Source organism: Actinokineospora bangkokensis (assembly GCF_001940455.1).
Classification (GTDB): domain Bacteria; phylum Actinomycetota; class Actinomycetes; order Mycobacteriales; family Pseudonocardiaceae; genus Actinokineospora; species Actinokineospora bangkokensis.
In genome coordinates this window covers 317,577-373,086 of sequence record NZ_MKQR01000026.1, presented here as the reverse complement: position 1 = coordinate 373,086, position 55,510 = coordinate 317,577, and the positions used below count along the sequence as shown (strand labels likewise).

Genomic DNA, 55,510 nt, shown 5'->3' with positions numbered 1-55,510 from the left:
GGGTGTCCGCTACAAGATCATCCGGGGTTCGCTGGACACGCAGGGCGTGAAGAACCGCAAGCAGGCGCGCAGCCACTACGGCGCGAAGAAGGAGAAGAGCTGACATGCCCCGCAAGGGACCGGCCCCGAAGCGGCCGCTGATCTCCGACCCGGTGTACAGCTCGCCGCTGGTCACCCAGCTCATCAACAAGGTCCTCAAGGACGGCAAGCGCTCGGTCGCCGAGCGCATCGTCTACGGGGCCCTGGAGGGTGCCCGGGAGAAGACCGGCACCGACCCCGTGGTGACGCTCAAGCGCGCGCTGGACAACGTCAAGCCCGCGATCGAGGTGAAGTCCCGCCGCGTCGGTGGCGCCACCTACCAGGTGCCGATCGAGGTCAAGCCCGGCCGCTCGGTGACCCTCGCGCTGCGCTGGCTCGTGTCGTTCTCCCGGGCCCGCCGCGAGAAGACCATGGTCGAGCGCCTCATGAACGAGCTGCTCGACGCCTCCAACGGCCTTGGCGCCAGCGTCAAGCGCCGCGAGGACACGCACAAGATGGCCGAGTCCAACAAGGCCTTCGCCCACTACCGCTGGTGAGCACGTCCCCGGCCGACCCGGCCGGGGGCCCAGCGGCGCCGTAGCACTGCATCTAGGACAGGGGAAACACCCGTGGCACTCGACGTGCTGACCGACCTGGCCAAGGTCCGCAACATCGGGATCATGGCCCACATCGACGCGGGCAAGACCACGACGACCGAGCGGATCCTCTTCTACACGGGGATCAGCTACAAGATCGGCGAGGTGCACGACGGCGCCGCGACCATGGACTGGATGGAGCAGGAGCAGGAGCGCGGCATCACCATCACCTCCGCCGCGACCACCTGCTTCTGGAAAGACCACCAGATCAACATCATCGACACCCCCGGGCACGTCGACTTCACCGTCGAGGTGGAGCGCTCGCTGCGCGTGCTCGACGGCGCCGTCGCGGTGTTCGACGGCAAGGAGGGCGTCGAGCCCCAGTCCGAGCAGGTCTGGCGGCAGGCCACGAAGTACGACGTCCCGCGCATCTGCTTCGTGAACAAGATGGACAAGCTCGGTGCGGACTTCTACTTCACCGTGCGGACCATCTCCGAGCGCCTGGGCGCCACCCCGCTGCCGGTGCAGCTGCCCATCGGCGCCGAGGGCGACTTCGTCGGCGTCATCGACCTCGTGCAGATGCGCGCGCTCACCTGGCGCGGCGAGGTCAAGAAGGGCGAGGACTACACCGTCGAGGAGATCCCCGCGGACCTGGCCGACAAGGCCGCCGAGTACCGCGAGAAGCTCGTCGAGGCGGTCGCGGAGACCAGCGACGAGCTGATGGAGAAGTACCTCGGCGGCGAAGAGCTGACCGTGGAGGAGATCAAGCACGGCATCCGCAAGATCGTCAACGACCGCACCGCCTACCCGGTGCTGTGCGGCTCGGCGTTCAAGAACAAGGGCGTGCAGCCCATGCTCGACGCCGTGATCGACTACCTGCCCGCGCCGATGGACCTCCCGCCGGTGCAGGGCACGCTGCTGGACGGGGAGACCCCGGCCCAGCGCGAGCCGAACACCGACGAGCCGTTCTCGGCGCTGGCGTTCAAGATCGCCGTGCACCCGTTCTTCGGCAAGCTCACCTACGTCCGCGTCTACTCGGGCAAGCTGAGCTCCGGGTCCCAGGTCATCAACTCGACCAAGGACAAGAAGGAGCGCATCGGCAAGCTCTTCCAGATGCACGCGAACAAGGAGAACCCGGTCGACGTGGCCTCCGCGGGCCACATCTACGCGGTCATCGGCCTCAAGGACACCACCACCGGTGACACCCTGTGCGACCCGGCGAACCCGATCGTGCTGGAGTCGATGACCTTCCCGGACCCGGTCATCCAGGTCGCCATCGAGCCCAAGACCAAGGCCGACCAGGAGAAGCTGGGCACCGCGATCCAGAAGCTGGCCGAGGAGGACCCCACCTTCAAGGTCAACCTGGACCACGAGACCGGGCAGACCATCATCGCGGGCATGGGCGAGCTGCACCTCGACATCCTGGTCGACCGCATGAAGCGGGAGTTCAAGGTCGAGGCGAACATCGGCAAGCCGCAGGTGGCCTACCGCGAGACCATCCGCAAGACGGTCGACAAGCTCGAGTACACCCACAAGAAGCAGACCGGTGGGTCGGGCCAGTTCGCGAAGGTCATCATCAAGCTGGAGCCGCTGGAGAGCACCGACGGCGCGCTCTACGAGTTCGACAACGCGGTCACCGGTGGCCGCGTGCCGCGGGAGTACATCCCGTCGGTCGACGCCGGTGCCCAGGACGCCATGCAGTACGGCGTGCTGGCGGGCTACCCGCTGGTGGGCCTGAAGCTGACCCTGCTCGACGGCGCCTACCACGAGGTCGACTCCTCCGAGATGGCGTTCAAGGTGGCCGGGTCGATGGCGCTCAAGGAGGCGGCGCGCAAGGCGGGCCCGACCATCCTGGAGCCGCTGATGGCCGTCGAGGTGACCACGCCCGAGGACTACATGGGCGACGTCATCGGCGACCTCAACTCCCGCCGCGGTCAGATCCAGGCCATGGAGGAGCGCTCCGGCGCCCGCGTGGTCAAGGCCCTGGTCCCGCTGTCGGAGATGTTCGGCTACGTCGGCGACCTGCGGTCGAAGACCCAGGGCCGGGCCAACTACTCGATGGTGTTCGACTCCTACGCCGAGGTCCCGGCCAACGTGGCGAAGGAGATCATCGCGAAGGCCACCGGCGAGTGACCTCGCGGTACCCCCGAGTTCGTGGGGCTGCTCCCCGGAGCACCGCACAGTAAGTGCGGCGCTCCGGGGCGCAGGCCCCGGCGAACCGCACAGACCCCCGATGAGCCGCAGCACCCCCGGACGGGCTAACGTCCGGCGGCAAAGCGGAAGAAAGCACATCCAGTCCAGGAGGACAGTCCAGTGGCGAAGGCCAAGTTCGAGCGGACCAAGCCGCACGTCAACATCGGCACCATTGGTCACATCGACCATGGCAAGACCACGCTGACCGCGGCCATCTCCAAGGTCCTGCACGACAAGTACCCGGACCTCAACCCCTTCACGCCGTTCGACGAGATCGACAAGGCGCCGGAGGAGAAGCAGCGCGGCATCACCATCTCGATCGCGCACATCGAGTACCAGACCGAGAAGCGCCACTACGCGCACGTCGACTGCCCGGGTCACGCCGACTACGTCAAGAACATGATCACCGGTGCGGCGCAGATGGACGGCGCCATCCTGGTGGTCGCCGCGACCGACGGCCCGATGCCGCAGACCCGCGAGCACGTGCTGCTGGCGCGCCAGGTCGGCGTCCCCTACATCGTGGTGGCGCTGAACAAGGCCGACATGGTCGACGACGAGGAGATCCTGGAGCTCGTCGAGCTCGAGGTGCGCGAGCTGCTGTCCTCGCAGGACTTCCCCGGTGACGACCTGCCGGTCGTGCGCGTCTCGGCGCTCAAGGCGCTCGAGGGCGACGCCGAGTGGGGCGAGAAGCTGCTGGGCCTGATGGACGCGGTCGACGAGTCCATCCCGGAGCCGCAGCGCGAGACCGACAAGCCGTTCCTCATGCCGGTCGAGGACGTCTTCACCATCACCGGCCGCGGCACCGTCGCGACCGGCCGCATCGAGCGCGGTGTCATCAACGTCAACGAGGAAGTCGAGATCGTCGGCATCCGCGAGAAGGCGCAGAAGACCACCGTCACCGGTGTCGAGATGTTCCGCAAGCTGCTCGACCAGGGCCAGGCTGGCGACAACGTCGGCCTGCTGCTGCGCGGCATCAAGCGCGAGGACATCGAGCGCGGCCAGGTCATCGTGAAGCCGGGCACCACGACCCCGCACACCGAGTTCGAGGCCCAGGTCGTCATCCTGAGCAAGGACGAGGGCGGTCGCCACACCCCGTTCTTCAACAACTACCGCCCGCAGTTCTACTTCCGCACCACCGACGTGACCGGCGTCGTGACCCTCCCCGAGGGCACCGAGATGGTCATGCCGGGCGACTCGACCTCGATGAGCGTCAACCTCATCCAGCCGATCGCGATGGACGAGGGCCTGCGGTTCGCCATCCGCGAGGGCGGTCGCACCGTCGGCGCGGGTCGCGTCACCAAGATCAACAAGTAGTTGCCGCGGGGTGGCCGGATGATTCCGGCCACCCCGGTTTGGGTGCCCGCGAGCTCGTGTGGCATCCTTGACGGGTTGCTCGTCGCGGGCGCGGTCGATCGGGATTCCGACACCGGCCGCCCCGCGTCGGACAGCCGGGGCCACCACGGCCCCTCGGAGCAGGACCCCACCCGCGCGGCTCCGCCTCCACCCTTCGGGGACGGGGGCAAGGTCCCAGGGACGGTTATGCGGAGCGAGCGCGACACGCCCGACCGCGTGGACCGGGGCCACCTGCACCGGCGCATTGACTTGTGAACAGGGAAGCGGCGCGGTTGTGGCCTGAGACGGCCTGCCGGCATCGCAACGAGAAGAGGAACGGCAAGCCACCATGGCGGGACAGAAGATCCGCATCCGGCTCAAGGCCTACGACCACGAGGCGATCGACGCGTCCGCGCGCAAGATCGTGGAGACGGTGACGCGCACCGGCGCCCGCGTGGTCGGCCCGGTGCCGCTGCCGACCGAGAAGAACGTCTACTGCGTCATCCGCTCGCCGCACAAGTACAAGGACTCGCGCGAGCACTTCGAGATGCGGACGCACAAGCGTCTGATCGACATCCTCGACCCGACGCCGAAGACGGTCGACGCGCTCATGCGCATCGACCTGCCGGCCAGCGTCGACGTGAACATCCAGTAAGCGCGCGGCGGAGAGCAAACAATCATGTCTGACAGGCAGATGAAGGGGATCCTGGGCACCAAGCTCGGGATGACCCAGGTCTTCGACGAGAACAACCGGGTCGTCCCGGTGACCGTCGTGAAGGCCGGTCCGAACGTGGTCACCCAGATCCGCAGCCAGGAGACCGACGGCTACGCCGCCGTGCAGCTGGCCTTCGGCCAGGTCGACCCGCGCAAGGTGAACAAGCCGGAGGCCGGGCACTTCGCCAAGGCCGGGGTCACCCCGCGCAAGGTCCTCGTCGAGCTGCGCACCGCCGACGCCGCCGAGTACGCCCTGGGCCAGGAGATCACCGCCGAGGTGTTCGAGGCCGGGCAGGTCGTGGACGCGACCGGCACCACCAAGGGCAAGGGCACCGCCGGTGTGATGAAGCGGCACGGCTTCAAGGGCCTCAGCGCCTCGCACGGCACCCAGCGCAAGCACCGCTCGCCGGGTTCCATCGGCGGCTGCGCCACCCCCGGCCGGGTCTTCAAGGGCCTGCGCATGGCGGGTCGCATGGGCCACGTCAAGGTGACCACCCAGAACCTCAAGGTCCACCAGGTCGACGGCGAGTCCGGCCTGATCCTGCTCAAGGGCGCCGTCCCCGGCCCCAAGGGCGGCCTGGTGTTCCTCAAGACCGCTGCGAAGGGCGGTGCCTGAGCATGACCAGCGTTGACATCAAGACGCCCGCGGGCACGACCGACGGCACGGCCGAGCTGCCCGCCGAGGTCTTCGACGTCCAGGCGAACGTGCCGCTGATGCACCAGGTCGTCGTGGCCCAGCTGGCCGCGGCCCGCCAGGGCACGCACTCGACCAAGACCCGCGGCGAGGTCTCCGGTGGTGGCAAGAAGCCCTACCGGCAGAAGGGCACCGGCCGCGCCCGCCAGGGTTCGACCCGCGCGCCGCAGTTCGTCGGCGGTGGCACCGTCCACGGCCCGCAGCCGCGCGACTACACCCAGCGGACCCCGAAGAAGATGAAGGCCGCCGCGCTGCGCGGCGCGCTGTCCGACCGCGCCCGCGCGGGCCAGGTGCACGTGGTGAGCGACCTCGTCGAGGGCGACACCCCGTCCACCAAGACCGCGCGCAAGCTGCTGGCGGCGGTGACCTCCGCCCGCCGGGTGCTGGTCGTGCTGACCCGCGAGCAGGACGTCGCGTGGATCTCCCTGCGCAACCTGCCCGACGTGCACGTCATCGCGCCGGACCAGCTGAACACCTACGACGTCCTCGTCAACGACGACGTCGTGTTCACCAAGGCCGCTCTCGACGCGTTCCTCGCCCGGCCGGTCAAGGTCGCCAAGGCGCGCGCCACCGAGGCCGAGGTCGTGACCTCCGAGGAGGACAAGTGATCCCCGACCACCGCGACATCCTCCTCGCGCCGGTGATCTCCGAGAAGTCCTACGGGCTGCTCGAGGAGAACAAGTACACCTTCGTGGTGTCCCCGGACGCGAACAAGACCGAGATCAAGATCGCGGTCGAGAAGGTGTTCGGCGTCAAGGTGACGAGCGTGAACACGCTCAACCGCAACGGCAAGCGCAAGCGCACCCGCACCGGGTACGGCAAGCGCAAGGACACCAAGCGAGCGATCGTGACGCTGTCCGCCGAGAGCAAGCCGATCGAGATCTTCGGCGGCCCGGCCGCGTAAGGGACTGAGCTGACATGGGTATCCGCAAGTACAAGCCGACGACCCCCGGTCGCCGCGGTTCGAGCGTCTCGGACTTCGCCGAGATCACCCGCTCGACCCCGGAGAAGTCGCTGATCCGTCCCCTGCACGGCACGGGCGGGCGCAACGCGCACGGCAAGATCACCACCCGGCACAAGGGTGGCGGCCACAAGCGCGCCTACCGCCTGATCGACTTCCGCCGCAACGACAAGGACGGCGTGCCGGCCAAGGTCGCTCACATCGAGTACGACCCCAACCGCACCGCCCGCATCGCGCTGCTGCACTACGCAGACGGCGAGAAGCGCTACATCATCGCGCCGAAGCTGCTCAAGCAGGGCGACCCGATCGAGAACGGCCCCCGGGCCGACATCAAGCCGGGCAACAACCTGCCGCTGCGCAACATCCCGGTCGGCACCACGGTGCACGCGATCGAGCTCCGCCCCGGTGGCGGCGCCAAGATCGCCCGCTCCGCCGGTGCCTCGGTGCAGCTGGTGGCCAAGGACGGCCCCTACGCGCAGCTGCGCATGCCGTCCGGCGAGATCCGCAACGTCGACGTGCGCTGCCGCGCCACCGTCGGCGAGGTGGGCAACTCCGAGCACGCCAACATCAACTGGGGCAAGGCCGGGCGCATGCGCTGGAAGGGCAAGCGCCCGACCGTCCGCGGTGTCGCGATGAACCCGGTCGACCACCCGCACGGTGGTGGTGAGGGCAAGACCTCCGGTGGTCGCCACCCGGTGAACCCCGCGGGCAAGCCCGAGGGCCGCACCCGCCGCCGCAAGGCATCCGACAAGCTGATCGTCCGCCGCCGCCGCACCGGCAAGAAGCGCTGAGCAGGGAGGTAGAAGCACATGCCACGCAGCCTGAAGAAGGGCCCGTTCGTGGACGACCACCTGCTCAAGAAGGTGGACGCTCTCAACGAATCGGGCAAGAAGACCGTCATCAAGACCTGGTCCCGCCGGTCCACGATCATCCCGGACATGCTGGGCCACACCATCGCGGTGCACGACGGCCGCAAGCACGTCCCGGTCTTCGTCAACGAGTCCATGGTCGGGCACAAGCTCGGCGAGTTCGCCCCGACGCGCACCTTCAAGGGGCACGTCAAGGACGACCGCAAGGCCCGCCGCCGCTAGTCGGCGCGAACACCAGAGCAGAGAAGAAAGCTAAGGGGAAGCAGCGATGAACGCCCGCAACGAGGCTGTGGCGCAGGAGGAGTACCCCAGCGCCATCGCTCGGGCTCGCTACGTCCGCGACACGCCCATGAAGGTCCGTCGCGTCGTCGAGCTCATCAGGGGTCGTAGCGCCAGCGAAGCCCTGGCCGTGCTCCAGTTCGCGCCGCAGGCGGCCAGCACGCCCGTCGCGAAGGTGCTCGCCAGCGCTATCGCCAACGCAGAGAACAACCTCAACCTCGACCCGGACACCCTCTGGATCAAGACGGTGTTCGTCGACGAGGGCCCGACGCTGAAGCGCTTCCGGCCGCGCGCCCAGGGCCGCGCCTACCGGATCCGCAAGCGCACGAGCCACATCACGGTCGAGGTCGAGTCCCGGCCGAAGCAGGCCGCCAAGGCCAAGAAGGGTGGTGCCCGCTAAATGGGGCAGAAGATCAACCCCCACGGCTTCCGGCTCGGGATCACCACCGACTGGCGGTCCCGCTGGTACGCCGACAAGCAGTACGCCGAGTACGTGGCGGAGGACGTCAAGATCCGCCGCCTGCTCAGCAAGGGCATGGAGCGCGCGGGCATCTCCCGCGTGGAGATCGAGCGCACCCGCGACCGGGTCCGCGTCGACATCCACACCGCCCGGCCGGGCATCGTCATCGGCCGCCGCGGCGCCGAGGCCGACCGCATCCGCGGTGAGCTGGAGAAGCTCACCAAGAAGCAGGTGCAGCTCAACATCCTCGAGGTCAAGAACCCCGAGTCGGACGCCCAGCTGGTCGCCCAGGTGACCGCCGAGCAGCTGTCCAACCGCGTGTCCTTCCGCCGCGCGATGCGCAAGGCCATCCAGTCGGCCATGCGCAGCCCGCAGGTCAAGGGCATCCGCGTGCAGTGCGGTGGCCGCCTCGGCGGCGCCGAGATGTCCCGCTCCGAGCACTACCGCGAGGGCCGGGTCCCGCTGCACACGCTGCGCGCCGACATCGACTACGGGTTCTTCGAGGCCCGCACGACCTTCGGCCGCATCGGCGTGAAGGTCTGGATCTACAAGGGCGAGGTCGTCGGCGGCCGTCGCGAGGCGGACAGCAACTCCCGGCCGTCCTCCCCGGACAACCGCCGCGAGCCGCGCCGCGAGCGCCCCAACCGCGCTCGCCGCTCCGGTGCCCAGGGCACCACCGCAACCAGCACCGAGGCGGGCCGCGCGGCCGCCGAGGCTCCGAAGTCCGAGGCCCCGGCCGAGGGCGCGTCCAACGGGGAGGGCTGACCAGTGCTCATCCCGCGCAGGGTCAAGCACCGCAAGCAGCACCACCCCAGCCGGAGTGGCGCTGCCAAGGGCGGCACCAAGGTCACCTTCGGCGAGTTCGGCATCCAGGCGCTCGAACCCGCCTACGTGACCAACCGCCAGATCGAGTCCGCCCGTATCGCCATCAACCGGCACATCCGCCGCGGTGGCAAGGTCTGGATCAACATCTTCCCGGACCGCCCGCTCACCAAGAAGCCCGCCGAGACCCGCATGGGTTCCGGCAAGGGCTCGCCCGAGTACTGGGTGGCCAACGTCAAGCCGGGTCGCGTCGTCTTCGAGATGAGCTTCCCGAACGAGCAGATCGCGCGCGAGGCACTGCGCCGAGCCATCCACAAGCTCCCGATGAAGTGCCGCATCGTCACGCGTGAGGGTGGTGACTTCTGATGGCGGCGGGTACCACCGCGGCGGACCTGCGCGAGCTCACCGACGAGGAGCTCGTGCAGCGGTTGCGCGAGGCGAAGGAAGAGCTGTTCAACCTGCGCTTCCAGATGGCGACCGGTCAGCTCGACAACAACCGCAGGCTGCGCACCGTCAAGCACGACATCGCGCGCGTCTACACCGTGATGCGCGAGCGCGAGCTCGGGCTCTCGGTGTCCCCCGATGAGGCGTCGAGTGAGGGTGCCGCATGAGCGAGAACAACGAGACCACCGAGGCGACCCCCCGCAACACCCGCAAGGTGCGCGAGGGCCTGGTCGTGTCGGACAAGATGGACAAGACCGTCGTCGTGGCGCTGGAGGACCGCAAGAAGCACCCGCGGTACTCCAAGGTCATCCGCTTCACCACGAAGGTGAAGGCGCACGACGAGGAGAACACGGCGGGCGTGGGCGACCGCGTCCTGCTCATGGAGACCCGACCGCTGTCGGCCACCAAGCGGTGGCGGCTGGTCGAGGTCCTGGAGAAGGCCAAGTAGCCCTCCGCACCACCGCACCACCCCTCCAAGCAGCTAGGCCGAGCCCGTCAGGTCGGAAATCTGGCGGGCCACGAATGGTCAGGAGTACCACGTGATCCAGCAGGAGTCGCGGCTCCGCGTCGCCGACAACACCGGTGCGAAGGAGATCCTTTGCATCCGCGTGCTCGGTGGCTCCGGGCGCCGCTACGCCGGCATCGGCGACATCATCGTCGCCACCGTCAAGGACGCGATCCCCGGCGCGGGCGTGAAGAAGGGCGACGTCGTCAAGGCCGTCGTCGTCCGCACCGTCAAGGAGCGCCGCCGTCCGGACGGGTCCTACATCCGGTTCGACGAGAACGCCGCGGTCCTCATCAAGAACGAGGGTGAGCCCCGGGGCACGCGCATCTTCGGCCCGGTGGGCCGCGAGCTGCGCGACAAGAAGTTCATGAAGATCATCTCGCTGGCGCCGGAGGTGCTCTGACATGGCGAAGCTGAAGATCAAGAAGGGCGACACCGTCCTGGTGATCGCGGGCAAGGACAAGGGCGCCCGGGGCAAGGTCATCCAGGCCTACCCGGACACCAACCGCGTCCTGGTCGAGGGCGTCAACCGGATCAAGAAGCACACCAGGGTCTCGCAGACCCAGCGCGGTGCGCAGTCCGGCGGGATCGTGACCCAGGAGGCCCCGATCCACGTCAGCAACGTCCAGCTCGTGCACGACGGCAAGGCCGTCCGCGTCGGCTACAAGTTCGACGACGAGGGCAACAAGGTGCGCATCGCGCGCGGCGCGCACGGTGGCGGGAAGGAGATCTGATCATGACCACCATCGAGAAGATCACCCCCCGGCTCAAGGTGCGCTACCGCGAGGAGATCGCCCCCGCGCTGCGCGACGAGTACTCCTACGCCAACGTGATGCAGATCCCCGGCGTGGTGAAGGTCGTCGTCAACATGGGCGTCGGCGACGCCGCGCGCGAGGGCAAGCTCATCGAGGGCGCGGTCCGCGACCTGGCCACGATCACCGGCCAGAAGCCCGAGATCCGCAAGGCGCGCAAGTCGATCGCGCAGTTCAAGCTCCGCGAGGGCATGCCGATCGGCGCGCGGGTCACCCTGCGCGGCGACCGGATGTGGGAGTTCCTGGACCGGTTGCTGACCATCGCCCTGCCCCGCATCCGCGACTTCCGCGGCCTGTCGGGCAAGCAGTTCGACGGCAACGGCAACTACACCTTCGGTCTCAACGAGCAGTCGATGTTCCACGAGATCGACCCGGACTCGATCGACCGCCCCCGCGGCATGGACATCACCGTCGTGACCACCGCGACCACCGACGAGGAGGGCCGGGCGCTGCTCAAGCACCTGGGCTTCCCGTTCAAGGAGAACTGAGATGGCCAAGAAGGCACTGGTTTCCAAGGCCGCTCGCAAGCCCAAGTTCGCGGTGCGCGCGTACACCCGCTGCAACCGCTGCGGCCGCCCGCACTCGGTGTTCCGCAAGTTCGGCCTGTGCCGGATCTGCCTGCGCCAGATGGCGCACCGGGGCGAGCTGCCCGGCGTGAGCAAGTCCAGCTGGTAGTGGTCCTCGGGGCCCGCTGTACCCTGGTGGGTCGGCGGGCCCCGCGGGGCTGCCCGCCCAGCTACACCCCCCCAGTTCGCCGCAGGCCCGAGAGGGAACCACGGCGAGGAAGGTTGACAGGTCACCCATGACGATGACCGACCCGATCGCAGACTTCCTGACGCGTCTGCGCAACGCCAACTCGGCGTACCACGACGAGGTCGTGCTGCCGCACTCCAAGCTCAAGGCGCACATCGCCGAGATCCTCAAGCGCGAGGGCTACATCGCGGACTTCCGCGACGAGCAGGGTGAGAAGAGCAAGAACCTCATCATCACCCTCAAGTACGGCCCGAACCGCGAGCGCAGCATCGCCGGTCTGCGCCGGGTGTCCAAGCCCGGTCTGCGGGTGTACGCGAAGTCGACCAACCTGCCGAAGGTCCTCGGCGGCCTGGGCGTGGCGATCATCTCCACGTCCGGTGGCCTGCTGACCGACCGCCAGGCGGGCAAGCAGGGCGTGGGCGGCGAAGTCCTCGCCTACGTCTGGTAGGGGAGGGGTAGCAGCCATGTCTCGCATCGGAAAGCTCCCGATCCCGGTCCCGTCCGGGGTCGACATCACCATCGACGGCCAGGACCTCAGCGTCAAGGGCCCGAAGGGCACGCTGTCGCTGCGCGTGTCCGAGCCGATCACCGTCGAGCGCGCCGAGGACGGCACCCTCGAGGTCAAGCGGCCCGACGACGAGCGCCAGAACCGTGCCCTGCACGGCCTGACCCGCTCGCTGGTCAACAACGTCGTGCTGGGCGTGACCCAGGGCTTCGAGAAGAAGCTGGAGATCCACGGCGTCGGCTACCGCGTCCAGGCCAAGGGCTCCGACCTGGAGTTCTCCCTGGGCTACAGCCACCCGGTGAAGGTCGTCGCCCCGGAGGGCATCACCTTCGCGGTGGAGACCCCGACGCGGTTCTCCGTCTCGGGCATCGACAAGCAGCAGGTCGGCGAGGTCGCGGCCAACATCCGCAAGCTGCGCAAGCCCGACCCGTACAAGGGCAAGGGCGTGCGGTACGCGGACGAGAAGATCCGCCGCAAGGTCGGGAAGACGGGTAAGTGACCATGAGCGAAGCAACCGCCGTCAAGCGCAAGCCGGTGGGCAAGGACATCTCCACCACCCGGCGCGTCGCCAAGACCCGCAGGCACTTCCGGCTCCGCAAGAAGATCAGCGGCACCGACGTCCGCCCGCGCCTGGTCGTGAACCGGTCCTCGCGGCACATCTCGGTCCAGCTCGTCGACGACCTGGCCGGGCGCACCCTGGCCGCGGCGTCGTCGCTGGAGGCCGACGTGCGCGCCGTCGAGGGCGACAAGAAGGCCCGCGCGGCCAAGGTCGGCGAGCTGATCGCCGCCCGCGCCAAGGACAAGGGCATCGCCAAGGTCGTCTTCGACCGCGGCGGCAACAAGTACACCGGCCGCATCGCGTCGCTGGCCGACTCGGCGCGCGAGGCGGGGCTGGAGTTCTGATGACGTACAACGATGGAAGGAACGCCTGATGCCGGGACGTACGCGGCAGTTCGGCGGCCAGGGCGGCCCGGGCGGCGGTCAGCAGGGCGGCAACGAGCGCGGCGAGCGCCGTGGCGGCCGCGACCGGCGTGACGGCGGCCGCGGCCAGGCCCAGGACAAGACCCCGCACCTCGAGCGCGTCGTCGCGATCAACCGCGTCGCCAAGGTCGTCAAGGGTGGTCGGCGCTTCAGCTTCACCGCGCTGGTGGTCGTCGGCGACGGCGACGGCATGGTGGGCGTCGGCTACGGCAAGGCCAAGGAGGTGCCCGCCGCGATCGCCAAGGGCGTCGAGGAGGCGAAGAAGAACTTCTTCCGCGTCCCCCGCATCGGCGGCACCATCCCGCACCCGATCCAGGGCGAGAAGGCGGCCGGTGTCGTGCTGCTGCGCCCGGCGTCGGCCGGTACCGGTGTGATCGCCGGTGGTCCGGTGCGCGCCGTGCTGGAGTGCGCGGGCATCCAGGACGTGCTGTCCAAGTCCCTGGGCTCGGACAACGCGATCAACATCGTGCACGCCACGATGGCGGCCCTCAAGGGCCTGCAGCGCCCCGAGGAGGTGGCCGCCCGCCGCGGCCTGCCGCTCGAGGACGTGGCCCCGGCTGGCATGCTGCGCGCCCGGGCGGCCGCCGCGGCCGGAACGGGGGCCTGACCCATGGCTCAGCTGAAGGTCACGCAGGTCAAGAGCGCGATCGGCACCAAGCGCAACCACCGTGAGTCGCTGCGCACCCTGGGCCTGCGGAAGATCCGCCAGTCCACGGTCCGCGACGACACCCCCGAGGTGCGCGGCCTGATCCACACCGTCCGCCACCTCGTGCAGGTCGAGGAGGTCTGACACATGGCTATCAAGATCCACCACCTGCGTCCGGCCCCGGGCGCCAACACCGCCAAGACCCGCGTGGGTCGCGGTGAGGGCTCCAAGGGCAAGACCGCCGGTCGCGGTACCAAGGGCACCAAGGCGCGCAAGAACGTCCCCGCGCGCTTCGAGGGTGGCCAGATGCCGATCCAGATGCGGCTGCCGAAGCTCAAGGGCTTCAAGAACCGCTTCCGGGTCGAGTACCAGGTCGTCAACGTCGGCGACATCGCGGAGGCCTTCCCCGAGGGCGGCTCCGTGGGCATCGCCGACCTGGTCGCCAAGGGCCTGGTCCGCAAGGGCAACCTGGTCAAGGTCCTGGGCAACGGCGACGTCGGCAGCGTGAAGCTGGACGTCACCGCCGACAAGTTCTCCGGCTCCGCCTCGGAGAAGCTGTCGGCCGCCGGTGGCACCGCCACCGCGACGACCGCCTGAGGGCGCACGGCAGCAGCACGACGAGGGCCGGGAGCGGATCGCTCCCGGCCCTCGTCGCGTCCCCGGGACCGGCTCAGAACACCGGCACGCCCTCGCGGGTCAGGCGCCAGTTCTCGCGGTAGAAGTCCGCGGGGTTGATGGTGCCCTTTGCGGTGGCGTAATCGATCAGGGCTTGGCGGATCTCCACCTGCGCGTTGTAGACGACCGGGGCCGTCGACACGTGCGGGAAGCCCCCGCCGCCGCTCTGGCGGTAGTTGTTGATGGCCACCGCGAACTGCTGGTCGGGGGTCACCGGCGCGCCGCCGTAGGACAGGCCGGTGATGCGGGAGCCCTCGGGCTTGGAGATGTCGATGTCGTAGGTGACCCCGGACAGCACGTCGTAGTTGTAGTCCGGGAGGCCGTGGGCGTTGGTCAGGGTCGCCGGGTCGACCGGCGCACCCGCGGGCAGCTGGTTGAAGTACCGGGCCGAGTGCTCCAGGTAGTCCTTGACCTGGCTGCCGGTCAGGGTGACCGCTTGCAGGGTGTTGTCGTAGATGTAGAGCCCCGCGATGTCGCGGATGCTGACGGGGCCCGCGGGGAAGACCGCGGTGCGGCTGAACGGGGCGGCGATGGACAGCACGGGCAGGCCCGCTTGCGGGGTGCCCGCCAGGGCCGCCGTCACCGTCTCGGTCTGCACCTGCTGGATGTAGTCGAGGATGGCGGTGTCGCGGTAGGGGGACTGGGCCGCGGACAGCTCTTCGGTGGACTGGGCGACCGTCTGGTTGACGTAGGCCACGGTCTTGTCGTGCGCCCCCTGGACCAGGGCCTTGATCTTCGGGTCCTCGGGGACGGTGTTGGTGTTCAGCGTCGTCGAGCGCTTGTCGACCACCGCCCAGCCGCCGCGGGACTCCTGCAGGGTGAAGTCCACGACCGACAGCCGCTGCCCCCACTTGCTCGGCTCGGTGAGCAGCACCTGCTTGCCGGTCTTCTTGTTGGTGACGAACCGCTGCGGGACGTCGTTGTGGGCGTGGCCGAACAGCACCGCGTCGATGCCGGGGACCTCCTCGGCGACCATGGCCGAGGCGTTCTCGACGGGGATGTCGCCGGTGTAGGAGGACATGCCGTTGTCACCGGCGTGCGCGGTGACCACGACGACGTCGGCGCCCAGCAGCTTCATGACCGGCACCCAGAAGCGCGCGGTCTGCACCAGGTCGTGGAACTTGAGCTTGCCGTCGACGTTGGCCTTGTCCCACAGCGCGATGCCGGGGTTGGTCAGGCCGAGGACGCCGACGGTGACCGGCCGCTTGCCGCCCGCGTCCATCCGCTTCATCACGAACGGCTGGTACTTCGGCAGCCCGGTGCGCGCGTCGACGGCGTTGGCGCCGAGCACCGGGGCCTTCATCTGCTTCACCCACTCGGCGAGCAGCGGGAGGCCGTAGTTGAACTCGTGGTTGCCCAGCGTGACGGCGTCGTAGCCGATCGCGTTCATGGCGGCGGCCATCGGGTGCACCGCGCCGGTGCTGGTGATGGGCTCGACCTTGGCGTAGTAGTAGTCCAGCGAGGTGCCCTGCAGGGTGTCGCCGGAGTCGAGCAGCAGGGTCCGACCGCGGCCCCGGTCGGCCCTGACCCGGTCGACCAGGGTGGCGACCTTGGCCAGGCCCACGTCGTTGTGCGCGCTGTCGTCGTACTCGGTGTTGCGGAAGTAGTCCCAGTTCAGCGCGTTGCCGTGCAGGTCCGAGCTCTCCATCAGGGTGATGGTCGCCCGGGCGGGCGCACCGGCGGCGGCCTGCGGCGCGGCGGCGGCCGAGGCCACCACGACGCCTGCGGCCAGGCCCGCCAGCACCGCGAGTCTCGATGGGCGCATGGGCGCGTGTTCCCTTCCCGATCGGGGGATGTGCACCCCCATCCCACCCCGTGCCCCCGGCGCGGCACCACCTGCTGACGTCGGGACCCGCACGGGGGTCGTGGGCGAGCCGGAGCAAGGCCGCGGACGTCCTGCTCACCCGGCGCGCACGTTCCGCTGAGGGCGGACGGCGGCGGGGCCGGGGGGTGCTGTACCGACCAGTCGTGCTGTTACAGTCGGGAGCACGCTGCGGGAGCCCTGTCCCCCGGAGCGCCCCCGGCTTGCCACCAGGCGGTGCGCGGGGAGCATGTGCAAGCGCCGGCCGCCCGGTCGGTGGAAGCCCGTTCACCGGTGATGAGCGCCGGTGACGCCGATGGAGGTTCCTGCGTGCTCAGCGCCTTCCGCTCGGCTCTCGCGACGCCGGACCTGCGCCGCAAGATCCTGTTCACGCTGATGATCATCGTGGTCTACCGCATCGGCGCGACCATCCCGTCCCCTGGCGTGTCCTACGCGAACGTCCAGAAGTGCCTGAACACGGTCGAGGACCAGGGCGTCGTCCAGCTGCTGAACCTGTTCAGCGGCGGTGCGCTGCTCCAGCTGTCGCTGTTCGCGCTCGGGATCATGCCCTACATCACCGCGAGCATCATCATCCAGCTGCTCACGGTGGTCATCCCGCGCTTCGAGCAGCTGAAGAAGGAAGGCCAGTCCGGCCAGGCCAAGCTGACCCAGTACACCCGGTACCTGACGATCGCCCTGGCGGTCCTGCAGGCCACCGGCATCGTGGCGCTGGCCGACCGCGGGCAGCTGTTCGCCAACTGCCCCGACCCGATCATCCCGGGCAGCAACATCTTCACCCTCTCGGTCATCGTCATCACGATGACCGCGGGCACCGCGGTGATCATGTGGTTCGGCGAGCTCATCACCGAGCGCGGCATCGGCAACGGCATGTCCCTGCTGATGTTCGTCAACATCGCCGCGCGGATCCCGGCCGAGGGCGCCAACATCCTGGAGAACCAGGGCGGCGTGGTCTTCGCGCTGGTCTGCTTCTTCGGCCTGGTCATCATCGCCAGCGTCATCTTCGTCGAGCAGGGCCAGCGCCGGATCCCGGTGCAGTACGCCAAGCGCATGATCGGCCGCCGCATGTACGGCGGGACCTCGACCTACCTGCCGCTGAAGGTCAACCAGGCGGGCGTCATCCCGGTCATCTTCGCCTCGTCGCTGCTCTACCTGCCCGACCTGATCTCGCGGCTGGTGGGCGCTGGCAACTCCGGCTGGCAGAACTTCATCGCCAACTACGTGGTCAAGCAGAGCAGCTGGGTGCACATCGGGCTGTACTTCGCGCTGATCATCTTCTTCACGTACTTCTACATCACCATCACGTTCAACGTGAACGAGCGCGCCGACGAGATGAAGAAGTTCGGCGGCTTCATCCCCGGCATCCGCCCGGGTCGCCCCACCTCGGAATACCTGAGCTTCGTGCTGAGCCGGATCACCCTGCCCGGCTCGATCTACCTCGGCATCATCGCCGTGCTGCCCAACTTCTTCCTCGACGTGACCGGCGGGCAGGGCAACAACCAGAACTTCCCGTTCGGCGGCACCGCGGTGCTGATCATGGTCGGCGTCGGCCTGGACACGGTGAAGCAGATCGAGAGCCAGCTCATGCAGCGAAACTACGAAGGGTTCCTCAAGTGACTCGTGTTGTTCTCGTTGGCCCGCCCGGTGCTGGCAAGGGCACCCAGGCCGCTGCGCTCAGCTCCCAGCTCGGCGTGCCGCACATCTCCACGGGTGACCTGTTCCGGGCGCACATCGCGAACAACACCGAGCTCGGCAGGCAGGTCAAGGCGATCATGGACGCCGGTGGCCTGGTGCCCGACGAGGTGACCAACGAGATGGTCCGGGACCGGCTGGGCGCCGAGGACGCCCGGGGCGGCTTCCTGCTCGACGGCTTCCCCCGCAACACCGGCCAGGCCGACTTCCTGGCCCGCGAGCTCGGCGTCGAGCTCGACGCCGTGGTCGAGTTCCGGATCGACGAGGACGTGGTGGTCGAGCGGCTGCTCGGCCGCGGCCGGGCGGACGACACCGAGGACGTCATCCGCCACCGGCTCGAGGTCTACCGCAAGGAGACCGCCCCGCTGCTGGACCACTACGCCGACCAGCTCATCACCGTGGACGCGGTGGGCGCCGTCGACGAGGTGACCGGGCGCGTGCTGTCCGCGCTGCGCTCGCGGGGATGACCGGTGCAGGCTTCTGGCGCATGGCCGTCGCGTCCTGGCGCGCCCGCATGATCGAGATCAAGTCCGCAGGTGAGCTGGAGGCGATGCGGGCGGCCGGGATCGTGGTCGCCCGCGCCCTGGCCGAGGTCACCGCCGCCGCCAAGGCCGGGGTGTCCACCGGCGAGCTGGACGAGGTGGCCGAGCAGGTCATCCGCGACGCGGGCGCGGTGCCCTCGTTCCTGGGCTACCACGGCTTCCCGGCCAGCATCTGCGCCTCGGTGAACGAGCAGATCGTGCACGGCATCCCGTCCCGCGACCAGGTGCTCGCCGACGGCGACCTGGTCTCGGTCGACTGCGGGGCGATCCTCGACGGCTGGCACGGCGACTCCGCGGTCACCCTGCACGTCGGCGAGGCGGGCGAGGCCGACCGGCAGCTGTCCGCGGCGACGAAGCTGTCGATGGAGGCGGGCATCGCCGCGGCCGTCGCCGGGGCCAAGCTCTCCGACGTCTCGCACGCCATCGAGCGGGCCACCCACGCCGCCGAGCGCGAGCACGGCCGCCGCTACGGCATCGTCCGCGAGTACGGCGGCCACGGCATCGGCACCTCGATGCACATGGACCCGTTCCTGCCCAACCACGGCAAGCCCGGGCGCGGCCCCAAGCTGCGGGTCGGCATGGCCATCGCCATCGAGCCGATGCTCACCCTCGGCACCGAGGAGACCCTGGAGCTCGACGACGGCTGGACGGTCGTGACGACCGACGGCAGCCGCGCCGCGCACTGGGAGCACACGGTGGCCATCACCGAGTCCGGGCCCTGGGTGCTCACCGCCCCCGAGGGCGCCTGAACCACCCCTGACCTGCGCGGACGACACCGGGTCCACACCTGCGGGTGGACGACGCGCCCGGGTTCTTGACGCGGGGGTAACCCCGATTTCGCACGCCCCTGCCGCCGTGCGTACACTTGACCGGTGGCGCGGTACCTCAGCGCCGTCCCCGTCGTGCGTCGAGCCCGGTGCGAGAGCACCTGCCGTCTCGCGCGCCCGCCGGGCACCGCACGCAACGCACGTGAAGCACCGCACGCAACGCACGAAGACCGAAGCCACATCACCACGTCACGAAACGCGGAGGACATGGGCAAGAAGGACGGGGCCATCGAGGTCGAAGGCCGCGTGGTCGAGCCACTCCCCAACGCGATGTTCCGCGTCGAGTTGGAGAACGGCCACAAGGTCCTGGCACACATCAGCGGCAAGATGCGGCAGCACTACATCCGCATCCTGCCCGAGGACCGGGTGGTCGTGGAGCTGTCGCCCTACGACCTGTCCCGCGGCCGCATCGTCTACCGCTACAAGTGACGAGGCCCCGGTCGCTGACCGGGACGCCACGGGCCGGAAAAAACGAGGAAGCAGACGTGAAGGTCAACCCGAGCGTCAAGAAGATCTGCGACAAGTGCAAGGTGATCCGCCGCCACGGCCGGGTCATGGTGATCTGCGAGAACCTGCGCCACAAGCAGCGCCAGGGCTGATCACCCGCACTCCAGCGGTCTGACGCACTGCGAAGGCCTCCCCCGACCTGCCGGGTCACACGGACCCGGTGCGCGCCCGGCCCCCAGGCCGGGTCCCTGGACCTTGAGTCGGTCCCGGGGCGGTGGGGGAGAAAACCTGGGGACGAGACAGAGGAGAACACGCCGAGATGGCACGACTCGCCGGCGTCGACCTCCCCCGCGAGAAGCGGATGGAGATCGCGCTGACCTACATCTTCGGGATCGGCCGCACCCGCAGCCAGGAGCTGCTGGCGGCCACCGGAGTCGACCCGGACCTGCGCGCCAAGGACCTCTCCGACGAGGACCTGGTCAAGCTCCGGGAGTACATGGAAGAGCACTGGAAGGTCGAGGGTGACCTCCGGCGCGAGGTGCAGGCGGACATCCGCCGCAAGATCGAGATCGGCTGCTACGAGGGCCTGCGGTGGCGCCGCGGTCTGCCGGTGCGCGGTCAGCGCACCAAGACCAACGCCCGCACCCGCAAGGGTCCGAAGAAGACGGTCGCCGGCAAGAAGAAGGCCGGCAAGAAGTGAGCATCTCCCGTCAGTCCGTGGCGACCATGGCGCCCCAGCGGCGCGGTCGCCGGTCGTTCATGGCCTACACCGTCGCGCCCAAGTGCGCCCGCCCCGCGGCGCTGCGCGAGCTGTACAAGGACGCCGGATCCATCATCCGGGACGCTGCTCCTGAGATCACCACCTCGCGGCCCGAGTAGGAGAAACCCGAAGACATGCCCCCCAAGTCTCGCCAGGGCGCCGGAGTCAAGAAGGTCCGGCGCAAGGAAAAGAAGAACGTCTCGTACGGGCACGCCCACATCAAGAGCACGTTCAACAACACCATCGTCTCCATCACCGACCCGACCGGCGCCGTGATCTCCTGGGCGTCCTCCGGGCACGTCGGCTTCAAGGGCTCGCGCAAGTCGACCCCGTTCGCCGCGCAGATGGCCGCCGAGAACGCCGCCCGCAAGGCGGCCGAGCACGGCATGAAGAAGGTCGACGTCTTCGTCAAGGGCCCCGGCTCCGGCCGGGAGACCGCGATCCGCTCGCTGTCGGCGGCGGGCCTTGAGGTCGGCACCATCCAGGACGTGACCCCGCAGCCCCACAACGGCTGCCGCCCGCCCAAGCGGCGCCGGGTCTGAGGAAGCGGGAGGAGCAACAGAAATGGCACGCTACACCGGCCCCGCGACGCGCATCTCGCGCCGCCTGAAGGTCGACCTCGTCGGCGGCGACCAGGCCTTCGAGCGCCGCCCGTACCCGCCCGGCCAGCACGGCCGCGGTCGGGTCAAGGAGAGCGAGTACCTGCTTCAGCTCCAGGAGAAGCAGAAGGCCCGCTACACCTACGGCATCCTCGAGAAGCAGTTCCGCCGCTACTACGAGGAAGCCGTCCGCCGCAAGGGCAAGACCGGTGAGGTCCTGCTCCAGCTGCTGGAGTCCCGCCTGGACAACGTGGTGTACCGCGCGGGTCTCGCGCGCACCCGCCGCCAGGCGCGCCAGCTGGTCAGCCACGGGCACTTCACCGTGAACGGCAAGAAGGTCAACATCCCGTCGTACCAGGTGAGCAAGTTCGACATCATCGATGTCAAGCCCAAGTCCCTGCCGACGCTGCCCTTCGTCGACGCCAAGGAGTCCTACGGCGACCGCCCGATCCCGGGCTGGCTGCAGGTCGTCCAGTCGAACCTGCGCATCCTCGTGCACCAGCTGCCCGAGCGCGCGCAGATCGACGTCCCCGTGCAGGAGCAGCTGATCGTCGAGTTCTACTCGAAGTGACGCACCGGGGGAGGCGGTCCCATGGCCGCCTCCCCGCTCCTGCGCCCGCACCCGGCGGTGCGCGCAGGGGCATCCCGTTCACGACGGGCGTCAAATAGCGGGCGCCCAAGGGAAGGAAGAACCCAGAGTGCTCATCTCACAGCGTCCCACCCTGGCCGAGGAGCCGGTCGCCGAGACCCGCTCCCGCTTCGTCATCGAGCCGCTGGAGCCCGGCTTCGGCTACACGCTCGGCAACTCGCTGCGCCGCACGCTGCTGTCCTCGATCCCCGGTGCCTCGGTCACCAGCATCCGCATCGACGGCGTGCTGCACGAGTTCACCACCGTGCCGGGGGTCAAGGAGGACGTCACCGACATCATCCTCAACCTCAAGGAGCTCGTGGTCTCCTCCGAGGAGGACGAGCCGGTGACGATGTACCTGCGCAAGCAGGGCCCCGGTGAGGTCACCGCGGGTGACATCGTGCCGCCCGCGGGCGTCACCGTGCACAACCCCGACCTGCACATCGCCACCCTGAACGGCAAGGGCAAGCTGGAGATCGAGCTCGTGGTCGAGCGCGGTCGCGGCTACGTCCCGGCCGTGCAGAACAAGCAGGCGGGCGCGGAGATCGGCCGCATCCCGGTCGACTCCATCTACTCGCCCGTGCTCAAGGTGACCTACAAGGTCGAGGCCACCCGCGTCGAGCAGCGCACCGACTTCGACAAGCTCATCCTGGACGTCGAGACCAAGCCGTCGATCACCCCGCGCGACGCGGTGGCCTCGGCGGGCAAGACGCTGGTCGAGCTGTTCGGGCTGGCGCGCGAGCTCAACGTCGACGCCGAGGGCATCGAGATCGGCCCCTCGCCGCAGGAGGCGGACACCATCGCCGCCTACGCGATGCCGATCGAGGACCTCGACCTCACCGTGCGCTCCTACAACTGCCTCAAGCGCGAGGGCATCCACACCGTGGGTGAGCTCGTCTCCCGCTCCGAGGCGGACCTGCTGGACATCCGCAACTTCGGTGCCAAGTCCATCGACGAGGTCAAGATGAAGCTCGTCGGCCTGGGCCTGGCGCTCAAGGACAGCCCCCCCGGGTTCGACCCGACGGCCGCCGCGGCGGACTACGCGACCGACACCTGGTCGGACACCAGCGCGGACACCGGCAACGACGACGGCCAGGACTACGCAGAGACCGAGCAGCTCTAGTCCCGCGGGACTGCCTGAGCAGCGGATTTCCACAAGGAGCAAGCAATGCCCACCCCCACTAAGGGTGCCCGCCTCGGCGGGGGCCCCGCGCACGAGCGGCTGCTGCTGGCCAACCTGGCCACGGCGCTGTTCCAGCACGGGCGGATCACCACCACCGAGGCCAAGGCGAAGCGGCTGCGCCCGTACGCCGAGCGCCTGATCACCAAGGCCAAGGTCGGTGACCTGCACAACCGCCGCGAGATCATGAAGGTGATCCGCGACAAGGACGTCGTCCAGCGCCTGATCGTCGAGCTGGGCCCGTTCTACGCCGACCGCCAGGGCGGCTACACCCGGATCACCAAGACCCTGCCGCGCAAGGGCGACAACGCCCCCATGGCCGTGATCGAGCTGATCCAGGAGAAGACCGTCACCGCCGAGGCCGAGGCCGCGCGCAAGACGCGGTTCGCCAAGGACGAGGCCAAGACCGAGGCCCCCGCCGCCGCGGAGACCCCGGCCGAGGACGACACCGCGGTCGACACCCCGGAGGCCGTGGAGACCAAGGCCGACGACGAGGCCAAGGTCGACGGCGCCGCCCCGGCCCCGGCCGAGGAGACCGCCGAGGACAAGGACAAGTCCTGACCCCGCGCAGCACCGCTGACGAGCCCGCCACCCCCGAGGGTGGCGGGCTCGTCCGCATCCGCCTGGGCATCAGCTACGACGGCACCGACTTCTCCGGCTGGGCCCGCCAGCCCGAGCGGCGCACGGTCTGCGGGGTCCTGGAGGACACCCTGGGCCTGGTGCTGCGCGCGCCCGCCCGGCTGACCGTGGCCGGGCGCACCGACGCCGGGGTGCACGCCAGCGGCCAGGTCGCCCACGTCGACCTGCCCGCCGGGCTCGACCTCGACCGGCTGGTCGACCGCCTGGCCAGGGCGCTGCCCGCGGACGTGCGGGTCACCAGCGCGCGGGTGGTGCCGCCGGAGTTCGACGCCCGGTTCGCCGCCCTGCGCAGGCACTACGCCTACCGCGTCTGCGACCGGCAGGTCAGCGCCGACCCGCTGCGCCGCAACCACGTGGTCACCTGGCCCCGGCCGCTGGACCTGGCGGCGCTGAACCAGGCGTCGGCGCTGCTGCTGGGCGAGCACGACTTCGTGGCCTTCTGCAAGCGCCGCGAGGGCGCCACCACCATCCGCGAGCTGCAACGCCTGGACTGGGAGCGGCTGGCCGACGGCACCCTGGTCGCGCACGTCTCCGCCGACGCCTTCTGCCACTCGATGGTGCGCAGCCTGGTCGGGGCCCTGCTGGCCGTGGGGGAGGGCCGCAAGCCCGTGGGGTGGCCGTCGACGATGCTGACCGCCACCGAGCGCCCCAGCGCCATCACCGTCGCCCCCGCGCACGGCCTGACCCTCGTCGGCGTGGACTACCCCGCCGACGCCGAGCTGGCGAGCCGCGCCGAGGTCACCCGCCGGGTCCGCACCCGCTAGCGGGAACCCGCCGGGCCCCGGCGCACTCGTACCGGGGTGGACAACCGACCCGCTGACCCCGCCTTCCGCCGCTTCCGCCGGGAGGGCCCGCGCCGCTACCGCGCCTTCGCCGCGGTCGGGCTCCTGTTCGCGGTCACCCTGGGCGCGACCATCTGGGGCTGGACCGACCAGAACGGCTTCGACGCCCGCAAGCAGCGCGCGACGGCGACGATCACCGCCACCCACCCCGGCCGCAACAGCAGCACGGCGGACGTCCGCTTCGAGGCGGGCGGGCGCACCTGGACGGCCAACCTGAGCCGCACGCGGGGCGCCGTGGGCAGCGCCATCGAGGTCTACTACGACCCCGAGGACCCCACGACGGCCACCCCGCTCGACGCGTCCCTGCACGGCAGGCTGCTGGTGTTCACGACCACCGGCGCGGGCTTCACCGGTCTCCTGCTGCTGGTCTTCGCGGTCCTGTCCGTCCACAACCGGCGGGTGGAGCGCGGTGAGTGGCTGCGCGGCACAGCGACCGCCCTCGGCCCCCACGGCCTGCGCGTCGACCTGCGGGACGGCACCCGGCTGGACGGCCTGCGGCTGCGCTTCCCGCTCCCCGCGGGCTTCACCAGGGGCGAGGTCGCGGTGCAGCGGGCCTGGGGCAAGCGCTGGCTCTACGTCCTCGACGCCCACCCCGACCGCATCCTCATGGCCGTCGAGGCAGGTCGCCCGCCGCGCTAGTCGCCGCGGCGGACCGGGCCCAGGATCTGCTGCTCCTTCGGGGTCGTCACCAGGCGCAGCGGCTTCCACAGGTTGCGGCCGAGGGCGACGATCTGGTCGTCGGCCAGGCTGGTCAGCTCCTGCACCATCCGCGGCGGCAGGTGCCAGATCCGGGCCGCCAGCTGCGCCTGGCCCACCGGCAGCCGCTGGAGCAGCACCAGGTCGGCGGCGTTGGCCGTGGCCCCGGCCTGCGGGTGCATGTAGGGCAGCACGTAGACGGTGGTCTGCCACGGGGTGCGCGGGGGGAACAGCTCCTGCGGGGTGGGGCCGCCGTCGTGCACCACCAGCAGGGGGCCGTCCTCCGACGGGCGCGGCAGCTCCACCGGGCTCAGCCGCCGGATCTGCACCAGGGGCGCGGGCTGGCCGTTGGGACCCTCGCCCGCGGCCTTCTGCAGCACCTGCCAGGCCGCCGGGCGGCCGGTGGCCACCACGACCCACGCGCCGACCGCCATCGCCCGCAGCGCCACCTGGCGGGCCAGGTAGAGCCCGCCCACCAGCACGATGCGGGTGGGCGCCGGGCGCAGCGCCGAGATGGTCAGCGGCTCGCCCTGCAGGCCGGAGCCGAGCACCATGCCGCCCCGGTCGCCCGAGGGGCTCACCGCGTCGAGCATGTCCGGGGAGACCAGGAACTCCGGCGCGATGCTGGCCGCGCTGCCCTGGGTGTCCAGGAGCCTGCTGGAACCGCTCATGCCCTGCCTCCCAGCGGCAGCGTCGCCGCCAGGCCTGCCACCTGCAGGCCGCGCAGCGGGGTCAAGGTGATGCCGATGCGGTCGGAGATCGCGGTCAGCCGGTCGTCGGCCAGCGCGAGCTCGTCGGGGGTGCGGGCGCTGACCCGGACCAGGCCGCGCAGGCCCACCTGGCCCTCGTCGGTGCCCGGCGAGATCGTCATGGCCACCGTCGCCGACAGCGCGCGCACCCCGGTGAGCGCGTTGAGGCTGGTCGCGACCTTGCCCTGGGGCCAGCCGGTGATCGCGTAGCTGGCGTGGCCGATGCCCGCCGCGGTCACCCCGGTCCACCGCTCGCGCAGGCCGACGCGGGTGTTCGAGCCCGCGACGCCGGTCAGCTCGGCCGCGGAGATGCCCGCGCGCAGCAGCTCGTCGGGGTCCAGCGGGCGGGTGCTGACCCCGCGCGACTCCAGCGCGTTGCGCACCCGCGAGAGCGCGCCGATCAGCGCCCGGTGCGCGCCGACGACGCCGCCGCCGCGCTCGCGCACGGCCGCCGGGCAGCGGGCCGGGTCCAGCCGGACCGCGACCCAGGTGGTGCGCCGGGCGGCGGCGGGCAGCGGGCCCAGCACCTCCAGGTAGGAGCCCAGCGCGGGGGAGTTCGCGGGCAGCGCGACGCTGCCGGGGTAGCAGTGCCAGATGACCTGGATGGCGTCGAGCACCACGCCCCGGTCCTCCAGGCACGGCGCCAGCGCGCCCAGCGGCAGGCTCGGCGTGGAGCCCACGGCGGAGACCAGCGCGGGCGCCGGGTCGACCAGCAGCACCGCGGTCCAGGTGCCCTCGTGCCAGGCCAGGCCCACCGGCTTGCGCTCGTGGTCCTGCCCGTGCGCGACCACCAGGTCCGGCACGGCCAGCCGCAGCAGCGCCACCCGCGCGTCGTCCGGGCCGGTCACCGAGGGCGCGCCGTCCTCGGCGAGCTGCTCCTCCATGGTCGCGGTGTCGGCGGGCCGGGTGGTGCGCGCGTGCGAGCGGAAGGTGTAGCGGGTGGTGAGCCCGATCCACTGGGTGAACCAGCGGCCGCGCCAGCGCAGCGCCGCCACGACCAGGGCCACCACGGCCACGCCGATCGCGACGTAGAGCAGGTCGAGGTCGATGGCCAGCAGCAGCAGGCCGATGGCGACGCCGACCTCCAGCACCACCAGGTTCGCCACCGGCAGCGAGCCCAGGCTCGCGCCGCGGGTGCGCCTGCGCGCGGCGACCCTGGCGCGGGGCGGCTCGGGTGCCGGGGGCGGGCCGGGGGGCCTGCCGGGACCGCCTGGGCCACCGGGTCCACCCGGACCGCCGGGTCCACCCGGTCCACCTGGCCCGCCGGGGCCGGGACCGCCGGGGCCACCGGGGCGGCCGGGTCCACCGGGCCCGCCGCCCGGTCCGCCGGGGCGCGGCGGCCCGGGGGGTCCTGGTGGCCTGCCCTGTCGTGGTGGCGTCGTCACGGACATCCGATCGGTCTCTTCCCCTCGACTGCGTGCTCGCCCGCCGCGGCGGACGGGTGGGTTTCCCGCGGCTTGGCCCAAGACCCGCCTGCGGCCGCACCCGTGCGGCTATCCTGCGGAACGGTACCGCGACGGGGAGAGCAGCAGGCCGAGAATGCCATCAACACCCACAACGAAGTCCCAAGTCCAGGCGTACCGCTTCGTGCTGCGCCGGATGCAGTCCGCGCTGGTCCGCAAGGACGCGGTGATGCTGCACGACCCCATGCGCACCCACTCGCGCGCCACCGTGGTCGGCATCTGCATCGCCGCCATCGCCTGCGTCGGCTTCCTCGTCTTCGGCCTGCTCAGCCCCTCGCCCACGGCCCCGGACAAGACCGGCATCGTCATCGGCAAGCCCTCCGGCGCCGTCTACGTCAAGTGGCAGGACCCGGTCAAGGGCGACGTGCTCATCCCGACCTTCAACCTGGCCTCCGCCCGGCTGCTGCTGCTGGCCCGCAGCACCTCCGGCGGCAACCAGCAGCAGGCCTCGAACACCGACGCCTCCGGCGCGGGCGAGGCCCAGCAGCCCGAGGTCGTGCCCGACGACAAGCTCGTCGACATCCCGCGCGAGCGGCTGACCGGCATCCAGGACGGCCCGCAGCTGCTGCCCGGTCCCGACCAGCGGATCAGCGCGAACTGGGCGGTCTGCGACGCCTACCAGATCGACCCCTCGCTCAAGGCGAGCGCGAACGAGGACAAGATCCAGACCACCGTCATCGGCGGGGTGGCCGACCTCGGCCCGGAGCTGGCGGAGAACGAGTCGCTGCTGGTCAAGGACACCCAGGACAACCGCACCTACCTGGTCTACCGCACGCCCGCCACGGCGAACCTGCCCAACGCCAGCACCGTGCGCGCGCTGGTGGACATGACCAACAGCGCCACCCGCTCGGCGCTGAACCTCAACACCCCGAACATCACCCGCAACATCACCCCGGGCCTGCTCAACGCGATCCCGGCGGTGGCCGACCTGCGCGCCCCGAACATCCCCGACTCCGGCCAGCAGGTCGGGCAGTTCACCGTCGGCCAGGTGGTGCAGGTCGAGCGCGCGGGCACCGGCGGCATCGACTACTACGTGGTGCTCAAGGGCGGCGTGCAGCAGATCAAGAAGACCACCGCCGACCTCATCCGGTTCACCCGCACCGCGGGCGGCGCGCGGATCGACTCGGTGTCCCCGGACGACCTGCCGCAGCCGGTGAACCCGCCCGCCTTCGACGACAAGTCCTTCCCCGCGGTGGTGCCCGAGGTGCTGACCCCGGTGAACTTCCCGGTCGCCTGCCTGGGCTGGGGCCTGGTCGGCAGCGGCCAGGACGCCGACCAGCAGACCAAGGTGCACGTCGGCAAGGCGCTGCCGATCGACCGCAAGAACCGCGACGGCAGCCCGGCGGTGGTGCCGATCAGCACCGCGGGCACCACCGGCACCCGGATCTCGTCGTTCTACATGCCCCCCGGCCGCGCCGCGGTCGTGCGCGGGTCGACGAACCGGGACAACTTCCAGACCGGCCCGATCTACCTGATCTCCGACCGCGGCGTGAAGTACGGGGTGCGCGACGCCCGCACGGCCGCCGCGCTGGGCCTCAACGACCAGCTGCCCGCGCCGGTCAGCATCGTGCAGCTGCTGCCGGACGGCGCGTCGCTCAACACGACCGACGTGCTCCAGACCTACGACACCGTGCCGGTGGAGTCCGGGCAGTTCCCGAGCACCGCGGGCGGTGGGAGCAACACCGTCACCGGGCAGGGTGGCGGGGGCTGATCGGGGCCGCCGCGCGGCGGCTGATCGGGGGTCCCGGGAACCACCGGCGGGCGGCTACCGTCACAGTCGGGGGACCGCCGGTGACGTCGAGCGAGGAGGTGCGCCCGTGGCCGAGTCCATCAGGGTCGACCCGACGTGGGTCGGGCAGTACGCCAAGAGCGTCGGGGACGCGTCGGAGGTGCTGGCGTCCTGCTCGACGACGCTCCAGCAGGCGCCGCTGACCGCCGAGTCGTTCGGCGCGCTGGGCAACCAGGTGCGGGTCACCGAGTCCTACCTGCGCGCGGCCGACGCGCTGCGCACGCAGCTGGCCAGGGGCGTCGAGGCGCTCAAGTCCGCCTCCGCCAGCCTGGGCCAGGTCGCCGAGAAGTACCAGACCTCCGACGACGACGGCGTCGTCTCCCTCAACCGCAGCGGCCAGGCCTGAACAGGGAGCCCCCATGCGCACGCGCGAACCCGGCTTCTCCGGTGACCTGGGCGGCTGGCAGCCCAGGCCCATCAGCGGTGTCCTCGACGACGACGTGGCCGCCCCCTCCGCGGTGATGTCCGGCGCGCCCGCGCCGACCGCGGGCGAGCCCGCGCTGGCCTCGGCCGCCCCGGGGCTGCCCTCGCCGTACCTGCCCGTCGGCGCCCCCAGCCCGCGGCCCAGCCAGGCCGAGGGCGGCCCGGACGGCCAGCAGATCCAGTCCGAGGTGTCGCAGTACCTGGACTTCCTCAGCCAGGTCTGCGCCGAGCTCGGCGTGCCGGACCCGGTGCAGGAGTACTTCGCCCCGGTCGTCGGCCGGTGGAGCGACCTGCACGCCGAGGCCGACCGCTGGCGCGCGGTGGGCGCGGTGGGCGAGCTCGTCGCGCAGAACCTCACCGAGCCGCTGGCCGGCCTCGACGCCGCCTGGCAGGGCGCCGACGCCGACTCCTTCATCGACTACGTCACCCGCGTCGGCCTCGCCGGGCACGACATGGCCGACGCCATGATCGCCATGGGCGAGGTGCTCGACCTCACCGCCGACGGCATCCGCAAGATCGTCACCGACATGGCCGACGTGCTGGTGGAGATGGCCGAGGTCACCTCCCAGGCCCTCTCCGGCGCGGTGTCGGGCGAGGAGCGCACCCGCCAGTACCTCGAGCAGATGAAGCACCCGACCCGCGAGCTGTTCGAGGCCACCCGCCAGGTCCTCGACGGCCTGGTCAAGCTGTGCGAGGGCATCGACGGGTCCCAGGTCTTCGACAAGATCACCATGGCCCACCAGTTCCCCACCGAGAACTGGTCCATGGCCCCCGACGTCCCCCCGGTCGACGTCGGCGCCCCCGGACCGGGGACCGTCAGCCCCGCTGCCGCCGCGGACCTCAGCGGACTCGGCGGCGGCGGTTCGGGCTTCGGCGGTGGTGGCGGTGGCTTCGGTGGCGGCGGCCTCGGCGGGGGTGCGGGCGGCGCTGCCGTGTCGGCCTCCCCGCTGAGCGGCGGTGCGGCCACCGGGATCGGTGAGGCCGCGCCGGGCAAGCCGGGCGGGATGCCCGTCGGGGGCGCCCCCGCGGGCGGGTCCGACGGCGGCGGTGGCCGCGGCGGCATGATGGGCGGCGGGATGCCGATGGGCGGCGGCATGGCCGGTGGCCAGGGCGGCGGCAACGAGCACAAGGCCAAGACGAAGGTGGCGGGCAACGCCGAGGACATCTTCGGCAAGCCCGCCAAGGCGAGCCCCGCGGTCATCGGCGACGACTGACGCCGCAGGCGGGGGCGGGGCCGCAGCCCCGCTCCCCCTCAGGGGACGGCGTCAGCTCGCCCGTTCCCTGGGCGGGTCTAGGCCGAGCCCCGGACCTCGCGCCTGCCCTTGTTCCGCCGCACCGTGTGCACGATGAACAGGGTCAGCAGCAGCAGGAGCACCCCGCCCGCCGAGCCGACGACGGCGACCTGCATGGGCAGCCAGTTGTGCACGACCGGGCCGGGCAGGTCCGCCTTCATGTCCAGGGCCGCGTCCGGCCGCACGCCGCGCTCGCTGGGGATGACGGCGGTGAGCGCGGCCATCGGGTTGATCATCCCGTAGCCGATGCGGTTGTCCCGGCCGCCGGGGGCGGCGGGGTGGATCGCGGTGGTCTTGATCCGCTCGGCGACCTGGGCGGCCTTGAGCTCCGGCTTCGCGGAGCGGATCAGCGCGGCCAGGCCCGCGACGTAGGGGGCGGCGAAGCTGGTGCCCTGGATGGGCTGGGGCTTGCCGTCGACGATCTGGAGGTTGACCAGGCCGGTGCGGGTGGTCGGGTCCAGCGAGATGATCCTGGTGCCGGGGGCGGCGACGGTGACCCAGGGGCCGGGGATGGAGAAGTCGGCGGGGTCGCCGTTGTCCTGGATCGCGGCCACCGAGATGACGTACTCGGAGAACCACGGCGGCAGGATGAGGTGGCTGGGCTGGGACGGGTCGCCGGTGTTGATGCCCTGGGTGCAGGCGGTGTCCGTGCCGTAGTTGCCGGCCGAGGCCACCAGCACGACGTCCTTCGTGTCGTGGGCGTAGCGCAGGGCGGCCTGCAGGTTCTTCTCCGAGGCCTGGATCGGCAGCTTCACGCCGTTGATGGCGACCTGCCTGCAGCTGTCGACCGACATGTTGATGACCTTCGCGCCCTGGTCGGCCGCCGCCACGATGGACTGCGCCAGGGTCTCCAGCGTGCCCGCCTTGTCCTCCTGCGGGTCCGGGTTGTCCGGGGTGATCCGCTTGCCCTTGTAGTTGGCGCTGGACTGGCGGATGGACAGGATCTCCGCGTCCGGGGCGATGCCGACGAAGCCGATGTCGCTGTTCTCCGGCGGGTGCGCGGCGATGATGCCCGCGACCTCGGTGCCGTGCCCGTCGCAGTCCTTGAGGCCGTTCTGCTCGTCGGTGCGCACGTAGTCGCCGCCGCCGCGCACGGTCAGGTAGTCGTGCGGCGCCACCCCGGTGTCGATCACCGCGACGGTCACGCCCGCGCCCCGGGAGAACTTGTGCAGGTCGTCGAACTGCATCTGGTTCTGGCCCCACGGCTTGTTCTTCAGGTCGAACGGCTGGCCCGCCGGGGCGATGCAGGGGGTCTTGAGCTCGTAGGCCGCGTCCGGCTGGTTGGTCGCCCTGGGCACCGGCCAGCCGGGCTCCAGCGGCGGCGGCACCGCCATCGCCTCCACCGGGGTCGGCTTGCCCGACGGGGCCGAGGTCGCGGGCGCCTGCTGCGCGGCGGCGGGCACCGCGGGCAGCGCCGCGGCGATGGCCGCGGCGCCGAGCAGCGCGCCGAGCCGCCTGCCGGTCCTGCGCCCGGTCACCCGAAGCTCACCTGCCGCAGGGTCGCGTACAGGTCCATCACGGCCAGCGCCAGCGGCAGCACGACCGCGATGAAGATGGCCTCGAACACCTCCACCGTGCGCCGCAGCGGCGGGGAGAAGCGCTGGTCGGGGAACACCACGCCGAGCACCATCGCGGCCGCGGCCAGCAGCACCAGCGCGCCGAAGACCCACAGCAGCCGCTCGAAGCCGTCGGCCTGCATCAGCCAGCCGACGAGGATGCCCGCGGCGCTGAGCATGCCGGTCGCCAGCAGCGCGACCGCCTGGCTGCCGTTGGCGTAGGTGCGCGCGCGCAGCAGCAGCACCAGGGTGGCCACCACGCCCAGGAGCACGCCCCAGACCTTCGGCGACCCGGCGCTGACGATCGCGCCCACCGCCGCGGCCACCCCGCAGCCGATGATCATGCCGGTCATGTACTCGTGCGCCAGGCCCGCCCGCCGCTCGATGGAGCGGTAGTCGGGGAAGCCGGTGTCCTCCTTGAGGTCCTCGGCCGAGCCCGGCACGTTCGGCAGCGGCAGCCTGGCCAGCTGGATGGTCAGCCGGGGCAGCACCGACAGCGCGGCCAGCGCGACGGCCACCGCGCCCGCGCCGATGCCCGGGGCCGGGTGGGCCACCAGGGTCGCCACGGTGAACGCGCCGACGCCCAGCAGCGCGGCCGTGCCCGCCGCGACGAAGGTGGTCACCCCGGCGCCGATGAGCATGATCGAGGCCGAGGCCACGATGAGCACCAGCGCGCAGGCCAGCAGCAGGCTGGCCCGGCCCGGCTCGCCGGGGACGATGTAGAGCCCGGAGACGAACGCCATCGGCAGCCCGCCCGCGGCCGCGACCAGCACCCCGGTCGTCGGGGCCTGGTAGCCCTTGGCCAGCACCGCGCCCAAGGCCACGAACACCACCGCCGCCGCGCCCGCGGTCACCGCGGGGGCGAGGTTGCCCGCCACGCCGCCGACCGGGCCCGCCAGCAGCACCGCCACCGCGCCGAGCAGCAGCGCCAGCGCGCCCGCGATGTGCCCGATGCGGTGGGCGGTCTCCTTCGTCCACGGCCGGAAGCTGTCCGGGGCGGACTCGGCGATGGCGTCCACGACGTCGTCGTACAGCGGCGGCGGCGGGTTCTCCGAGCGCTTGCGCAGCTGGAGCATGTCGCCGTCGACCACGCCCAGCGAGCCCAGCGTGCGGCTGGGGTCCAGCGGCGCGTCACCGAGCTTGGCCAGGCACCAGCCGCCGTGCCGCGCGCCACCGTCGGTGGTCGTCTCCTTGGCCATCTCCAGCAGCATCGGCAGCAGGTCAGCCACCGAGACGTCTGCAGGCAGCGCGACGTCGATGCGCGTCCTCGGCGCGACCACGGTCACCCGGCTGAACACGGTCGTCCCGGTTGCCACTCGCCAGTCCCCTCGGGTTGTCCACAGGGTCGCCGGACGCCAACCGGTCCGGCGGGGATCGGTCCTAGTATGGCCGCACCGGGATCGGCTGGTGCGGCGGTTCCGGGAAAGTCGTCGAGCACGGGCACGCCGGGGTCCCGCCCCCGGTGCGGGCGCGTTCGCCGGGAGGTCGCTGGGCACGGGGGTGGGCGCATGGCAGGACGCAGCGGGTACCGCGCGGTGGCGGTGCTGTCCGTCCTGGGCTCGGTCGCCCTCGGCGCGTACCTGGTGGTGGTGGCGCACGGGCACCCGGCCGCCGCGTTGCCCGCGGTCGCCTTCCTGGTCGGGGTGCTCGTGCTGGTGCTCTCCGGCAGCGGGCACGTGCTGCCGGACCGGGTCGCGCTCGGCCTGGTGCTGGTGTCCGCGTCGGTCGCGGTCACCGCGGAGCTGTTCTTCCTCGGCGGGCGCACCCTGCGGCCGCTGCTGGCGGTGGTGCTCATGCTGCTGGCCACCGCGGTGCTGCTGGTCGGCTCGGCGGTGCGCCCCGGCGGGTCGCCGGTGCTGGCCGCCGCGCTGCCGCCGGTGGCCGCGGTGGCGGCGGGCGCGGTGGCGCCGTGGCGGTTGGTCGCCACCGGCGGCGAGCCCGGCGCGCTCGTCCACGGCAGCCTGCTGCTCATCGCGGTCGCGGTGTTCCTGGCGGGCAGGCGCGCCGAGGGCCCTGGCCGCTTCGCCGTCGGCGCGCTGGTGTGCGCGGTGGCGGTGGCCGTCGTGTACTTCCTCGCGGTGTCCGGCGGCGGCGTGGTGCCCGTCGCGCTGGGCGCGGTCGTGGTGGTGGCCCTCATCGGGTCGCTGCCCGCGGCCAACTCCACCGAACCGACCGGGTCCGACCGCCCGGTTCGGTAGCTTCTCAGCCAGGACTGGCCCGACCGGCCCGGCTGGCCAGCCCCCGCAGTTCTCGACTCGAAGAAGGTGTCCACCCGGTGAGCACGCTGCAGTTCAAGCGGTCGCCCCGCCTGGCCGCGCCCCGGCAGCCCGGGGGCGAGGTCCACCTGGAGCCGCCGCCCGAGGTGCCCAGGGTCATCCCGGGCAACATCATGCTCAAGATGCTGCCCGCGGTCATGATCGTGGCCTCGGTCGGGATGATGGTCTTCATGTTCGTGGTGGGGGGCCGCAACCCGAGCTCCCTGCTCTTCGGCGGCATGTTCCTGATGTCGACGGTCGGCATGATGGCCGGGGGCATGGGCGGTCGGGGCGGCGGCCAGAAGAAGGCCGAGATGAACGAGGACCGCAAGGACTACCTGCGCTACCTCGGCCAGATGCGCGACCGCGCCCGCGAGGCCTCGCTGGAGCAGCGCGCGTCGCTGGAGTGGACCCACCCCGACCCGCAGGCGCTGTGGTCGATCGCCACCAGCCGCCGGATGTGGGAGCGCCGCCAGGCCGACCCGGACTTCTGCCACCTGCGCGCGGGCCGGGGCTCGCAGCGGCTGGCCACCCGGCTCGTCCCGCCGCAGACCGGCCCGGTCGACGAGCTGGAGCCGATCGCCACCCTGGCGCTGCGCCGGTTCGTGCGCGCGCACTCGATCGTGCCCGAGCTGCCCATCCAGGTCGCCGTGCGCGGCTTCGCCGCGGTGGGCATCGCGGGCGACAAGGACCGCGCCCGCGCCCTGGCCCGCGCGCTCATCGCCCAGCTGGTCACCTTCCACACCCCCGACGACGTGCTGGTCGCCGTGGTCACCTCGGGCAAGGCCAAGGCGGAGTGGGAGTGGGCCAAGTGGCTGCCGCACACCCAGCACCCCACCCTGCTCGACGGCATCGGCCAGCTGCGCATGATGGCCAGCTCGCTGGCCCAGGTCGAGGAGTGGCTCGACGACGAGCTGCGCGACCGGCAGCGGTTCACCCGCAACGCCCCGCCGCAGCCCGACCAGCCGCACGTGGTGATCGTCGTCGACGACGGCGAGGTCACCCGCGAGGAGCAGGTCATCCTGGAGGAGGGCCTGGTCGGGGTCACCCTGGTGGACCTGTCGGAGTGCCTGGGCAACCTCACCGCCCGCCGCGGCCTGCGGCTGGTCGTCGAGGGCGACCGGCTCGGCGCGCGCAGCGCCTCCGGCGTGGAGTGGTTCGCCTCCCCCGACCGGCTCTCGGTGGCCGAGGCCGAGGCGCTGGCCCGCAAGCTCTCGCCCTACCGGCTGGGCGCGGCGGCCGCGGACTCCGGCGACGAGGAGCCGCTGCTGTCCAACCCGACGCTGCTGGAGCTGCTGGGCATCCCCGGCGACCCGATGACCTTCGACGTGGCCCAGGCCTGGCGCCCGCGCCCGGTGCGCGACCGCTACCGGGTGCCCTTCGGCGTCGGCGAGTTCGGCCAGCCGGTCGAGCTCGACATCAAGGAAGCGGCGATGGAGGGCATGGGCCCGCACGGGCTGTGCATCGGCGCGACCGGGTCCGGCAAGTCGGAGTTCCTGCGCACCCTGGTGCTGGGCATGCTGGCCACGCACTCCTCGACCACGCTGAACTTCATCCTGGTCGACTTCAAGGGTGGCGCGACCTTCCTCGGCCTCGACAGCGCCCCGCACGTCGCCGCCGTCATCACCAACCTGCAGGGCGACCTGACCCTGGTCGACCGCATGAAGGACGCGCTGGCCGGGGAGATGAACCGGCGCCAGGAGGCGCTGAAGAACGGCGGCAACTTCAAGAACGTGTGGGAGTACGAGAAGGCCCGCGAGAACGGCGCCGACCTCGACCCGCTGCCCGCGCTGTTCATCGTCGTCGACGAGTTCTCCGAGCTGCTCAGCGCCAAGCCGGACTTCATCGACCTGTTCGTCGCCATCGGCCGCCTGGGCCGGTCGCTGCAGATGCACATGCTGCTCGCCTCGCAGCGGCTGGAGGAGGGCAAGCTGCGCGGCCTGGACTCGCACCTGTCCTACCGCATCGGCCTCAAGACCTTCTCCGCCGCGGAGTCCCGCGCGGCCATCGGCGTGCCGGACGCCTTCGAGCTGCCGTCCATCCCGGGCTCGGGGTACCTCAAGTTCGACACCTCGACGATGCACCGGTTCAAGGCCGCCTACGTCTCCGGCGCCTACCGGCCCGCGGGCATGCAGGCCGCGGGGCCCTCTGCCCCGGTGACCGGCGACCGCCGGGCGAAGCTGTTCGTCCCGGACTACGTCGAGGTCCCCGTGGAGCCGGAGGTGCCCGCCGCCGCCCCGGTGGTGGAGGAGAAGAAGCCGGACACGCCCACCGAGGCCTCCGAGCTCGACGTCATCGTGCAGCGGCTGGTGGGCCAGGGCCCGCCCGCGCACGAGGTGTGGCTGCCGCCGCTGAACGAGCCCAACTCGCTGGACACCCTGTTCCCCCCGCTCCAGCCCACCGAGGACCGGGGCCTGTCGCCGGTCGGGTACTACCACAACGGGCGGCTGGTGGTGCCGCTGGGCATCATCGACAAGCCCTACGAGCAGCGCCGCGACCTGCTGATGGCCGACTTCTCCGGCGCAGCGGGCCACGCGGCCATCGCGGGCGGCCCGCAGTCGGGCAAGTCGATGCTGCTGCGCACGCTGATCATGTCGATGGCGCTCACGCACACCCCCGAGGAGGTGCAGTTCTACTGCCTCGACCTCGGTGGCGGCACGCTCGCCTCGCTGGAGAACCTGCCGCACGTCGGCGGGGTGGCTGGCAGGCTCGACCCGGACAAGGCCCGCCGCATGGTCGCCGAGGTGACCAGCCTGGTGACCGACCGCGAGCAGCGCTTCCGCGACCTGGGCATCGACTCGATGGCCGACTACCGCAACCGCAAGCGCGCGGGGCAGCTGCGCGACGACCCGTTCGGCGACGTGTTCCTGCTCGTCGACGGCTGGCTGAACTTCCGCCAGGAGTTCGAGGCGCTGGAGATGCAGGTCGTCAACCTGGCCGCGCAGGGCCTGTCGTTCGGCATCCACGTGGTCGTGGCGGCGAACCGGTGGGCGGAGATCCGGCCCGCGCTCAAGGACCTGCTGGGCACCCGGTTCGAGCTGCGCCTGGGTGACCCCAGCGAGTCCGACGTGGACCGCCGCGTCGCGGTCAACGTCCCCGCGGGCCGCCCCGGCCGCGGCCTGTCCCGCGACAAGCTGCACTTCCTGGTGGGCCTGCCGCGCATCGACGGCTCGTCCAACGACCAGGACGTCGCCGCGGGCGTGCAGGACGCGGTGGCCAGGATCAACCAGGGCTGGCGCGGCAGGCACGCGCCGAAGGTCCGCCTGCTGCCCGAGCTGATGGCCTACGAGGACCTGCTGGCCCAGGACACCCGCAAGGACACCCGGCTGGTGCCGATCGGCGTGGACGAGAACGAGCTGGCCCCGGTCTACCTGGACTTCGACGCCGACCCGCACTTCTTCGCCTTCGCCGACGGCGAGTCCGGCAAGACGAACCTGCTGCGCACGGTGGTCCGCGGCATCATGACCCGCTACACCCCCAAGGAAGCGGTCATCATCCTGGTCGACTACCGCCGCACCATGCTCGGCTTCGTCGACACCGACCACCTGCTGGGCTACGCGGTCTCGTCCAACCAGCTCGGCGACATGGTCAAGGACGTCAAGGGCTCCATGCTCAAGCGCCTCCCCGGCCCCGACGTCACCCAGGAGCAGCTCAAGAACCGCTCCTGGTGGAAGGGCCCCGAGCTCTTCCTCATCGTCGACGACTACGACCTCGTCGCCACCCAGGGCAACAACCCCCTGGCCCCCCTCGCCGAGTTCCTCCCCCAGGCCAAGGACGTCGGCCTGCACGTCGTCGCCGTCCGCCGCACCGGCGGCGCCGCCCGCGCGATGTTCGACCCCGTCCTGGGCAAGCTCCGCGAAATCGCCTCCCCCGGCATGGTCGGCTCCGGCAACAAGGACGAGGGCGCCCTCCTCGGCACCGTCAAGCCCAGCGCCCTGCCCCCCGGCCGCGGCACCCTCGTCAGCCGCAAGGTCGGCCAGGCCCTCATGCAGATCGCCTGGATCAACCCCGAATAAGCACCACCGAGGACGGGGAGGGGTCGGCTGCCCAGCAGCCACCCCTCCCCGTCCCCCATTTCGGCCTTTCCCACAAGGCGACCACCCACCCAAACGGGCCCACCACCCAAGTCCCCCGGCGCGGCAGCACCCAGCACCCCCCGTCCGCACGAGTCGCGGCGCCGCGCATCCGTCGTAGGGTGGCTGGCAGGCACCGAGGGGGAGGCGGGTCGTGGCTCTGCGCGTTGCGGTGGACTTCGGCACCTCCAGCACCTGCGTGGCGGTGGCGGTGGGGGGCCGGGAGCCGCAGGTCGTGGTGGTGGACGGGCAGCCGCTGCTGAGCTCGGCCGTCTACGCCGGGCAGGACGGCACGCTGTTCGTGGGGCAGGAGGCCGAGCGGCAGGCGGCGCTGGACCCGTCCCGGTTCGAGCCGCACCCGAAGCGGCGGGTGGACGAGCCGGAGCTGCTGCTGGGCGACACCGTGGTGCCGGTGCGCGCGGCCTTCCACGCGGTGCTGGCCAGGGCGGTGGGGGAGGCGCGGCGGGTGGCCGGGGGCGCGCCGGTGGACCAGCTGGTGCTCACCCACCCCGCCGACTGGGGGGTGCGCCGGACCCAGGTGCTGCGCTCGGCCGCCGCCGGGTTGGCCGACCGGGTGGTGCTGGTGCCGGAGCCGGTGGCCGCGGCGGTGTTCCACGCGGCGACCTCCCCCGGGCCGCCGGAGCGGGCGATCGCGGTGCTCGACCTCGGCGGCGGGACGGTCGACGTGGGCGTGGTGCGGTCCCGGCCGCCCGCGCACGCGGTGCTCGCGACCCGGGGCGACCCGTCGTTCGGCGGGGCGGACGTCGACCAGCTGCTGCTGGAGCACATCGGCGCGCACGCCGGGCACCCGCGGGCCTGGCGCGACCTGGTGGAGGGCCGCGACCTGGCCGAGCGGCGGCGCAGGCGGGTGCTGCGCCAGGACGTGCGCGGGGCCAAGGAGACGCTGTCGCGGCACACCTACGCCGACGTCCCGCTGCCCGCGCCGTTCCCCGACGCGCACGTCACCCGCGACGACCTGGAGCGGCTGATCGACGAGCCGGTCAGCCGGGCCGCGGGCATGGTCGCCGCGGCGGTCGCCGACGCGGGCCTGGCACCGGCGGAGCTGGCGGCGGTGTTCCTGGTCGGCGGCTCCAGCCGCATCCCCCTGGTCGCCCGGCGGGTGGCCGACCGCACCGGGGTCGTCCCGGTGACCCTCGACCAGCCTGAGACCGTCGTCGCCCGCGGTGCCCTGCGCGCGGTCCCCGCGGGTCCTGAGCGCCCCGCGCCCGCGGTCGCCCGTGCCCCGCAGGGCACCACCCGGGGCGCCCCGGCCGCCGCCCAGCACCCCGCGGGCCGCCCCTCGCCCCCAGCGGGCCCGGCCGCCCAGGGCAGGCCCCTGGGCGACCCCTGGCCCGGCGCCGCCCCCGCGCGGCAGGCGGGCCCCGGCGACCCGTGGTCCGGCGCCGGCGCCCCGCCCCCGGGCGGGCGGTTCCCGACCCCGCCCGCCGGGGCCCCGGCGCGGTCCGGGCGCAAGCGGGTCGGGGTGCTCGTCGGGATCGGCGCCGCGGTGCTGGCCGCGGCGGTCGCCGTGGGGGTCGTCGTGCTGCTCGGGCGCCAGGACCAGCCGCCCGCCGACCCCGGGCGGGTGATCGCGCAGTACGAGTACCGGTTCTCCCTGCCCGACGGGTGGACCCAGACCGGCGGCGACGCGCAGCTGCTGCGGACCGAGATCAAGCCCGCCGACGCCACCGACGGCGCCGACCTGGTGCTGGTGCAGGAGCGGCGGCTCAGCTTCGACAGCAGCGCCGACCGGGGCCGGGCGGTGCAGAAGCTGCGCGCGGACTACGAGTCCGGCGGGGACAGCTTCTCGGGGTTCACCGAGCCCGCGACCTACGCGGGCCGCGACGTTGTGCGCTATCGCGAACGCCTGGACGACCGAGGCGCTACCGTCGACTGGTACGTCCTGTTCCAGGGCACCTCGCAGGTCAGCGTCGGCTGCCAGCACACCGACGGGGGCGCGGACCGGGTCGGGCGGGCGTGCGAGGCGGTCGTGCGGTCGATGGTGGTCACCGGGTAGGAGGAGCGGGATGAACGCGCCCAACGAGGGCTTCGCCGAGTCGGTCGCCCGGTTCAAGTCCGAGGTGTCCGCCGCGGTCACCCGGGCCCACCGCGCGTCGGCCGAGGCCAAGGACAAGCTGGGCCAGTTCCTCCGGGACAACAGCACCCTGGCCGCCCAGGCCCGCGACGGCAGGCTCAAGGTCGACCCCGGTGAGCTGACCGACCCCGCCACGCGCGAGCGGGCGGCGCGGTTCCGCCGGGAGCGGGGGCTGCCGGTCGAGGAGTACCCACCCGCGGCCGAACTGGTGGCCGACAAGCCCGCCCCGCCGCCCCCGCCGCCGGTGCCGGTGGAGGACCCGGACGCCGAGCACGAGCCGGTCGTCATCGAGCGCGACGAGCCGCTGCCCGCCCGGCCGGAGCCCGCCGCCGAGCCGGTGGCCGAGCAGCGCCCGCCCCGGCGCGGGCCCAAGCCCGACCGGCGCCCGCCGGAGGACGACGACGGCTACTTCGCCGACCAGCAGATCCTGCTCGAAGGCGGCTGACCTGCGCCGCAGCGTCGCGAACGCACACGGCGGCTTCGCGTTGGTGAAGTCCGCGCGGACCGCCCCGCGCCCGGTGAACCGGCTGTGACCTGCGGGTTCCCCGGTCCTGCGTTTACGGGAGCAACTACCTCCCGGCAACTGCGGCACGAGCGGAACCGAACCTGGCAGGGTTCTCGTCGTAAGCGGCGTACGAACGAAGAAGGCGTACGACCCACTACCCACCAGGGGGTTCTCCCAATGTCCGGTTACGGAATCACGCCCGAAGAGATGGCCAAGGCCGCCGTCGACGTCGACAACGTCAACGAGGAGAGCCAGAACGCGCTCAAGTCCCTCGGTGGCGCCCTCGCCCCGCTGCACGACAACTGGAAGGGTGCCGCGGCGCGCGCCTTCGCCACGCTGATGGAGCGCTACAACACCGACGCGGCGAAGCTGCACGACGCCCTGCAGGCCATCTCCGAGCAGCTGAAGCAGTCGAACGCGGCGTACGTCCAGCAGGAGGAGGAGTCCTCCTCCTCGCTGTCGAACATCACCAACGTCCTGGGTGGCTGAGCTCCGCTCGCCCCGGCTCTTCGCAGCTGATTCGCAGTACCCCGCAGTGACACCGCAGACCTTCCCCAAGGGAGAACCCCAATGAACGGCGACATGATCAGCGTCAACTTCGCGGAGGTCGCGAACGCCTCGGCGTCGCTCGCCTCCACCTCCGGCCAGCTGGAGACCCTGCTGGGCGACCTCAAGGCCCGCCTGGCCCCGCTGGCCGCCGGCTACACCGGTGCCGCCTCCGAGGCGTGGCAGGCCAAGCAGGCCGAGTGGGACAAGGCCTACGACGAGCTCAAGCAGGTCCTGAGCTCCATCGCCGTGGCCGTGCAGCAGTCGGGCGAGAACTACGAGGCCACCGAGAAGGCCAACGCCTCGAAGTGGGGCTGACCGCCCCCCGCCGCTGAGGCGGTAGGTCGTCCACGCCTTGACCCGAGCGGGACCCGGTGCACCGGGACCCGCTCGGGTTTCGCGCGTCCGGGGGTGTTTTCCACCACACCCCGCGCCCGGTGCCCGGGCCCGCCGCCACGCGGTCGCGCGGGCGGCCCGCCACGGCGGGTCGCACCCCGATCCACCGGCCCCGGGAGGCCGTCGCGGGGGGCGGTTTTGACCCCCTCGGGGCGACCGGGTATCTTCTTTCGTTGTTGTGCGGCGCGGGGCGTGAAGCTCGACTGGACGAAGCTGGGTCGAGTGGCGTTGCGCGCCCCTGAGCAGGCCTGATCCTGCCCGGGGGTGAGGCCCGCACAGGCACCCATGACGCAAGTTGACGATGAGGTAGACCCGTGCCCACGTACAGCCCTAAGCCCGGCGAGGTCGAGCGCGCCTGGCACGTGATCGATGCCGAGGACGTGGTGCTCGGCCGTCTCGCCACGCAGGTCGCGAACCTGCTCCGCGGCAAGCACAAGCCCACCTTCGCACCGCACGTGGACACCGGCGACTTCGTCGTCATCGTCAACGCCGAGAAGGTCGTGCTCACCGGCACCAAGCGGGACACCGCGTTCGCCTACCGGCACAGCGGTTACCCGGGCGGTCTGCGCAAGCGGTCCTTCGGCGAGCTGCTGGACACCCGCCCCGACCGGCTGCTCGAGAAGGTCGTCAAGGGCATGCTCCCCAAGAACAAGCTCGGCCGCGCGCAGGGCAAGAAGCTCAAGGTCTACGCAGGCCCGGAGCACCCGCACGCCGCCCAGCAGCCCAAGCCGTTCGAGATTGCGAAGGTCGCCAAGTGAGCGAGGACGCCGTGACCCCCGAGGCCGTCGAGGCCCCTGAGGTCGACGAGACCCCCGAGGCCGAGACCACCGACGCCGCCGAGGCCACCGACGCCCCCGAGGCCGTCGAGGCCGAGGCCACCGAGTACGCGGCGGACGACGCCGACGGCGCGGTGGACGCCGACGGCTACGACGCCGCCGACGAGCCCGCGCCGGTCCTGCCGCGCCTGGGCGCCGAGTCCGCGCAGACCGTCGGCCGCCGCAAGCAGGCGATCGTCCGCGTGCGGATCACCCCCGGCTCCGGCCAGTTCACCCTGAACGGCCGCTCGCTGGAGGAGTACTTCCCGAACAAGGTGCACCAGCAGCTCATCCGCGAGCCGCTGGTGATCACCGAGAAGCCGGAGTCGTTCGACATCCGCGCCAACCTGCACGGCGGCGGCATCACCGGCCAGGCCGGTGCGCTGCGCCTGGCGATCGCGCGCGCGCTCATCGAGCTCGACGCCGAGGACCGCCCGACGCTGAAGAAGGCAGGCTTCCTCACCCGCGACCCGCGGGCCAAGGAGCGCAAGAAGTACGGCCTGAAGAAGGCCCGCAAGGCGCCCCAGTACAGCAAGCGCTGACCCAGGGCTTCACCCGGAAGGAGCGGCAGGCACGGCCTGCCGCTCCTTCCGGCGTTCCGGGGACCGTCCACCCCGGCCGTTCGACCTCCCCCACCCCAGTTGCCCCCACACCCCACCGCAGCGGAGGATGCACCACATGGCACGCCTGTTCGGCACCGACGGAATCCGGGGGCTCGCCAACCGCGACCTGACCCCCGAGCTGGCGCTGTCGGTCGCCGCGGCCGCCGCGTCCGTGCTGGCCCCCGCGGGCGCCGCGCACCGCCCGGTCGCCGTGGTCGGCCGCGACCCGCGGGCCAGCGGCGAGATGCTCCAGGCCGCGGTGTGCGCGGGCCTGGCCGCCGCGGGCGCGGACGTGCTGCAGGTCGGCGTGCTGCCCACCCCGGGCGTGGCGCACCTGGTCGGCGCGCTCGGCGCCGACCTCGGCGTGATGATCTCCGCCTCGCACAACCCGATGCCCGACAACGGCATCAAGGTCTTCGCCGCGGGCGGGCACAAGCTCGACGACGCCGTCGAGGACGCCATCGAGGCCGCGGTGGCCGCCCCCGCCGCCCGGCCCACCGGCGCGGGCGTCGGCCGCATCTACGACATCACCGACGCCCACGACCGCTACGTCACCCACCTGCTCGCGAGCACCCCCAACCGGCTCGACGGGCTCAAGGTCGTGGTGGACTGCGCCAACGGCGCCGCCTGGGCCGCCGCCCCGCAGGCCTACCGGGAGGCGGGCGCGGAGGTCATCGCGATCAACGCCCTGCCCGACGGCGAGAACATCAACGACGGCTGCGGCTCCACCCACCTCGAACCGCTGCGCGCCGCCGTGCTGGCCGAGGGCGCCGACCTGGGCATCGCCCACGACGGCGACGCCGACCGCTGCCTGGCCGTGGACGCCGCTGGCGAGGTCGTCGACGGCGACCAGATCATGGCCGTGCTGGCCCTGGCCCTGCGCGAGTCCGGCGAGCTGGTCGACGACACCCTGGTCGTCACCGTGATGAGCAACCTCGGCCTGCACCTGGCCATGCGCGACGCGGGCGTCAAGCTGCGCAGCACCGCCGTGGGCGACCGCTACGTGCTGGAGGAGCTGCGCGGCGCCGGCCTGGCCCTCGGCGGCGAGCAGTCCGGCCACGTCGTGCTGCCCGCCTACGCCACCACCGGCGACGGCCTGCTCACCGCCATGCGCCTGATGGCCAGGATCGCCGCCACCGGCAAGCCCCTCGCCGAGCTCGCGGGCGTCATGCGCAAGCTCCCCCAGGTCCTGGTCAACGTCCGCGTCGCGGACAAGGCCGCCGTCGCCGCCTCCACCGCCGTCGGCCAGGCCGTCGCCGAGGTCGAGACCGAGCTCGGCGACACCGGCCGCGTCCTGCTCCGCCCCTCCGGCACCGAGCAGCTCGTCCGCGTCATGGTCGAGGCCCCCACCCAGGACCTCGCCCAGTCCTGCGCCGACCGCCTCGCCGCGGTGGTGTCCGCAGCCGGGTGAACCCCACCCCCGGTGACGCCGTTCCCCCCGTGCCACCCCACCACCCTCGGTAGATTCCCCCTGAACACCGTGGACAAGGGGGAATGCCATGCCGGAGGGGAACCAGGGCGGTGGCGGCACGCAGATGGACCCGGCCGCCGTCGAGCAGATCGGCCGCGAGTTCGGGCACCTGGCCGAGGCGCTGCAGGCGGCGGCGGGGTACGCGGTGGCGAGCCCGCTGACCGCCGAGCAGTTCGGTGAGCTGCCGGTCGCCGCGCGCACGGGGGAGCAGTTCATGGCGGCGGTGACGGCGCTGGGCACGTCGCTGGGGTACGTCAGCCAGCTCGCCACGGCCACCGAGCAGGCGCTGCTGTCGTCGGCGGGCCTGCAGGACACCACCGAGACCACCGAGGCGGCCCGCTACAGCAGCGGCAGCAGCCCGCTCGGGCGGCCGGGGGGCGCGATCTGATGGGCGCGGTCACCAACTCCGCGAACGAGATCTTCGGGGTCACCGACAACCCGCCGCCCCACGTGAACACCGGCGACACCGGCGCGAGCATCCTGGGCCGGGTGCAGACGCTGCGCGACAAGCTCAAGCGGGAGCACCTGGGCGGGGTCTACGACCGCTGGCGCCGCAACCCGCTGCGCGGCGCGAACTGGGGTGCCTGGGTCTACGGCGACGGCGACGAGGAGAAGGACCTGCCGAAGCTGGAGCCGATCAACTTCGGCGCGTGGTGGGACATGCGCGGGCGCCTGGCGAACATGGCCACCATCGGCTCCAAGCTCACCGACGCGTTCACCGGCGCCAAGACCGGCATCTCCGCGGTGTGGAAGGGCGAGGCCGCCGACGCGGCGATGGCCAAGTTCGACCAGGTGGTCGGCGGTGCCAAGCAGTACGAGGACAGCAACGCCCTGCTGTCGGGGGCCATCGACGGGCTCTGGCACAACGTGCGCGACTCGCTGCTGGAGCTGGCGGCGTTCGGCGACGCGGGCCAGCGCGGCGGCACGTACAACACCGGCAGCGCCGCGGGGTCCGAGCAGGGGCTGCACGAGCAGCTGGACAAGCTCGACCGGATCGCGGCGATGCACCCCAAGATGGAAGACGTGATCATCAAGTGCATCGAGGAGGACGCGCTCACCTTCTTCGGTTCGGTGGACTCCTTCCCCGAGGGCATGCAGAACCTGCAGGCGATCCAGGTCTTCATCGAGGTGTTCAACAAGCTCTGCGGCGAGTACGACGACGTGGTGACCGAGTGGCGGGCGCGGATCAAGACCGCCGTCGACGCCATCAAGCGCGACTTCGACCAGTTCGCCACGACCGTCAGCGGCATCGACACCATCGCCAAGGTGGGCGAGCCGACCGCCACCAACCCCTTCGCCGAGGTGGCACCCCCGCCGCAGGCCCAGCAGCCCCCGCCGGATGACGGCGGCGGTGAGAAGAAGGACGACGCGGGCAAGAAGGACGCCGGGAAGCACGACGGCGGCGGTGCGCAGGCCGTCGACACCGGAGGCGGAGGCGGTGGTGGTGGTGGCGGCAACCAGGGCGGTGGCGGAGGCGGGTCGCAGCCCGTCGCGGCCAAGGTGCCCGAGCCCCCCGACACCACCGGGATCTTCGAACCGCCCGGCGCGCCGGAGGACCCGGCAGCGGGCACGACCGACCCGAGCGGGCTCACCGACCCCGGCGGGCTGACCGGCCCCGGCGCCGACCAGGTGCCCGGCCTCGGCCAGCCCGGCGCGGCGCAGCCCAGCACGGTGACGATCACCGATGGCGACCGGCAGATCACCGTGTCCAGCCCGGACAGCCGCGGCCAGGTCGAGGTCACCATCGACGACGGGTCCGGGCAGCCCAAGCACTACACCCTCTCCTTCGCCGACCAGCAGACCACCGGGGCGGGCGCCGCGGGCCCGGGCACGCCGGGCGCCCCCGGGCTGCCCGGCGCCGCGGGCCAGCCCGGGTCGCTGCCGCAGCAGGCGTTCGGGCCGGATGGCGGGCAGGTGCCCGGTCAGCCCGGTCAATTCGTGCAGGCCGGGGCGGACGGGGTGGCGCACTTCCAGGACGGCGGGTTGGCGGTGTCCGCGGTGCGGGAGGGCGACGGCGTCGCCCTGACCCTGGACGACGGCAGCGGCAAGCCGACGACGTACGCGGTCGACCTGCAGGGCCAGGCCGCCGACCCGCAGCAGGCCGCCGGGCAGGTCCCGGGCGGTCACGGCCGACCCGAGCAGCCCACCGCCCAGCAGCAGGGCGCACCGGTCCACAGTGGCGCGGCACCCAGCGCCCAGCCGGTCTCGTTCGCCCAGCCGCAGGCCGTTCCCGCCCAGCCCGACCAGGCCTTCGCCCAACCCGCCACAGCGGACTGGGGGAGCACGCACGCGTCGTCGGCGTTCACGTCCACCGACGACCAGTGGGGGTCGGCGGGCTCGGGCCTGTTCGCCGACCAGGACCCGGGATCCGGTGCGCCGCACGACGATGGCGGCACCGACCAGGGCATGCAGGCCGCAGGCGCCGGTGAGGCAGGCCTGGCCAGCGCGTCCCCGCAGGGCGACCAGCCCGGACAGCAGGCGGGTTCGGCGCTCGGCGGCGGGGGCGTGATGGGCGGCGGGGGCATGGGCGGCGGCGGGGGCGGTGGCGGCCAGGGCGGTGACTCCGAGCGGCAGGCGAGCCCGTGGCGCACCATCGGCAACCTGTTCGACGCCGACGACGAGTGGCCCGCGGGCCCGATCGGCGGTGAGGTGCGGCGATGAGCATCGAGGAGCACCCGCTGTACCGGGCCGCGCAGGCCCCGTTCGAGGAGTCCGCCTACGCCCGCCGCGCCTCGCTCGCCCAGGTCGACGGCGACTTCGCCGCCCGCGCGGAGCGCACGGCCGAGCAGCGGGCGCAGGAGCGCGCCCAGGTGGAGGGCATGGTCGCGCGGGCCACCGCGCAGCAGGACCGGGGGCAGGCCCAGGAGCAGCCGAAGGCGACGTGGCAGCGGGAAGAGCGGTCGACGGTGCTGTCCTTCGGGGCGGAGGAGTTGCAGCAGGGCAGCGCCGCACCCACGGACGCCTTCCCGGTGCAGCAGCCCGCCCCGCCCCCGGTGCGGGCGCCGGAGCCGCCGCCGGTCGTGGTGGAGCGGCCGCGGGCGGAGCGGTACCTGTCGTTCGGGGGCGAGGACGAGGACGTGGCCGAGCGGGTGGCACCGCCGGTGCCGCCGGTGAGCCCGCCCCCGCCGCACGCCCCGCAGCGGCGGTCCCCCCGGCCCGCGGCCCGGTCCGAGGACGACGACGGCGACTGGTCCGAGCGGAGCTGGATGAACCGCTGACCACTGTGGACGACACCGGACGCCCCACCCCCGTCACCTCGGGGGTGGGGCGTCCGTTTTGCACTGGTGAAGGAAGCGGAACCGGGCGGCGGGGTCCGGTCGTCGCAGTGGGCAAAGGCGGACAGCGGGAAGAGGCGATCGTTGTGGACGGGTACACGACCGGGGGTGAGCTCGCCGGGATCGCCGGGAGGGTCAAGGCGCAGGCCGAGCCCATCGGGGCGCAGGCGGACGCGGTGGACCACGGGCAGGTGGGCGACGCCGACTTCGGGCGGGCGTTCGCCGGGACCGGGAGCGCCTACACCGCCGCGCTGCGCGACCACCTGGTGCACAGCATCCGGGCGTACGCGACGGCGACGAGCACCTACGGCGACCGGTTGACCGACACCCACCGCCAGTACGCCGAGACCGAGCAGGCCAACACCGGGAACGTCCAGGGGGCGATGCACTGATGGCCGAGCGCAGCACCTGGGACGAGGTCAAGGCCGTCCTGGACGACCCCAGCGTCTCCGACGACGACAAGGCGCGCATCCTGCGGTCCTACGCCGAGGCCAGCGGCGGGTCGCCGCTGGCCTTCGGCGGCGACAAGGGCACCGACGACTTCAACCACAACCGCGACGAGGTGCTGGAGTACGCCGAGCGCTACGGCGTCGCGGACGAGGTGTTCGGGGGCCAGTTCCACAGGCGCTCCGAGGACGACCGCGACGCCGCGCAGCAGACCCTCGACGAGCAGCTGCGGCGGGCGGGCTGGGACCGGGCCACCGCGCAGGCCGAGGACGACCTGGCCGACGCCGCCGGGCGCACCGCCGAGGCGGGCGGGCCGGGGGTGGCCACTTCCGACGAGCTGCTCGAACCCGGCTCGCGCGGGATGATGTTCTTCAACTACTTCATCCCCCCGCACAACGACTGGCGCGGCGGCGGCCCGGACCTGCACCGCGACGTCGAGGCCGTCTACGACGAGCTCAAGGGCATCGCCTTCGCCAAGTTCCGCGCCGACGCCGCCGCCATGGCCACCGCGCACTCGGAGCTGACCGAGGCCACCCTGGACATCAGCACCGCCAACAACGACCTGCACGGGGTGTGGTCGGGCCCGGCCGCCGACGCCGCGAGCGCCTACGGCGGCAAGCTCGTCGCGCACGGCACCGCGGTCGGCGACGCGGCCGAGACCGCCTCGACGCTGGTCACCGAGGGCATCGGGCACGTGGAGACCGCGGTGGCCCGGCGCGCGCAGACCGTGCTGTCGCTCAAGGGCGACACCGTCGACGGGCTGACCCCCGAGGACGTGTTCCGGGTCATCCGGGCCGCGCGCCAGGAGGCCGACCGCGACGAGCTGCGCGCGATGCGCGGGTGGCCGATGTTCTCCGGCTTCAACGACATGTTCTTCTCCGAGGTCACCTGGCTGTTCGCGGGGCCCCAGGTGCGCGAGATCGCCGCCGAGGCCGCCGCGAAGTGGCTCAACGGCACCTTCGTGGCCCTGTTCGACCAGAAGAAGCAGTCCTTCGACGAGGTGTGCCGGGCCACCAAGCAGACCGTGCAGGAGTGCTGGGACGCGATCACCCAGGGCCTCGCGCAGATCCCCGCCGACCCGTTCACCGACCTCGCGGGCGGCATCCAGGTCGACCCGCAGGAGGGGCGGACCTCCGGCGAGCAGGGGCCCGGCGAGGTGCAGAACGCCGGTGGCGGCAGCGGCGGTGGCGGTGGGGGCACCGGCGGCGGCGCGACGGCGCCCTCCAGCGCGGGGATGCCCTCGGGGTCCGGCGCGGGTGCGGGCTCGGGTGCCGGGGCGGGCAGCGGTGCGGGCGCGGGCGGCGGCACCGACGCGGCGGCGGCGGCCGAGCAGGCGCGGCGCGACGCCGAGCAGCAGGCGGCGCGGGCGGTCGAGGAGCTGCGCGGGGCGGGCAAGGGCAAGAGCGAGCTGGAACCGGGGGCCACCGACGGCGCCGACGGCCTGCTCGGCGGCGTCGGGCGGGGCCCGCGCGACGAGGTCACCATCACCGATGGTGACACCACCTACACCGTCACCGAGCCCGACGCCCAGGGCCGCGCCACCCTCACCGTGGACACCGGCGACGGCAAGCCCAAGACCTACCAGCTCGACTTCGGCCCGCAGGACGGCCAGGGCGGCCCCGCGGGCCAGGCCGGGCAGGGTGCCGACTTCGGGCCGCAGGGCGCCGAGCGCCGGGCCGCGGCGCTCACCCCGGACCCGGAGACGGGCAAGATCGCCCTCGACGGCGGCCTCACCGCCGAGCGCACCGCGGACGGCAAGATCGTCCTCACCGCGCCGGGCGCAGACGGGGCCGACCCGAAGTCCTACACCGTCGACTTCGCCGACCCGACCGACGCCGCGCGCTCCGGGGCGTTCAGCGGCCGCCTCGACGGCGCCGCAGTCCCGGCCGCGGCCCCGGTCGACCTCGCCGCTGGCGGCGGTGGTGCCGGTGCTGGCGGCGGTGCGGGCGGTGGCGGTGGTGCGATGGGCGGCGGCGGTGGTGGCGGCGCGGGCTTCGGCGGCGGCGGTGCCGTCACCGGTGGCGCGCCCGGCTCCGCCCCGACCGGCGAGGGCTCCTACGCCGGTGCGGGCGCGAGCGGCCCGGCCCCCGCCGCGCAGGGCATGGCGGCCGCGGGCGGGAGCGCCCCCTCGGGCGGTTCCGGCTCCGGGACCGGCGGCGGCTTCGGCGGCATGCCGATGATGGGCGGCGCGGGCGGCGGCGGTGCCGCGGGCGGCGGCGAACGCGAGCCGAACCGCTACCTCATCGCCGACGACGTCTTCGACGAGGACTTCGACCGCTTCGCCCGGCTCAAGGGCATGCTCGAACCGGAGGTCAACCAGTGAACCCCGTGCTGAGCAGGGCCAGGGCCCGCTTCGCCGCGGCCGCGGCGACCTCCCGCGACGCCCAGGCCGACGCCGAGCAGGCGCTGGCCGCCGCGGCGGCGCGGGCCAGGGCCAACACCGAGGCCGTGGCGCGCGCGTCGGCCGAGGCGTTCGGGCAGGTGCAGCTCGCCCCGGAGAAGGAGGAGCGCAAGCACCAGCGCACCACGGCGCCCAAGTCCTACGTGATGCGGTTCGGGGCGGACGAGGACGAGTAACCGCGTGGGGGAGCGGTGGGTGGGGTGGGCCCGGCGCGGGGCCCACCCCCTCACGCGCTGGGGGCCAGTTCGGCCTCGCTGTCGTAGCTGAGCTGGGCGCCCTTGACCGGGTTGTCCAGCAGCGCGGCGTAGTGGCGCTGCCCGGCCAGCTCGGCCAGGAAGAACGCCGTCAGCAGCGACCGGGCCACCCGCCGCGTCGTGCCCTCGGAGCCGCCGGAGACCAGCAGGCCGCTCCAGTGCTTGCCCTCGGTGAAGCCCATGTGCCCGGCCTTGGGCAGCGTCCACACCCGCGCGGGCCCGGCCCAGGCGCGCGCGATCGCCTCGGCGTGGCCCACCGGCGGGGCCACGACGTCCTTGCCCGCGGCGAGGTGGATCGACGGCGCGGTGCACCCGGTGGCCGCCTCGGTGGCGAACGGGCGGGTCTGCGCGGCGGCCAGGGTCGCCACGGCCTTGACCCGGTCGTCGGCGGCCGCGGCCAGCACGGCGCTGCCGCCGCCGGTCGAGTGGCCCGCCAGCCCGAGCTTGCCCGGGTCCACGCTGATGTCGCCCTCGCCGAGGCGCACCCCGACGCACACGTCCAGCGCGGTGCTCAGGTCGGCGGCGAGCAGGCGGTGCGAGCCCAGCGGGCCCACGTGCGTGCCCGGCGCCGCCGCGACGATGCCCCAGGACGCCAGGTGGCGCAGCAGGCCGTGGTAGCGGTGCGGGGGCTGGAGCCAGCCGTGCCCGAAGGCCACCGCCGGGAGGCCGAGGCCCGCGGCGGGGGTGCACACCACCCCGGGCATCCCCACCAGCGCCAGGTCGCCGCGCAGCACCCGGTGCGGGCCGGGGCGCGACAGCTCGTCCAGGAGGGCCTTGGCCTTGCGTGCCATGCGCGCAGCCTAGCGGGGCACCCGACCGGTCGCCCGCGGCCCGCCGGGGCGGGGCTGGGGGGTCGGCCGCCGCGCCGGCTACTCTGGTCGCGTGTGCGGAATCGTGGGATACGTGGGACACCGGGCTGCTCTGGACGTCGTGCTCGACGGTCTGCGCAGGCTCGAGTACCGGGGGTACGACTCGGCGGGCGTCGCGGTGCTCGCCGGGGAGGGCCTCGCGGTCGAGCGCAAGGCGGGCCGGTTGGCCAACCTGGAGGCCCGCCTCGACGAGGTGGGCCGGGACGGGTTCGCGGGCACCGCGGGCATGGGCCACACCCGCTGGGCCACCCACGGCGCGCCGGTGGACCGCAACTCCCACCCGCACCGGGACACCACCGGCCGGGTCGCGGTGGTGCACAACGGGATCATCGAGAACTTCGCCGCGCTGCGCGCCGAGCTGGAGGCCGCGGGCGTCGAGCTGGTCAGCGACACCGACACCGAGACCGCCGCGCACCTGGTGGGGCTCGCCTACACCAGCGGCGAGACCGCCGGTGACCTGCCCGCCAGCGTGCGCGCGGTGTGCCGCAGGCTGGAGGGCGCGTTCACCCTGGTGGTCACCCACGCCGACCAGCCGGACCTGATCGTCGCCGCCCGCCGCTCCTCGCCGCTGGTGGTGGGCCTGGGCGAGGGGGAGACCTTCGTCGCCTCCGACGTCGCCGCGTTCATCGAGCACACCCGCGAGGCCGTCGAGCTGGGCCAGGACCAGGTGGTGACGATCACCCGCGAGGGCTACGACGTCACCGACTTCGCGGGCGAGGCGGCCCCGGTCAAGCCGTTCACGGTGAACTGGGACCTCTCGGCCGCGGAGAAGGGCGGCCACGAGTACTTCATGCTCAAGGAGATCGACGAGCAGCCCACCGCGCTCGCCGACACCCTGCGCGGGCACTTCGCGGGCGGGCGCGTCGTGCTCGACGAGCAGCGCCTGTCCGACCAGGACCTGCGCGACGTGGACAAGGTGTTCGTCGTCGCCTGCGGCTCGGCCTACCACTCCGGCCTGGTCGCCAAGTACGCCATCGAGCACTGGACCCGGCTGCCCGTCGAGGTCGAGCTGGCCAGCGAGTTCCGCTACCGGGACCCGGTGCTCGACCGCGACACCCTGGTCGTGGCGGTGTCGCAGTCCGGGGAGACCGCCGACACCCTGGAGGCCGTGCGGCACGCCCGCGAGCAGAAGGCGCGGGTGCTGGCGGTGTGCAACACCAACGGCGCGCAGATCCCGCGCGAGTCCGACGCGGTGCTCTACACCCACGCGGGCCCGGAGATCGGCGTGGCCTCCACCAAGGCCTTCCTCGCCCAGATCGCGGCGAACTACCTGGTCGGCCTGGCCCTGGCGCAGGCCCGCGGCACCAAGTACCCCGACGAGGTGGCGCGGGAGTTCCACGAGCTCGCCGCGATGCCCGAGGCCGTGCGGACCGTGCTCGGCACCACCGCCAGGGTGCAGGCGCTGGGCCGGGAGCTGGCCGACGCCAAGGCGGTGCTGTTCCTGGGCCGCCACGTGGGCTACCCGGTGGCCCTGGAGGGCGCGCTCAAGCTCAAGGAGCTGGCCTACATGCACGCCGAGGGCTTCGCCGCCGGTGAGCTCAAGCACGGCCCGATCGCGCTGATCGAGCCGGGCCTGCCGGTCGTGGTGGTCATGCCCTCGCCCAAGGGCCGGGCGGTGCTGCACTCGAAGCTGGTGTCGAACATCTCCGAGATCCAGGCCCGCGGCGCGCGCACGATCGTCATCGCCGAGGAGGGCGACGAGACCGTGCGCCCGTTCGCCGACGAGCTGATCGAGGTGCCCGCCGTCCCGACGCTGCTGCAACCGCTGGTCTCGACCGTGCCGCTGCAGGTGCTGGCCGCGGAGATCGCCCGGTCCCGCGGGTACGACGTGGACAAGCCGCGCAACCTGGCCAAGTCCGTGACGGTGGAGTAGCGGCGGTATGCGAAGCGCCTGGTCGACGCACCGGATCCGCGAGGCGGAGGAGCGGGTGCTCGCCGTCACCCCCGACGGCGCGCTGATGCGCCGCGCCGCGTGGGGCATCGCCCGGCAGGCGCTGGCCATGCTGCGCGAGCGCACCGGCGGGGTGGCCGGGCGGCGGGTGCTGCTGCTGGTCGGCGCGGGCAACAACGGCGGCGACGCGCTGTGGGCGGGGGCGTTCCTGCGCAAGCGCGCGGTGGCCGTCGACGCCCTGCTGCTCGCCCCCGAGCGCGCCCACGCCGAGGGCTTGGCCGCGCTGCGGTCGGCCGGGGGCCGCGTGGTGCAGGCGCCGACCAGGGCCGACCTGGCGGTCGACGGGATCGTGGGCCTGTCCGCGCGCGGCCCGCTGCGCCCCGCCGCCGCCGAGGTGGTGGCCCGGCTCGACGCGCCGGTCCTGGCCGTCGACCTGCCCAGCGGCGTCGACCCGGACACCGGCGCCGTCGACGGGCCCGCCGTCACCGCCGCGGCCACGGTCACCTTCGGCGGGTGCAAGCCGGTGCACTTCCTCGCGGCCGAGCGCTGCGGCGCGCTGACCCTCGTCGACCTGGGCCTGGACCTGCCCGACCCCGACTTCGGCGTGCTCGACCGCGCCGACGTGGCCGCCGCGTGGCCGCTGCCCGGCGCCGACGACGACAAGTACACCCAGGGCGTCGTGGGCATCACCGCGGGCTCCTCGACCTACCCCGGCGCGGCCGTGCTGGCCACCGGGTCGGCCGTGCGCGCCACCTCCGGCATGGTCCGCTACGCCGGGTCGGCCGCCGAGGAGGTCAACCGGCGCTACCCCGAGGTCGTCGTCACCGGCTCGGTGGGCGACGCCGGGCGGGTGCAGGCGTGGGTCGCCGGGCCCGGCATGGGCACCGGCCACCCCGCCAGGGACGTGCTGCGGGCGGTGCTGGAGCAGGGCGTGCCGGTGTGCGTGGACGCCGACGGGATCACCCTGCTGGCCAAGCACCCCGAGCTGTGGGACGCCCGCGACCCGGGGGTGCCGGTGCTGCTCACCCCGCACGACCGCGAGTTCGCCAGGGTCGCCGAACCGCGCGGGATCGAGCTGGGCGCCGACCGGGTGGCTGCGGCGAAGGCGCTGGCCGCCGAGCTGGGCGCGACCGTCCTGCTCAAGGGGCACGCCACCGTCGTCGCGGGCCCGGACGGGCGCGCGCTGGTGAACCCGGCCCGCTCGCACTGGCTGGCCACCGCGGGCTCGGGCGACGTGCTCTCCGGCGTCGTCGGCGCCCTGCTGGCCGCCGGGCTCGACCCGGTGCTGGCGGGCGGCGCCGCGGCCTTCGTGCACGTGCGCGCCGGGGAACTGGCCGCGGCGGGCGCGCCGACGTCGGCGTCCAAGGTCGTCGACGCCGTGCCCGACGCCATCCGGGACGTGGTCGGCTAGGG

64 protein-coding genes (1 of these 64 running past the window's edge) are annotated in these 55,510 nt (G+C 72.5%); 58 read left to right on the top strand and 6 right to left on the bottom strand.

Annotated elements, in window-relative coordinates; translation table 11 throughout:
- From rpsL to rplO, 25 genes are all read left to right on the top strand, one after another.
- Nucleotides 1–103, top strand: the end of a protein-coding gene (gene rpsL, locus BJP25_RS24375; RefSeq protein ID WP_075977316.1) for a 30S ribosomal protein S12. 272 nt of this gene lie to the left of the window's left edge; only the last 103 of its 375 coding nucleotides appear in the window; its start codon lies off the left edge, out of view; its stop codon occupies nt 101–103.
- A gap of 1 nt (nt 104) precedes the next feature.
- Entirely contained in the window at nt 105–575 is a 471-nt protein-coding gene (rpsG, locus tag BJP25_RS24370; RefSeq protein WP_075977315.1) for a 30S ribosomal protein S7, read from the top strand.
- A 72-nt stretch (nt 576–647) separates the two neighbouring features.
- The gene (gene fusA / locus BJP25_RS24365; protein ID WP_075977314.1) at nt 648–2,747 is read left to right on the top strand and encodes an elongation factor G; all 2,100 of its coding nucleotides are present in this window, start codon (nt 648–650) and stop codon (nt 2,745–2,747) included.
- A gap of 180 nt (nt 2,748–2,927) precedes the next feature.
- Entirely contained in the window at nt 2,928–4,121 is a 1,194-nt protein-coding gene (gene tuf, locus BJP25_RS24360) for an elongation factor Tu (protein WP_075977313.1), read from the top strand.
- A 367-nt stretch (nt 4,122–4,488) separates the two neighbouring features.
- Nucleotides 4,489–4,794, top strand: coding sequence for a 30S ribosomal protein S10 (rpsJ, locus tag BJP25_RS24350; protein ID WP_003938093.1), 306 nt, complete (start codon nt 4,489–4,491; stop codon nt 4,792–4,794).
- Nucleotides 4,795–4,818: 24 nt separating this feature from the next.
- Nucleotides 4,819–5,469 carry a 50S ribosomal protein L3 gene (gene rplC, locus BJP25_RS24345; protein WP_075977311.1) on the top strand — a complete coding sequence of 217 codons (651 nt, stop codon included), beginning with the start codon at nt 4,819–4,821 and terminating at the stop codon, nt 5,467–5,469.
- A gap of 2 nt (nt 5,470–5,471) precedes the next feature.
- Nucleotides 5,472–6,155: a 50S ribosomal protein L4 gene (gene rplD, locus BJP25_RS24340; protein ID WP_075977310.1), complete on the top strand. Its 684-nt coding sequence runs from the start codon at nt 5,472–5,474 to the stop codon at nt 6,153–6,155.
- Nucleotides 6,152–6,451, top strand: coding sequence for a 50S ribosomal protein L23 (gene rplW / locus BJP25_RS24335; RefSeq protein WP_075977309.1), 300 nt, complete (start codon nt 6,152–6,154; stop codon nt 6,449–6,451). Before rplD ends, rplW begins: the two co-directional genes overlap by 4 nt.
- Before the next feature lie 14 nt (nt 6,452–6,465).
- Nucleotides 6,466–7,299, top strand: a complete 834-nt coding sequence (gene rplB, locus BJP25_RS24330; protein WP_075977308.1) for a 50S ribosomal protein L2 — start codon at nt 6,466–6,468, stop codon at nt 7,297–7,299.
- 18 nt (nt 7,300–7,317) lie between these two features.
- Nucleotides 7,318–7,599 carry a 30S ribosomal protein S19 gene (rpsS, locus tag BJP25_RS24325; RefSeq protein WP_075977307.1) on the top strand — a complete coding sequence of 94 codons (282 nt, stop codon included), beginning with the start codon at nt 7,318–7,320 and terminating at the stop codon, nt 7,597–7,599.
- Nucleotides 7,600–7,645: 46 nt separating this feature from the next.
- Complete coding sequence (gene rplV, locus BJP25_RS24320; RefSeq protein ID WP_075977306.1) at nt 7,646–8,056, top strand: 50S ribosomal protein L22; 411 nt, start codon at nt 7,646–7,648, stop codon at nt 8,054–8,056.
- Nucleotides 8,057–8,881: a 30S ribosomal protein S3 gene (gene rpsC, locus BJP25_RS24315; RefSeq protein ID WP_075977305.1), complete on the top strand. Its 825-nt coding sequence runs from the start codon at nt 8,057–8,059 to the stop codon at nt 8,879–8,881.
- A gap of 3 nt (nt 8,882–8,884) precedes the next feature.
- A complete protein-coding gene (gene rplP, locus BJP25_RS24310) occupies nt 8,885–9,304 on the top strand; it encodes a 50S ribosomal protein L16 (RefSeq protein WP_075977304.1) in 420 nt (139 codons plus the stop codon).
- Nucleotides 9,304–9,549, top strand: a complete 246-nt coding sequence (rpmC, locus tag BJP25_RS24305) for a 50S ribosomal protein L29 (RefSeq protein ID WP_075977303.1) — start codon at nt 9,304–9,306, stop codon at nt 9,547–9,549. Before rplP ends, rpmC begins: the two co-directional genes overlap by 1 nt.
- The gene (gene rpsQ, locus BJP25_RS24300; RefSeq protein ID WP_075977302.1) at nt 9,546–9,830 is read left to right on the top strand and encodes a 30S ribosomal protein S17; all 285 of its coding nucleotides are present in this window, start codon (nt 9,546–9,548) and stop codon (nt 9,828–9,830) included. Before rpmC ends, rpsQ begins: the two co-directional genes overlap by 4 nt.
- A gap of 91 nt (nt 9,831–9,921) precedes the next feature.
- Nucleotides 9,922–10,290, top strand: coding sequence for a 50S ribosomal protein L14 (gene rplN / locus BJP25_RS24295; protein WP_075977301.1), 369 nt, complete (start codon nt 9,922–9,924; stop codon nt 10,288–10,290).
- Between the two features lie 10 nt (nt 10,291–10,300).
- Nucleotides 10,301–10,621 carry a 50S ribosomal protein L24 gene (rplX, locus tag BJP25_RS24290; RefSeq protein WP_075977806.1) on the top strand — a complete coding sequence of 107 codons (321 nt, stop codon included), beginning with the start codon at nt 10,301–10,303 and terminating at the stop codon, nt 10,619–10,621.
- 2 nt (nt 10,622–10,623) lie between these two features.
- Nucleotides 10,624–11,187 carry a 50S ribosomal protein L5 gene (gene rplE, locus BJP25_RS24285; protein ID WP_075977300.1) on the top strand — a complete coding sequence of 188 codons (564 nt, stop codon included), beginning with the start codon at nt 10,624–10,626 and terminating at the stop codon, nt 11,185–11,187.
- Nucleotide 11,188: 1 nt separating this feature from the next.
- On the top strand, nt 11,189–11,374 hold the full coding sequence (locus BJP25_RS24280) for a type Z 30S ribosomal protein S14 (RefSeq protein WP_026424130.1): 186 nt from the start codon (nt 11,189–11,191) through the stop codon (nt 11,372–11,374).
- 127 nt (nt 11,375–11,501) lie between these two features.
- Nucleotides 11,502–11,900 (top strand): 30S ribosomal protein S8, encoded by a 399-nt coding sequence (gene rpsH / locus BJP25_RS24275; protein ID WP_075977299.1) that lies wholly within the window; start codon nt 11,502–11,504, stop codon nt 11,898–11,900.
- A 16-nt stretch (nt 11,901–11,916) separates the two neighbouring features.
- Nucleotides 11,917–12,456, top strand: a complete 540-nt coding sequence (gene rplF / locus BJP25_RS24270; protein ID WP_075977298.1) for a 50S ribosomal protein L6 — start codon at nt 11,917–11,919, stop codon at nt 12,454–12,456.
- A gap of 2 nt (nt 12,457–12,458) precedes the next feature.
- Nucleotides 12,459–12,860: a 50S ribosomal protein L18 gene (gene rplR / locus BJP25_RS24265; RefSeq protein WP_075977297.1), complete on the top strand. Its 402-nt coding sequence runs from the start codon at nt 12,459–12,461 to the stop codon at nt 12,858–12,860.
- Between the two features lie 28 nt (nt 12,861–12,888).
- A complete protein-coding gene (gene rpsE, locus BJP25_RS24260) occupies nt 12,889–13,545 on the top strand; it encodes a 30S ribosomal protein S5 (protein WP_075977296.1) in 657 nt (218 codons plus the stop codon).
- A 3-nt stretch (nt 13,546–13,548) separates the two neighbouring features.
- On the top strand, nt 13,549–13,728 hold the full coding sequence (gene rpmD, locus BJP25_RS24255) for a 50S ribosomal protein L30 (protein WP_075977295.1): 180 nt from the start codon (nt 13,549–13,551) through the stop codon (nt 13,726–13,728).
- Between the two features lie 3 nt (nt 13,729–13,731).
- Nucleotides 13,732–14,181 (top strand): 50S ribosomal protein L15, encoded by a 450-nt coding sequence (rplO, locus tag BJP25_RS24250; RefSeq protein ID WP_075977294.1) that lies wholly within the window; start codon nt 13,732–13,734, stop codon nt 14,179–14,181.
- Nucleotides 14,182–14,254: 73 nt separating this feature from the next.
- Here the strand turns inward: rplO and BJP25_RS24245 are convergent, their stop codons facing one another.
- On the bottom strand, nt 14,255–16,024 hold the full coding sequence (locus BJP25_RS24245) for a 5'-nucleotidase C-terminal domain-containing protein (protein WP_075977293.1): 1,770 nt from the start codon (nt 16,022–16,024) through the stop codon (nt 14,255–14,257).
- A 366-nt stretch (nt 16,025–16,390) separates the two neighbouring features.
- On the opposite strand from BJP25_RS24245, the gene secY reads away from it, so the two are divergent.
- The 13 genes from secY (at nt 16,391) to BJP25_RS24180 (ending at nt 24,873) form a co-directional block, all read left to right on the top strand.
- Nucleotides 16,391–17,695, top strand: coding sequence for a preprotein translocase subunit SecY (secY, locus tag BJP25_RS24240; protein ID WP_075977292.1), 1,305 nt, complete (start codon nt 16,391–16,393; stop codon nt 17,693–17,695).
- Entirely contained in the window at nt 17,692–18,237 is a 546-nt protein-coding gene (locus tag BJP25_RS24235) for an adenylate kinase (protein ID WP_075977291.1), read from the top strand. Before secY ends, BJP25_RS24235 begins: the two co-directional genes overlap by 4 nt.
- 47 nt (nt 18,238–18,284) lie before the next feature.
- Nucleotides 18,285–19,061: a type I methionyl aminopeptidase gene (map, locus tag BJP25_RS24230; RefSeq protein ID WP_075977805.1), complete on the top strand. Its 777-nt coding sequence runs from the start codon at nt 18,285–18,287 to the stop codon at nt 19,059–19,061.
- 285 nt (nt 19,062–19,346) lie between these two features.
- A complete protein-coding gene (infA, locus tag BJP25_RS24225) occupies nt 19,347–19,568 on the top strand; it encodes a translation initiation factor IF-1 (protein ID WP_005166804.1) in 222 nt (73 codons plus the stop codon).
- A gap of 56 nt (nt 19,569–19,624) precedes the next feature.
- A complete protein-coding gene (gene rpmJ / locus BJP25_RS24220; protein ID WP_018682809.1) occupies nt 19,625–19,738 on the top strand; it encodes a 50S ribosomal protein L36 in 114 nt (37 codons plus the stop codon).
- A 167-nt stretch (nt 19,739–19,905) separates the two neighbouring features.
- Nucleotides 19,906–20,286: a 30S ribosomal protein S13 gene (rpsM, locus tag BJP25_RS24215; protein WP_075977290.1), complete on the top strand. Its 381-nt coding sequence runs from the start codon at nt 19,906–19,908 to the stop codon at nt 20,284–20,286.
- A complete protein-coding gene (locus BJP25_RS24210) occupies nt 20,283–20,465 on the top strand; it encodes a hypothetical protein (RefSeq protein ID WP_075977289.1) in 183 nt (60 codons plus the stop codon). The genes rpsM and BJP25_RS24210 overlap by 4 nt, the downstream gene beginning before the upstream one ends.
- 15 nt (nt 20,466–20,480) lie before the next feature.
- A complete protein-coding gene (gene rpsK, locus BJP25_RS24205) occupies nt 20,481–20,888 on the top strand; it encodes a 30S ribosomal protein S11 (RefSeq protein WP_075977288.1) in 408 nt (135 codons plus the stop codon).
- Nucleotides 20,889–20,910: 22 nt separating this feature from the next.
- The gene (rpsD, locus tag BJP25_RS24200) at nt 20,911–21,516 is read left to right on the top strand and encodes a 30S ribosomal protein S4 (protein WP_075977287.1); all 606 of its coding nucleotides are present in this window, start codon (nt 20,911–20,913) and stop codon (nt 21,514–21,516) included.
- 127 nt (nt 21,517–21,643) lie between these two features.
- Nucleotides 21,644–22,696, top strand: coding sequence for a DNA-directed RNA polymerase subunit alpha (locus BJP25_RS24195; RefSeq protein ID WP_075977286.1), 1,053 nt, complete (start codon nt 21,644–21,646; stop codon nt 22,694–22,696).
- 45 nt (nt 22,697–22,741) lie between these two features.
- Entirely contained in the window at nt 22,742–23,314 is a 573-nt protein-coding gene (gene rplQ, locus BJP25_RS24190; RefSeq protein WP_075977285.1) for a 50S ribosomal protein L17, read from the top strand.
- Nucleotides 23,315–23,370: 56 nt separating this feature from the next.
- Nucleotides 23,371–24,156: a tRNA pseudouridine(38-40) synthase TruA gene (truA, locus tag BJP25_RS24185; protein ID WP_075977284.1), complete on the top strand. Its 786-nt coding sequence runs from the start codon at nt 23,371–23,373 to the stop codon at nt 24,154–24,156.
- A gap of 36 nt (nt 24,157–24,192) precedes the next feature.
- Nucleotides 24,193–24,873 (top strand): DUF3592 domain-containing protein, encoded by a 681-nt coding sequence (locus BJP25_RS24180; RefSeq protein ID WP_075977283.1) that lies wholly within the window; start codon nt 24,193–24,195, stop codon nt 24,871–24,873.
- Here the strand turns inward: BJP25_RS24180 and BJP25_RS24175 are convergent.
- Together BJP25_RS24175 and eccE are read right to left on the bottom strand one after the other, a co-directional pair.
- Entirely contained in the window at nt 24,870–25,601 is a 732-nt protein-coding gene (locus BJP25_RS24175) for a hypothetical protein (RefSeq protein ID WP_075977282.1), read from the bottom strand. The two genes, BJP25_RS24180 and BJP25_RS24175, sit on opposite strands and share 4 nt — an antisense overlap.
- Nucleotides 25,598–26,785: a type VII secretion protein EccE gene (gene eccE / locus BJP25_RS24170; RefSeq protein WP_075977281.1), complete on the bottom strand. Its 1,188-nt coding sequence runs from the start codon at nt 26,783–26,785 to the stop codon at nt 25,598–25,600. The genes BJP25_RS24175 and eccE overlap by 4 nt, the downstream gene beginning before the upstream one ends.
- 433 nt (nt 26,786–27,218) lie before the next feature.
- On the opposite strand from eccE, the gene eccB reads away from it, so the two are divergent.
- The 3 genes from eccB to BJP25_RS24155 all read left to right on the top strand — a co-directional run bounded on the left by eccB (nt 27,219) and on the right by BJP25_RS24155 (nt 30,568).
- The gene (gene eccB / locus BJP25_RS24165) at nt 27,219–28,853 is read left to right on the top strand and encodes a type VII secretion protein EccB (protein WP_075977280.1); all 1,635 of its coding nucleotides are present in this window, start codon (nt 27,219–27,221) and stop codon (nt 28,851–28,853) included.
- A gap of 106 nt (nt 28,854–28,959) precedes the next feature.
- A complete protein-coding gene (locus BJP25_RS24160) occupies nt 28,960–29,277 on the top strand; it encodes a type VII secretion target (protein ID WP_075977279.1) in 318 nt (105 codons plus the stop codon).
- 13 nt (nt 29,278–29,290) lie between these two features.
- Nucleotides 29,291–30,568, top strand: a complete 1,278-nt coding sequence (locus BJP25_RS24155) for a WXG100 family type VII secretion target (protein WP_084794445.1) — start codon at nt 29,291–29,293, stop codon at nt 30,566–30,568.
- A 77-nt stretch (nt 30,569–30,645) separates the two neighbouring features.
- Here BJP25_RS24155 and mycP read toward each other — a convergent pair whose 3' ends face one another.
- Both mycP and eccD read right to left on the bottom strand, forming a co-directional pair.
- A complete protein-coding gene (gene mycP / locus BJP25_RS24150) occupies nt 30,646–32,124 on the bottom strand; it encodes a type VII secretion-associated serine protease mycosin (protein ID WP_075977278.1) in 1,479 nt (492 codons plus the stop codon).
- Complete coding sequence (eccD, locus tag BJP25_RS24145; RefSeq protein ID WP_075977277.1) at nt 32,121–33,518, bottom strand: type VII secretion integral membrane protein EccD; 1,398 nt, start codon at nt 33,516–33,518, stop codon at nt 32,121–32,123. The genes mycP and eccD overlap by 4 nt, the downstream gene beginning before the upstream one ends.
- 192 nt (nt 33,519–33,710) lie before the next feature.
- Here eccD and BJP25_RS24140 point away from each other — a divergent pair, with 192 nt between their 5' ends.
- The 15 genes from BJP25_RS24140 (at nt 33,711) to BJP25_RS24070 (ending at nt 51,259) form a co-directional block, all read left to right on the top strand.
- Nucleotides 33,711–34,400 carry a hypothetical protein gene (locus tag BJP25_RS24140; protein WP_143219278.1) on the top strand — a complete coding sequence of 230 codons (690 nt, stop codon included), beginning with the start codon at nt 33,711–33,713 and terminating at the stop codon, nt 34,398–34,400.
- A gap of 77 nt (nt 34,401–34,477) precedes the next feature.
- Nucleotides 34,478–38,473 carry a type VII secretion protein EccCa gene (gene eccCa / locus BJP25_RS24135; RefSeq protein ID WP_075977275.1) on the top strand — a complete coding sequence of 1,332 codons (3,996 nt, stop codon included), beginning with the start codon at nt 34,478–34,480 and terminating at the stop codon, nt 38,471–38,473.
- Between the two features lie 211 nt (nt 38,474–38,684).
- Entirely contained in the window at nt 38,685–40,547 is a 1,863-nt protein-coding gene (locus BJP25_RS24130) for a type VII secretion-associated protein (protein WP_075977274.1), read from the top strand.
- Between the two features lie 10 nt (nt 40,548–40,557).
- Nucleotides 40,558–41,070, top strand: coding sequence for a hypothetical protein (locus BJP25_RS24125; RefSeq protein ID WP_075977273.1), 513 nt, complete (start codon nt 40,558–40,560; stop codon nt 41,068–41,070).
- A 237-nt stretch (nt 41,071–41,307) separates the two neighbouring features.
- Nucleotides 41,308–41,619: a WXG100 family type VII secretion target gene (locus tag BJP25_RS24120; RefSeq protein ID WP_075977272.1), complete on the top strand. Its 312-nt coding sequence runs from the start codon at nt 41,308–41,310 to the stop codon at nt 41,617–41,619.
- Between the two features lie 81 nt (nt 41,620–41,700).
- Complete coding sequence (locus tag BJP25_RS24115) at nt 41,701–41,994, top strand: WXG100 family type VII secretion target (RefSeq protein WP_075977271.1); 294 nt, start codon at nt 41,701–41,703, stop codon at nt 41,992–41,994.
- Between the two features lie 392 nt (nt 41,995–42,386).
- Complete coding sequence (gene rplM, locus BJP25_RS24110; RefSeq protein WP_075977270.1) at nt 42,387–42,830, top strand: 50S ribosomal protein L13; 444 nt, start codon at nt 42,387–42,389, stop codon at nt 42,828–42,830.
- On the top strand, nt 42,827–43,429 hold the full coding sequence (gene rpsI / locus BJP25_RS24105; protein ID WP_233158235.1) for a 30S ribosomal protein S9: 603 nt from the start codon (nt 42,827–42,829) through the stop codon (nt 43,427–43,429). Before rplM ends, rpsI begins: the two co-directional genes overlap by 4 nt.
- 136 nt (nt 43,430–43,565) lie before the next feature.
- Nucleotides 43,566–44,900, top strand: a complete 1,335-nt coding sequence (gene glmM / locus BJP25_RS24100; RefSeq protein WP_075977269.1) for a phosphoglucosamine mutase — start codon at nt 43,566–43,568, stop codon at nt 44,898–44,900.
- 88 nt (nt 44,901–44,988) lie between these two features.
- Nucleotides 44,989–45,348, top strand: a complete 360-nt coding sequence (locus BJP25_RS24095; protein ID WP_075977268.1) for a hypothetical protein — start codon at nt 44,989–44,991, stop codon at nt 45,346–45,348.
- The gene (locus BJP25_RS24090) at nt 45,348–47,621 is read left to right on the top strand and encodes a hypothetical protein (RefSeq protein ID WP_075977267.1); all 2,274 of its coding nucleotides are present in this window, start codon (nt 45,348–45,350) and stop codon (nt 47,619–47,621) included. Before BJP25_RS24095 ends, BJP25_RS24090 begins: the two co-directional genes overlap by 1 nt.
- Nucleotides 47,618–48,178, top strand: coding sequence for a hypothetical protein (locus BJP25_RS24085; RefSeq protein WP_075977266.1), 561 nt, complete (start codon nt 47,618–47,620; stop codon nt 48,176–48,178). The genes BJP25_RS24090 and BJP25_RS24085 overlap by 4 nt, the downstream gene beginning before the upstream one ends.
- Before the next feature lie 143 nt (nt 48,179–48,321).
- Nucleotides 48,322–48,627, top strand: coding sequence for a hypothetical protein (locus BJP25_RS24080; RefSeq protein WP_075977265.1), 306 nt, complete (start codon nt 48,322–48,324; stop codon nt 48,625–48,627).
- On the top strand, nt 48,627–51,005 hold the full coding sequence (locus BJP25_RS35110; protein ID WP_075977264.1) for a hypothetical protein: 2,379 nt from the start codon (nt 48,627–48,629) through the stop codon (nt 51,003–51,005). Before BJP25_RS24080 ends, BJP25_RS35110 begins: the two co-directional genes overlap by 1 nt.
- On the top strand, nt 51,002–51,259 hold the full coding sequence (locus BJP25_RS24070; RefSeq protein WP_075977263.1) for a hypothetical protein: 258 nt from the start codon (nt 51,002–51,004) through the stop codon (nt 51,257–51,259). The genes BJP25_RS35110 and BJP25_RS24070 overlap by 4 nt, the downstream gene beginning before the upstream one ends.
- Nucleotides 51,260–51,309: 50 nt before the next feature.
- On the opposite strand, the gene BJP25_RS24065 is transcribed toward BJP25_RS24070, so the two are convergent.
- Nucleotides 51,310–52,128: a dienelactone hydrolase family protein gene (locus BJP25_RS24065; RefSeq protein ID WP_075977262.1), complete on the bottom strand. Its 819-nt coding sequence runs from the start codon at nt 52,126–52,128 to the stop codon at nt 51,310–51,312.
- Nucleotides 52,129–52,219: 91 nt separating this feature from the next.
- Between BJP25_RS24065 and glmS the strand changes: the two genes are divergently transcribed.
- Nucleotides 52,220–54,079: a glutamine--fructose-6-phosphate transaminase (isomerizing) gene (gene glmS / locus BJP25_RS24060; protein WP_075977261.1), complete on the top strand. Its 1,860-nt coding sequence runs from the start codon at nt 52,220–52,222 to the stop codon at nt 54,077–54,079.
- Between the two features lie 7 nt (nt 54,080–54,086).
- A complete protein-coding gene (locus tag BJP25_RS24055; protein ID WP_075977260.1) occupies nt 54,087–55,508 on the top strand; it encodes an NAD(P)H-hydrate dehydratase in 1,422 nt (473 codons plus the stop codon).
- The last annotated feature ends 2 nt before the right edge of the window (nt 55,509–55,510 follow it).

Bases quoted from the DNA above. Each gene is read 5' to 3' on its own strand.
- rpsE (WP_075977296.1), top strand. From the start codon at position 12,889: ATGCCGGGACGTACGCGGCAGTTCGGCGGCCAGGGCGGCCCGGGCGGC.
- rplC (WP_075977311.1), top strand. From the start codon at position 4,819: ATGTCTGACAGGCAGATGAAGGGGATCCTGGGCACCAAGCTCGGGATG.
- BJP25_RS35110 (WP_075977264.1), top strand. From the start codon at position 48,627: ATGGCCGAGCGCAGCACCTGGGACGAGGTCAAGGCCGTCCTGGACGAC.
- BJP25_RS24125 (WP_075977273.1), top strand. From the start codon at position 40,558: ATGAACGCGCCCAACGAGGGCTTCGCCGAGTCGGTCGCCCGGTTCAAG.
- rplO (WP_075977294.1), top strand. From the start codon at position 13,732: ATGGCTATCAAGATCCACCACCTGCGTCCGGCCCCGGGCGCCAACACC.
- BJP25_RS24175 (WP_075977282.1), bottom strand. From the start codon at position 25,601: ATGAGCGGTTCCAGCAGGCTCCTGGACACCCAGGGCAGCGCGGCCAGC.
- rpsS (WP_075977307.1), top strand. From the start codon at position 7,318: ATGCCACGCAGCCTGAAGAAGGGCCCGTTCGTGGACGACCACCTGCTC.
- rpsG (WP_075977315.1), top strand. From the start codon at position 105: ATGCCCCGCAAGGGACCGGCCCCGAAGCGGCCGCTGATCTCCGACCCG.
- infA (WP_005166804.1), top strand. From the start codon at position 19,347: ATGGGCAAGAAGGACGGGGCCATCGAGGTCGAAGGCCGCGTGGTCGAG.
- rpsC (WP_075977305.1), top strand. From the start codon at position 8,057: ATGGGGCAGAAGATCAACCCCCACGGCTTCCGGCTCGGGATCACCACC.
- BJP25_RS24155 (WP_084794445.1), top strand. From the start codon at position 29,291: ATGCGCACGCGCGAACCCGGCTTCTCCGGTGACCTGGGCGGCTGGCAG.
- BJP25_RS24095 (WP_075977268.1), top strand. From the start codon at position 44,989: ATGCCGGAGGGGAACCAGGGCGGTGGCGGCACGCAGATGGACCCGGCC.
- BJP25_RS24245 (WP_075977293.1), bottom strand. From the start codon at position 16,024: ATGCGCCCATCGAGACTCGCGGTGCTGGCGGGCCTGGCCGCAGGCGTC.
- rplB (WP_075977308.1), top strand. From the start codon at position 6,466: ATGGGTATCCGCAAGTACAAGCCGACGACCCCCGGTCGCCGCGGTTCG.
- rpsK (WP_075977288.1), top strand. From the start codon at position 20,481: ATGCCCCCCAAGTCTCGCCAGGGCGCCGGAGTCAAGAAGGTCCGGCGC.
- map (WP_075977805.1), top strand. From the start codon at position 18,285: ATGATCGAGATCAAGTCCGCAGGTGAGCTGGAGGCGATGCGGGCGGCC.
- BJP25_RS24085 (WP_075977266.1), top strand. From the start codon at position 47,618: ATGAGCATCGAGGAGCACCCGCTGTACCGGGCCGCGCAGGCCCCGTTC.
- rpmD (WP_075977295.1), top strand. From the start codon at position 13,549: ATGGCTCAGCTGAAGGTCACGCAGGTCAAGAGCGCGATCGGCACCAAG.
- BJP25_RS24280 (WP_026424130.1), top strand. From the start codon at position 11,189: ATGGCCAAGAAGGCACTGGTTTCCAAGGCCGCTCGCAAGCCCAAGTTC.
- BJP25_RS24065 (WP_075977262.1), bottom strand. From the start codon at position 52,128: ATGGCACGCAAGGCCAAGGCCCTCCTGGACGAGCTGTCGCGCCCCGGC.
- rplF (WP_075977298.1), top strand. From the start codon at position 11,917: ATGTCTCGCATCGGAAAGCTCCCGATCCCGGTCCCGTCCGGGGTCGAC.
- BJP25_RS24115 (WP_075977271.1), top strand. From the start codon at position 41,701: ATGAACGGCGACATGATCAGCGTCAACTTCGCGGAGGTCGCGAACGCC.
- BJP25_RS24120 (WP_075977272.1), top strand. From the start codon at position 41,308: ATGTCCGGTTACGGAATCACGCCCGAAGAGATGGCCAAGGCCGCCGTC.
- rpsM (WP_075977290.1), top strand. From the start codon at position 19,906: ATGGCACGACTCGCCGGCGTCGACCTCCCCCGCGAGAAGCGGATGGAG.
- rplR (WP_075977297.1), top strand. From the start codon at position 12,459: ATGAGCGAAGCAACCGCCGTCAAGCGCAAGCCGGTGGGCAAGGACATC.
- glmM (WP_075977269.1), top strand. From the start codon at position 43,566: ATGGCACGCCTGTTCGGCACCGACGGAATCCGGGGGCTCGCCAACCGC.
- rpsJ (WP_003938093.1), top strand. From the start codon at position 4,489: ATGGCGGGACAGAAGATCCGCATCCGGCTCAAGGCCTACGACCACGAG.
- eccB (WP_075977280.1), top strand. From the start codon at position 27,219: ATGCCATCAACACCCACAACGAAGTCCCAAGTCCAGGCGTACCGCTTC.
- rpsQ (WP_075977302.1), top strand. From the start codon at position 9,546: ATGAGCGAGAACAACGAGACCACCGAGGCGACCCCCCGCAACACCCGC.
- rpmC (WP_075977303.1), top strand. From the start codon at position 9,304: ATGGCGGCGGGTACCACCGCGGCGGACCTGCGCGAGCTCACCGACGAG.
- rplV (WP_075977306.1), top strand. From the start codon at position 7,646: ATGAACGCCCGCAACGAGGCTGTGGCGCAGGAGGAGTACCCCAGCGCC.
- rpsD (WP_075977287.1), top strand. From the start codon at position 20,911: ATGGCACGCTACACCGGCCCCGCGACGCGCATCTCGCGCCGCCTGAAG.
- rpsH (WP_075977299.1), top strand. From the start codon at position 11,502: ATGACGATGACCGACCCGATCGCAGACTTCCTGACGCGTCTGCGCAAC.
- rplE (WP_075977300.1), top strand. From the start codon at position 10,624: ATGACCACCATCGAGAAGATCACCCCCCGGCTCAAGGTGCGCTACCGC.
- BJP25_RS24090 (WP_075977267.1), top strand. From the start codon at position 45,348: ATGGGCGCGGTCACCAACTCCGCGAACGAGATCTTCGGGGTCACCGAC.
- BJP25_RS24055 (WP_075977260.1), top strand. From the start codon at position 54,087: ATGCGAAGCGCCTGGTCGACGCACCGGATCCGCGAGGCGGAGGAGCGG.
- BJP25_RS24140 (WP_143219278.1), top strand. From the start codon at position 33,711: ATGGCAGGACGCAGCGGGTACCGCGCGGTGGCGGTGCTGTCCGTCCTG.
- rplD (WP_075977310.1), top strand. From the start codon at position 5,472: ATGACCAGCGTTGACATCAAGACGCCCGCGGGCACGACCGACGGCACG.
- rplQ (WP_075977285.1), top strand. From the start codon at position 22,742: ATGCCCACCCCCACTAAGGGTGCCCGCCTCGGCGGGGGCCCCGCGCAC.